The 54,238-nt window shown below is 45.3% G+C and carries 45 protein-coding genes (1 of these 45 cut by a window edge); 17 read left to right on the forward strand and 28 right to left on the reverse strand.

From position 1 onward, the window contains the following. The 6 genes from EHT87_RS22180 to EHT87_RS22205 form a co-directional block, all read right to left on the reverse strand. Positions 1-143, reverse strand: partial view of an acyl-CoA thioesterase gene (locus EHT87_RS22180; protein WP_124908831.1) — the start only. It extends 385 nt beyond the left edge of the window; the window shows 143 of its 528 coding nt (coding positions 1-143); it begins with the start codon at positions 141-143; its stop codon lies beyond the left edge, outside the window. A gap of 63 nt (positions 144-206) precedes the next feature. Further along, entirely contained in the window at positions 207-1,406 is a 1,200-nt protein-coding gene (locus EHT87_RS22185; protein ID WP_124908832.1) for a DUF748 domain-containing protein, read from the reverse strand. 83 nt (positions 1,407-1,489) lie between these two features. Then, a complete protein-coding gene (locus tag EHT87_RS22190; RefSeq protein WP_124908833.1) occupies positions 1,490-2,263 on the reverse strand; it encodes a pentapeptide repeat-containing protein in 774 nt (257 codons plus the stop codon). 131 nt (positions 2,264-2,394) lie between these two features. After that, positions 2,395-2,754, reverse strand: a complete 360-nt coding sequence (locus EHT87_RS22195; protein WP_124908834.1) for a hypothetical protein — start codon at positions 2,752-2,754, stop codon at positions 2,395-2,397. A gap of 45 nt (positions 2,755-2,799) precedes the next feature. After that, a complete protein-coding gene (locus tag EHT87_RS22200) occupies positions 2,800-3,510 on the reverse strand; it encodes a PD-(D/E)XK nuclease-like domain-containing protein (protein WP_124908835.1) in 711 nt (236 codons plus the stop codon). A gap of 81 nt (positions 3,511-3,591) precedes the next feature. Further along, positions 3,592-4,272 carry a hypothetical protein gene (locus EHT87_RS22205; protein WP_124908836.1) on the reverse strand — a complete coding sequence of 227 codons (681 nt, stop codon included), beginning with the start codon at positions 4,270-4,272 and terminating at the stop codon, positions 3,592-3,594. A 317-nt stretch (positions 4,273-4,589) separates the two neighbouring features. On the opposite strand from EHT87_RS22205, the gene EHT87_RS22210 reads away from it, so the two are divergent. The 7 genes from EHT87_RS22210 (at position 4,590) to EHT87_RS22240 (ending at position 12,043) form a co-directional block, all read left to right on the forward strand. Then, positions 4,590-5,015, forward strand: a complete 426-nt coding sequence (locus EHT87_RS22210) for a helix-turn-helix transcriptional regulator (RefSeq protein ID WP_124908837.1) — start codon at positions 4,590-4,592, stop codon at positions 5,013-5,015. 32 nt (positions 5,016-5,047) lie between these two features. Then, complete coding sequence (locus tag EHT87_RS22215; protein ID WP_221622052.1) at positions 5,048-5,788, forward strand: tyrosine-protein phosphatase; 741 nt, start codon at positions 5,048-5,050, stop codon at positions 5,786-5,788. Positions 5,789-6,235: 447 nt separating this feature from the next. Then, complete coding sequence (locus EHT87_RS22220; RefSeq protein ID WP_124908838.1) at positions 6,236-7,567, forward strand: UDP-glucose dehydrogenase family protein; 1,332 nt, start codon at positions 6,236-6,238, stop codon at positions 7,565-7,567. A gap of 52 nt (positions 7,568-7,619) precedes the next feature. Next, positions 7,620-8,558, forward strand: a complete 939-nt coding sequence (gene fcl / locus EHT87_RS22225) for a GDP-L-fucose synthase (protein ID WP_124908839.1) — start codon at positions 7,620-7,622, stop codon at positions 8,556-8,558. 40 nt (positions 8,559-8,598) lie between these two features. Continuing rightward, complete coding sequence (gene gmd / locus EHT87_RS22230; protein ID WP_124908840.1) at positions 8,599-9,711, forward strand: GDP-mannose 4,6-dehydratase; 1,113 nt, start codon at positions 8,599-8,601, stop codon at positions 9,709-9,711. Between the two features lie 31 nt (positions 9,712-9,742). Beyond that, positions 9,743-10,534, forward strand: a complete 792-nt coding sequence (locus EHT87_RS22235) for a WecB/TagA/CpsF family glycosyltransferase (protein ID WP_124908841.1) — start codon at positions 9,743-9,745, stop codon at positions 10,532-10,534. A 39-nt stretch (positions 10,535-10,573) separates the two neighbouring features. After that, positions 10,574-12,043 (forward strand): capsule assembly Wzi family protein, encoded by a 1,470-nt coding sequence (locus EHT87_RS22240; RefSeq protein ID WP_124908842.1) that lies wholly within the window; start codon positions 10,574-10,576, stop codon positions 12,041-12,043. Between the two features lie 4 nt (positions 12,044-12,047). Here the strand turns inward: EHT87_RS22240 and EHT87_RS22245 are convergent, their stop codons facing one another. From EHT87_RS22245 to EHT87_RS22300, 12 genes are all read right to left on the reverse strand, one after another. Beyond that, entirely contained in the window at positions 12,048-13,931 is a 1,884-nt protein-coding gene (locus EHT87_RS22245; protein WP_124908843.1) for a right-handed parallel beta-helix repeat-containing protein, read from the reverse strand. After that, entirely contained in the window at positions 13,870-14,955 is a 1,086-nt protein-coding gene (locus EHT87_RS22250; protein WP_124908844.1) for a glycosyltransferase family 4 protein, read from the reverse strand. The genes EHT87_RS22245 and EHT87_RS22250 overlap by 62 nt, the downstream gene beginning before the upstream one ends. Positions 14,956-14,966: 11 nt before the next feature. Beyond that, the gene (locus EHT87_RS22255; RefSeq protein ID WP_124908845.1) at positions 14,967-15,461 is read right to left on the reverse strand and encodes a serine O-acetyltransferase; all 495 of its coding nucleotides are present in this window, start codon (positions 15,459-15,461) and stop codon (positions 14,967-14,969) included. A 5-nt stretch (positions 15,462-15,466) separates the two neighbouring features. Then, complete coding sequence (locus EHT87_RS22260) at positions 15,467-16,627, reverse strand: glycosyltransferase (protein WP_124908846.1); 1,161 nt, start codon at positions 16,625-16,627, stop codon at positions 15,467-15,469. Positions 16,628-16,671: 44 nt separating this feature from the next. Then, positions 16,672-17,307, reverse strand: a complete 636-nt coding sequence (locus tag EHT87_RS31815) for an acyltransferase (RefSeq protein ID WP_124908847.1) — start codon at positions 17,305-17,307, stop codon at positions 16,672-16,674. After that, on the reverse strand, positions 17,285-18,547 hold the full coding sequence (locus EHT87_RS22270; protein ID WP_124908848.1) for a glycosyltransferase: 1,263 nt from the start codon (positions 18,545-18,547) through the stop codon (positions 17,285-17,287). The genes EHT87_RS31815 and EHT87_RS22270 overlap by 23 nt, the downstream gene beginning before the upstream one ends. After that, positions 18,525-20,009, reverse strand: coding sequence for an O-antigen ligase family protein (locus tag EHT87_RS22275; RefSeq protein ID WP_124908849.1), 1,485 nt, complete (start codon positions 20,007-20,009; stop codon positions 18,525-18,527). The genes EHT87_RS22270 and EHT87_RS22275 overlap by 23 nt, the downstream gene beginning before the upstream one ends. Positions 20,010-20,013: 4 nt before the next feature. Further along, positions 20,014-21,360 (reverse strand): lipopolysaccharide biosynthesis protein, encoded by a 1,347-nt coding sequence (locus EHT87_RS22280; RefSeq protein WP_124908850.1) that lies wholly within the window; start codon positions 21,358-21,360, stop codon positions 20,014-20,016. A gap of 20 nt (positions 21,361-21,380) precedes the next feature. Continuing rightward, on the reverse strand, positions 21,381-22,454 hold the full coding sequence (locus EHT87_RS22285) for an NAD-dependent epimerase (RefSeq protein ID WP_124908851.1): 1,074 nt from the start codon (positions 22,452-22,454) through the stop codon (positions 21,381-21,383). Between the two features lie 39 nt (positions 22,455-22,493). Then, on the reverse strand, positions 22,494-23,150 hold the full coding sequence (locus EHT87_RS22290; RefSeq protein WP_124908852.1) for a sugar transferase: 657 nt from the start codon (positions 23,148-23,150) through the stop codon (positions 22,494-22,496). A 108-nt stretch (positions 23,151-23,258) separates the two neighbouring features. Then, the gene (locus EHT87_RS22295) at positions 23,259-25,616 is read right to left on the reverse strand and encodes a GumC family protein (RefSeq protein ID WP_124908853.1); all 2,358 of its coding nucleotides are present in this window, start codon (positions 25,614-25,616) and stop codon (positions 23,259-23,261) included. A gap of 76 nt (positions 25,617-25,692) precedes the next feature. Beyond that, on the reverse strand, positions 25,693-26,478 hold the full coding sequence (locus EHT87_RS22300; protein ID WP_124908854.1) for a polysaccharide biosynthesis/export family protein: 786 nt from the start codon (positions 26,476-26,478) through the stop codon (positions 25,693-25,695). A 399-nt stretch (positions 26,479-26,877) separates the two neighbouring features. Between EHT87_RS22300 and EHT87_RS22305 the strand changes: the two genes are divergently transcribed. Beyond that, positions 26,878-27,195 carry a transposase gene (locus tag EHT87_RS22305; RefSeq protein ID WP_124908855.1) on the forward strand — a complete coding sequence of 106 codons (318 nt, stop codon included), beginning with the start codon at positions 26,878-26,880 and terminating at the stop codon, positions 27,193-27,195. Between the two features lie 585 nt (positions 27,196-27,780). Here EHT87_RS22305 and EHT87_RS22310 read toward each other — a convergent pair. Both EHT87_RS22310 and EHT87_RS22315 read right to left on the reverse strand, forming a co-directional pair. Beyond that, a complete protein-coding gene (locus EHT87_RS22310; protein WP_229321251.1) occupies positions 27,781-28,881 on the reverse strand; it encodes a lysophospholipid acyltransferase family protein in 1,101 nt (366 codons plus the stop codon). A 45-nt stretch (positions 28,882-28,926) separates the two neighbouring features. Continuing rightward, positions 28,927-29,169 carry a hypothetical protein gene (locus EHT87_RS22315; protein WP_221622053.1) on the reverse strand — a complete coding sequence of 81 codons (243 nt, stop codon included), beginning with the start codon at positions 29,167-29,169 and terminating at the stop codon, positions 28,927-28,929. A 164-nt stretch (positions 29,170-29,333) separates the two neighbouring features. Between EHT87_RS22315 and EHT87_RS22320 the strand changes: the two genes are divergently transcribed. Continuing rightward, positions 29,334-30,326: a LytTR family DNA-binding domain-containing protein gene (locus tag EHT87_RS22320; RefSeq protein WP_124908858.1), complete on the forward strand. Its 993-nt coding sequence runs from the start codon at positions 29,334-29,336 to the stop codon at positions 30,324-30,326. A 56-nt stretch (positions 30,327-30,382) separates the two neighbouring features. Here EHT87_RS22320 and EHT87_RS22325 read toward each other — a convergent pair whose 3' ends face one another. After that, positions 30,383-31,081: a response regulator transcription factor gene (locus EHT87_RS22325; protein WP_124908859.1), complete on the reverse strand. Its 699-nt coding sequence runs from the start codon at positions 31,079-31,081 to the stop codon at positions 30,383-30,385. 354 nt (positions 31,082-31,435) lie between these two features. Between EHT87_RS22325 and EHT87_RS22330 the strand changes: the two genes are divergently transcribed. Further along, on the forward strand, positions 31,436-31,828 hold the full coding sequence (locus EHT87_RS22330) for a helix-turn-helix domain-containing protein (protein ID WP_221622054.1): 393 nt from the start codon (positions 31,436-31,438) through the stop codon (positions 31,826-31,828). A gap of 73 nt (positions 31,829-31,901) precedes the next feature. Here EHT87_RS22330 and dnaG read toward each other — a convergent pair whose 3' ends face one another. Continuing rightward, positions 31,902-33,875 (reverse strand): DNA primase, encoded by a 1,974-nt coding sequence (gene dnaG, locus EHT87_RS22335; protein WP_124908861.1) that lies wholly within the window; start codon positions 33,873-33,875, stop codon positions 31,902-31,904. Positions 33,876-34,169: 294 nt separating this feature from the next. On the opposite strand from dnaG, the gene EHT87_RS22340 reads away from it, so the two are divergent. Then, the gene (locus tag EHT87_RS22340; RefSeq protein ID WP_310587568.1) at positions 34,170-35,384 is read left to right on the forward strand and encodes a vanadium-dependent haloperoxidase; all 1,215 of its coding nucleotides are present in this window, start codon (positions 34,170-34,172) and stop codon (positions 35,382-35,384) included. A gap of 61 nt (positions 35,385-35,445) precedes the next feature. Here EHT87_RS22340 and EHT87_RS22345 read toward each other — a convergent pair whose 3' ends face one another. Then, the gene (locus EHT87_RS22345) at positions 35,446-37,338 is read right to left on the reverse strand and encodes an amidophosphoribosyltransferase (RefSeq protein ID WP_124908863.1); all 1,893 of its coding nucleotides are present in this window, start codon (positions 37,336-37,338) and stop codon (positions 35,446-35,448) included. 604 nt (positions 37,339-37,942) lie between these two features. Here EHT87_RS22345 and EHT87_RS22350 point away from each other — a divergent pair. Next, complete coding sequence (locus EHT87_RS22350; RefSeq protein ID WP_124908864.1) at positions 37,943-40,441, forward strand: T9SS type A sorting domain-containing protein; 2,499 nt, start codon at positions 37,943-37,945, stop codon at positions 40,439-40,441. A 70-nt stretch (positions 40,442-40,511) separates the two neighbouring features. Here the strand turns inward: EHT87_RS22350 and EHT87_RS22355 are convergent, their stop codons facing one another. Beyond that, on the reverse strand, positions 40,512-41,624 hold the full coding sequence (locus EHT87_RS22355) for a family 20 glycosylhydrolase (RefSeq protein ID WP_124908865.1): 1,113 nt from the start codon (positions 41,622-41,624) through the stop codon (positions 40,512-40,514). Positions 41,625-41,752: 128 nt separating this feature from the next. Then, positions 41,753-43,279 (reverse strand): NADH-quinone oxidoreductase subunit N, encoded by a 1,527-nt coding sequence (locus tag EHT87_RS22360; RefSeq protein WP_185716319.1) that lies wholly within the window; start codon positions 43,277-43,279, stop codon positions 41,753-41,755. Between the two features lie 134 nt (positions 43,280-43,413). Between EHT87_RS22360 and EHT87_RS22365 the strand changes: the two genes are divergently transcribed. Next, positions 43,414-44,070, forward strand: a complete 657-nt coding sequence (locus EHT87_RS22365; RefSeq protein WP_124908867.1) for a hypothetical protein — start codon at positions 43,414-43,416, stop codon at positions 44,068-44,070. Positions 44,071-44,107: 37 nt separating this feature from the next. Here EHT87_RS22365 and EHT87_RS22370 read toward each other — a convergent pair whose 3' ends face one another. Then, entirely contained in the window at positions 44,108-44,923 is an 816-nt protein-coding gene (locus EHT87_RS22370) for a TerC family protein (RefSeq protein ID WP_124908868.1), read from the reverse strand. Positions 44,924-45,822: 899 nt separating this feature from the next. On the opposite strand from EHT87_RS22370, the gene EHT87_RS22375 reads away from it, so the two are divergent. From EHT87_RS22375 to EHT87_RS22385, 3 genes are all read left to right on the forward strand, one after another. Next, the gene (locus EHT87_RS22375; protein WP_124908869.1) at positions 45,823-48,153 is read left to right on the forward strand and encodes a GumC family protein; all 2,331 of its coding nucleotides are present in this window, start codon (positions 45,823-45,825) and stop codon (positions 48,151-48,153) included. Positions 48,154-48,305: 152 nt separating this feature from the next. Further along, positions 48,306-49,457 (forward strand): DegT/DnrJ/EryC1/StrS family aminotransferase, encoded by a 1,152-nt coding sequence (locus EHT87_RS22380; protein WP_229321253.1) that lies wholly within the window; start codon positions 48,306-48,308, stop codon positions 49,455-49,457. 39 nt (positions 49,458-49,496) lie between these two features. After that, on the forward strand, positions 49,497-50,768 hold the full coding sequence (locus tag EHT87_RS22385) for an N-acetyl sugar amidotransferase (RefSeq protein WP_124908870.1): 1,272 nt from the start codon (positions 49,497-49,499) through the stop codon (positions 50,766-50,768). Positions 50,769-50,797: 29 nt separating this feature from the next. On the opposite strand, the gene EHT87_RS22390 is transcribed toward EHT87_RS22385, so the two are convergent. Together EHT87_RS22390 and EHT87_RS22395 are read right to left on the reverse strand one after the other, a co-directional pair. Beyond that, positions 50,798-51,094 carry a LytTR family DNA-binding domain-containing protein gene (locus EHT87_RS22390; RefSeq protein WP_185716321.1) on the reverse strand — a complete coding sequence of 99 codons (297 nt, stop codon included), beginning with the start codon at positions 51,092-51,094 and terminating at the stop codon, positions 50,798-50,800. 38 nt (positions 51,095-51,132) lie between these two features. Then, positions 51,133-51,666 carry a hypothetical protein gene (locus EHT87_RS22395; protein WP_148096039.1) on the reverse strand — a complete coding sequence of 178 codons (534 nt, stop codon included), beginning with the start codon at positions 51,664-51,666 and terminating at the stop codon, positions 51,133-51,135. A gap of 852 nt (positions 51,667-52,518) precedes the next feature. Here EHT87_RS22395 and EHT87_RS22400 point away from each other — a divergent pair. Then, positions 52,519-54,238: glycosyl hydrolase family 28-related protein (locus EHT87_RS22400; RefSeq protein ID WP_221622055.1), on the forward strand; the 1,720-nt coding region annotated here is incomplete at its 3' end.

Genomic DNA, 54,238 nt, shown 5'->3' on the forward strand with positions numbered 1-54,238 from the left:
TTCTGGGCCGAAATGGCCGCACAGATGTCCATCCAGTGCAGCAGCCGGCCCCCCATCAGGTTGTTGAGCGTATTAGTATCGTTGGGCAATACCATTTCGGTCATGGTGACGAGTGACTCGCGGGCGTATTTAGGTTGGGGCATATCGAAATTTCCGGCGACAGAAAGCTTCCCGGCGGTGCTAAACTACGGCTTTTGTCGGCTTCCTCAACTATCCTTTTCTTTTTTTCGGGCCTCTTTCCGCTGCTCGCGCTTCTGTTTTCGTTCGGCTTTTCGCTCTTTCCGCCGTTCCTTCCGTTCCGCTTTCTTCTCTTCGCGTTTTTCCTTGTAATCTTCTTTCAGATTCAGAACGGCATCCTTGAAGGTAACGGTGTTGTCGAATTCCTTGGTGAATGCTTCAACGTATGCATTCCGCAGAACGCCAATGATGATTGGCCAGATCTCCGTTTTGGTATCCTCAACGGTTCCCCGCAGCGGTATTCGGGTGGCAACCTGATCTTTTTTATGGTTTTTGAGAATTTCGGTACCACCCTGAGCCAGCAGTTCAGTAAAAAAACGGCCAACGCTTCGATTTTCGCCCGGTTCTTTGAGCTTGAAAATCTTCATGTCCTTCGTCAGCGGTTTGAAATACCCCACCAGCCGCCCGTCGTACATCGCCATTTCACTGACGACGCTGACGGTGCCACGTTCAAAATCGACGTTGCCGTATCTTCGCGCCAGATCGTTGAGCTTGACCAGTTGCAAGTCACTGAAACTGAGGTTGTAATTGAAATCCGGTAGCGGTTTTAGCAGATACATGCCTGCCGCAAATTTCATGGTGCCGCCCCAGCCGGGTACGTCGCCCGTGGCAGTAACGGGCGACGGCAATCGGGTTTGTTTCTCTTCAACGTTGCGGATGTTGAGAATTTCGGCCGTAAATTTTTCCAGTGAGAAATCCGTACTGGTGGCTTCAAATACGTTTACCAGATCAATTTTGCCGTTGTAAGCCGCAAATCGGTTGATTTGGATGGGCAATAGATCTTTCACCAGTTTGGTCCAGTCGAGTTCTTTACCGGTCTGGCTGGCTTGTTCATTGTTGCTGAAAGCGAAATTCAGTTCGGGCTGATAGCACTCAACTTCCCCAACCAAAGCGCCTTTAAACAGCGAGCGCCATTCGACCGAAAGATCGGTTTTGGGAATGTACAGAAAAGGCTCTTTGATCTTGCCATTGATTTTCCGGATTCTCAGGTCTTTGATTTGATAAGCACCCCGAATCAGGGCAATATCGACGTCCTCGACGTGTCCGGTATACGAACCCATGTCGGCCATCAGTTTATTGACGTAGCGCAGTACAAAATACGGCAACAGCAAGCGGGCGACGATCAGCAGAACGATAACCGCCAGAATAATCTTTGTGGAACGTTTCAAAGCAACAAGCGTTGATGTTGCCTATAAAACTCAAAAACCGCCGAAGAGTTATAACGTACCCACGGCCGTTCGACGTAGGTACGTTAACGCCGATTGGGCGAAAACTTCCGGCCATCCAGGGTCGCGTACTTAAAATCGGTGGGGCCGTCGAATACGGTATTTTCGAAGCTGGAGTTGCGGGGCAAATGAGTGTATTTGAAATCGGCCGTTCCGTCGAAGCGGGTGCTGTTAAAATTTGCACCCTCGTCAAATTTGGTGTATTTAAAATCGGCGTACTGGTTGAAGCGGGCCTGCCGGAAGGCAATTTCTTCTTTGAAACTGGTGTATTTAAAATTGCCCAGCTCACCAAACCGGGCGTCGCTGAAGTCGGCCACAGCCCGGAACTTCGCGTATTTGAAATTGGCCTCTTCCCGAAAACTGGTGCCGATGAACAAAGCCCGTTGCTTAAATTCAGAATATTTGAATTCCGACCCTTTTTCAAAGGTACAGCGCTCAAACGTTACGGCTTCGGTGAAATGAGCCGCATACGTAACGCCGTTTCCGCCCCAGCGCCGGCCTTCCTTGTCGATATTTTTGTAGGCAATAAAGTTGCCTTTGAACGTACAATTCCGAAAAGTAACCGGTATTTCAACCGTGCTTTCGTAGGCTTCGTTTTCGACCCAGCGGCTGTCTGTTACGCGTTTTTTATTGGCCAGCTCCGTCAGGTCGAGGTCGCCGGAAATGGTGGCGTTTTCGTAGGAAATAACTTCTTTACGGTTGATTTTAGCCAGAATTTCTTTGGCATCGATGGTGCGTTGGGCCCGGGTGGTTGATGAGAGGGCTAAAAGCAGGAGGAGGGAAGCCAGTAACGTTTTCATACGGGAAAGATCTGATTTTCCCTAAGGATGAAAAGAAACCGGAGAAGGTTGCACGTACCCCCGGACTTTAGTCCGTGTTTTTCGTTTGTAATTCTACAGTGAAAAAACACGGACTTTATTCCGGGGGTACGTTAGGGAATCCAGAGGGCTTTGTCGTAGGCCGTATCATAATCGAATTCTTCCAGCGGCACAAAGTCGGCAAATTTGCCCGCTTCATTCATCCGGATGGCATACCACAAACCCGTAGCATCGCGCAGCAGTATCCGATAGCCATAGAGCGGGTGGTAGGTATCGCTGTCGGTGCGGTGATCCCAGCCGGTTTGAAGTTCGATGGCAAACGCAATCTGCGCCAAAGCTTCATCGATGTAGGCCATCAGGCTACCGAAACCGTCTAGTTCTTCCAGCCAGATCACCAGCCCGTCGGTTCCCCAATCGAACAGGGGGGGCGACGTCCGGCCGGCCGGTTCTGTTATCACAAGGTCATTGGTCATACTGATAAAGGCTAAATTTGGACTGTAAAGGAGTTGCCGGCCCGCTCAGGACGCCTGCCGCAGCCAGTGTCCGGCATCTTCCTGTTGTTGCTCTTTCCATTTGCGGAGCCAGAAGCGGTATTTTTTTCGTCCGTAGTCCACAAAATCCGGGATCGACGTAGCATCGACGGCAAAAAGCCGGTGCGGTTTCTGCTTCTGAACGCCAATCAGGACAAACCGAAACTGGCGGGTCTGGGCCCATTCCTGGCTGTCGGAGTTGCGCAGGCTGTCGATGTAAAAAGCCACCTGCCGGTCATAGTCGTAATCGTAGCAGCTTTGAAGAAACTGACTCTGGGTGCGCGCCGAGGTGGTTTTAAAATCCAGAATCAGAACGTTCCGTTTTTTGGGACTGGTATACACCATGTCCAAACGGGCTTTGCAACCCAGTTCCGAAGCAGGGTCGGTAAACAGAACGACCCGTTCTTTCTCCGATTTCCGCAGATACCGGTTGCAGAACGAATCGCGCCGAACCTGTTCCGTGAGTTGTTCCAGACGCCCCGATTCGACGGGTTTCATATCCGGCAGCAGCTGTTCGATAATTCCACCGACGCTCTCCGGCTCCAGCAGATGCGAGTGAAAAGCCCGCCCGAACTGCATCGCCCGCTGCGGAACAAACCGGGCCGACGGCGGATAGCCGAGGCATTCTTCCTTCAATCGAGTCAGATCGGAATTCGAAACCCGCGGAATGGAACGGTAATCAATCAATTCGGTAATCATAACTGGATTGATTTTGATGAAGTGAATAAAGTGTATGAAACCCCTGAACTCCCAGAAAAGAAGTTCAGGGGTCCTCGAAAATTAATTCAGCAGATGAATCCCATTTTCGGGCAACGCTTCTTCGGTGGGGTTAAGAAACGGGTTGTAATAGTTATAAGCCGTTTTGATGTTGGCGATGTCGGTCAGCGTTTCCTGACGGAAAATCTTGGTCGACTGGCCAAAGGCTTTCAGCGCTTTAGTTTCCTCCGGATCGGCCAGTTTGTAGCTGAACGTGGCAATGTAATACACCCCTTTCGGCTGAATTTTGGTATTTTCCTTTTTCTCGGCCACGGCGGTAATCACCACATCGGCCAGGGTCAGGTCATCATAGAACAGGGGTTCGATCAGCCGGAAGATGTTATCCACCGAATAACCGTGGAACAAGATGGCCGACACGCAGTTCTTTTCGTCGATGAAAAAGATTTCGGCCCAGTTCTTGGTTCCCATGTTCAAAATATTATCCGTAAAGATGCGCCAGGCAATGGGCTGGAAGGTCAGCGTCCGGCCGTTGGTGGGGCCTCCCAGTTTTTCGGTACCATTGATGTTAAAGATGCCCTCCTTGGCGTCGAAACGGTATTGGCGGGGGTGACCTTCCAGGTATTTATAGCGCCCGGTCGTGGAAGCATTCATGACTTCGCCCGTCGTTTCGTTCACGTTCTGATAAAGTTTCACTTCCAAACCATTTTGATTTGTTGCGCCGGTGTTGTTTTTTTGTGTGTTCATTAGTATTTGTTGTTTACTGTTCGGACAGGGGGACCGCTATGCGATCCCTTTTGCCTTTTTAGGAGGTTTATATTTGAGTTTAAATATACACACTAATATGTATAATACAAAATGCTACATAAAAAGATTTCCGGAAAATTATTTTTAGAAAAGCAGACGAACAAAAACCGTGTTTTATACGGCTTCAGGCCTTTTTAACGCGCTTGGGAGCTACTGAGGAAGAATGGAGACTCCGTGATTAAATAACACCGTCTAGGTGACAAAAAATCCAGAGAGATGCTTATTATTACATGGTTTTGTGTAAATCCTGGTTTTATATGCCCATTGGAGTCCGTCTACAACAGCTAATCGATGCCCTGAACGTCAGTGTCCTGGAGTTTGCCCGACAATTGGGTGAGAAACGGGGTGAGAAAGTCTACCACATTTTACACGGCCGTCTGAAGCCGCGGTATGAAACGTTACAGAAAATTTTGCTCGCCTATCCGACTGTCAATGCCGACTGGTTGCTGCGGGGAGAAGGACTGATGTTCCGGACGTTACCCCAAACTCCACTGGCAGCCATTACGTTAGACGACCGGCTGCGAAATATGGAGTTTCTTTTGTTTCAGTTAAACGAACGTGTAGCTTTGTTACAACAAACGAACGACTTGCTGCGGCAGGAACTTGAAGAAGTCGTTGGTCAAAAAAAAGTCATCAGTCTATCACGCGTTAGTCGTCGGTCAGATAGATCCACGGAAGCCTGATCACTGCCGGGCTTGCGACTTCATTGTAAACTATGTTCTCATTTTTTAAGCGACGCCAGGAACAACCTTCTTTTTCGGATTTCGGATTTCTGGGCGTAGATATTCATTCTCACCTGATTCCGGGCATTGACGATGGGGTGCCCGACCTGGAAACGGCTTTGACGTGCCTGCGGGCCTTTGAAGAACTGGGGTATAAGAAAGTAATCACGACGCCCCACGTGCTGCGCGATTATTACCCCAACAGCAGCGATGCCATCCGGCGCGGGCTTGACGAACTCCGCGAAGCCATCGCCCAAACCGACCTGACGATTCAGGTGGATGCGGCTGCCGAATACCTCATCGACGATCATTTTGTGAGCTTGCTGCAAGCCAACGATCTGTTGACGTTCGGACCGAATTACGTGCTGGTGGAATTGTCGTTTGCCAATCCGCCCCTCAACCTGGACGAAATCATTTTCCAGATTCAAACGAGAGGTTACCAGCCCATTCTGGCTCACCCCGAGCGGTATTCGTATATGAAGGATCAGTCGGAACGCTTCCATAAATTGAGGGTGCAGGGGTGTCTGTTTCAGCTTAATCTGCTTTCACTGATCGGGCAATATGGTGGTCGCGTACAACAGCAGGCCAAACAACTGCTCGACGACGCGATGGTCGACTTTGTCGGCTCGGATCTGCACCGGCCCCGGGATGCAGAAAAATTAGGTCAATTGCTTCAATCCAAAGAACTGGCCCTGCTCGGTTCCCATACGTTTCTGAATTCTTCCCTGCTCTAACCGGCCTTTTTTTTGCTGCCTATACCGCAGAAAATCGGGGGGCATTGAACCCCTCCGGTTTTCTGCGCCTTTCTTTGTTCTTCCTGGCCGAGACTACGGCATAGTTTTTGATTATTGTCTGATAAATGGGAAAAAGATTTTGCGAAATTTTTTCCGCTATGATGAAATAGTATTTCTTAAGAAATTATTAATTGACTTATTTAAAGAATTTATGCCTTTTAATAAATAATAAATTGGAGATTGCATGGATATTTCAATTCCGTTTATCTATATTTAAAGCATAATACTTACAAAAAGTTACTAAGTGCTTGTCTGGTTTTTACGATGGGTTAGTTAGAAAAAGCCGATTGCTGTAATCCCAAACGGGCTGGCTTTAGCGCCTGATCGTTCATCCTTTCTGTCAGAAACCAAACTTTTTTAGCGTATTATTTCTATTTACTCAACGTTATGAAAATTGCTGTTGTAGGAACCGGTTACGTCGGACTCGTAACCGGAACCTGTTTTGCCGAAACCGGCAACCAGGTGACGTGTGTCGACATCGATGAGCGGAAAGTTCAAAAGCTCATCAACGGCATCATTCCCATCTACGAACCGGGTCTGGATGTGTTGTTTAACCGCAATACCGCCGAAGGCCGGCTGAAATTCACCACCAGTCTGGCCGAAGGCATCGAAGGAGCCGAAGTGATCTTTCTGGCCCTGCCCACTCCGCCGGGCGAAGACGGCTCCGCCGATCTCAAGTACATCCTCAAAGTCGCCGGTGATCTGGGACAACTCCTCAAGGACTATGCCGTTATCGTCGACAAAAGCACCGTGCCCGTCGGGACCGCGGAGAAGGTGCACGACTACATTTCGCTGGGCGCGCAGGTGGAATTCGACGTCGTATCGAACCCCGAATTTCTCCGGGAAGGTGTCGCCATCGACGACTTCATGAAACCCGACCGGGTGGTAATTGGCACCAAATCCGAGCGCGCCAAAGCCGTCATGAACAAGCTCTATGCTCCGCTGGTACGGCAGGGTAACCCCGTGATCTTCATGGACGAACGCTCGGCCGAGATGACCAAATATGCCGCCAATGCGTTCCTGGCCGTTAAGATCTCCTTCATGAACGAAATTGCCAATCTCTGCGAAAAAGCCGGCGCCAACGTCGATGATATTCGCCGGGGCATTGGTACCGACAGCCGGATCGGCAAGCGGTTTTTGTTCGCCGGTATTGGCTACGGCGGTAGCTGTTTTCCGAAAGACGTGCAGGCGCTGGCCAAAACCGCTCAGGAATACGCGTACGATTTCCAGATTTTGAAATCGGTTATGGACGTCAACGCGAAGCAGAAAACCAAACTGTTACCGGTTATTAACCAGCACTTTAACGGCGACCTGAAAGGAAAGACCATCGCGGTTTGGGGGCTGGCCTTCAAACCGTATACCGATGACATCCGGGAAGCACCGGCCCTGGAAAACATTGAGGCTCTGCTGGCGGCTGGTGCGAAAGTGACGGCCTACGATCCGGAAGCGATGGATAATGTGAAAAACGTGCTGGGCAACCGGATCACCTACGCTCACACCTCGTATGCGGCTCTGGACGATGCCGATGCGCTGGTGATCATGACCGAGTGGCCGATGTTCCGGACGCCCGAATTCAGCAAGATGAATCTGTTGCTCAAAAACAAAGTCATCTTCGACGGCCGGAATCTGTACGAACTGGAGCAGATGAAAGAAATGGGCTATACGTACTACAGCGTGGGTCGGGAGACTGTCACCCAGGCGGTGGAACAACCGGCCTGATAATTAGTAGGCTTTGGAAACGGTTTGAAAAACGAAATAAACATTCTTAGGTGTGAATAGAAATTCAAAGATATACGTCGCCGGTCACCGCGGAATGGTCGGGTCGGCCCTCATTCGCAATTTGCAAAGTAAAGGATACCAAAATATTATTACGCGTACCTCGTCGGAACTGGATCTTCGTAATCAGACTGCCGTCGCTGATTTTTTTGCCGACGAAAAACCGGACTACGTCTTTTTAGCGGCTGCTAAAGTTGGCGGTATCTGGGCAAACAATATTTATCGGGCTGACTTTCTATACGATAATCTACTGATCGAGGCCAATATTATCCATAGTGCCTACCAAAATAGCGTCGAAAAACTCCTGTTTTTGGGTTCATCCTGCATCTATCCCAAGCTGGCTCCGCAGCCGTTGAAAGAAGAATCTCTTTTGAGCGGTTATCTGGAAGCGACCAATGAGCCCTATGCCATTGCTAAAATTGCCGGTATCAAGCTTTGCGAAGCCTATCGAAGTCAGTACGGCTGTAATTTTATTTCGGCGATGCCGACGAATCTTTACGGTCCCAACGACAACTATGATCTTCAGGGGTCGCACGTATTGCCGGCCTTGATCCGCAAATTTCACGAAGCCAAAATCAGCAACCATCCCTTCGTCGAGATTTGGGGGACAGGCTCCCCCCGACGGGAGTTTCTTCACGCCGATGATCTGGCTGATGCCTGCGTGTTTCTGATGGAAACCTACAACGACGAATCGTTTGTCAACATCGGTACGGGTGAGGACGTGACCATTCGGGAGCTGGCCGAGCTGGTGAAAGAAACCGTTGGCTTTGAAGGCGAACTCCGCTGGAATACCGATAAACCCGATGGCACCCCGCGCAAACTTATGGATGTTTCGCGACTGCACAGTCTGGGCTGGCAACACCGAACCGATCTGCAAACCGGCGTATCCGCAACCTATCAGGATTTCCTGCGAAACCAGGAAGTCTACGTTTAACCACTATAAAACATCTTTAAACTACAGTTAAACATTTTTTATGAAAAAAGCACTTATTACCGGTATTACGGGGCAGGATGGCGCTTACCTGGCCGAATTATTATTAGAAAAAGGGTATGAAGTACACGGTATCAAACGCCGGAGTTCCTTGTTCAATACGCAGCGAATCGATAATTTATACGAGGATCCGCACGAAAAAAATGTGCGGTTTAAGCTCCACTTTGGCGACCTGTCCGATTCAACTAATATCATCCGAATTATTCAGGAAGTACAACCCGATGAGATTTATAACCTTGGAGCGATGTCGCACGTGCGCGTCAGCTTTGACGAACCGGAATATACCGCCCAGGTCGACGGCATCGGTACATTACGTATACTGGAAGCCGTCCGGCTGTTGGGTCTGACCGAAAAAACCCGCATCTACCAGGCTTCTACTTCCGAACTCTATGGCGGGGTTCAGGGCCATGCCCAGTCGGAATTGACGCCATTCTATCCGCGTTCACCGTATGCCGTGGCCAAATTGTATGGCTACTGGATTACGGTCAACTACCGCGAAGCCTACGGTATGTATGCGTGCAACGGTATTCTTTTCAACCATGAGTCTCCGCTGCGGGGCGAAACGTTCGTGACGCGCAAAATTACCCGCGCCGTAGCCCGTATCGGGTTGGGTTTGCAGGACAAGGTTTTCCTGGGCAATATCGATTCGCTGCGCGACTGGGGCCATGCCAAAGATTATGTAGAAGCCATGTGGCTGATTCTGCAACAGGAAAAACCGGAGGATTTTGTGATTGCCACCGGCGTTACGACCAGCATCCGTGATTTTGTGCGGATGGCGTTTGCTGAAATTGGCGTCGAACTCGAATTCCGGGGCGAGGGCGTTGCCGAACGGGCGTTTGTGGTCAGTGCGTCGAATCCGGATTACCCGGTTGAAGTCGGCAAAGAAGTGCTCAGCATCGATGAGCGGTATTTCCGTCCGACGGAAGTGGATCTGCTGTTGGGCGATCCGACGAAGGCCATGACCAAACTGAACTGGCAGCCTAAATACGATCTGGCCGCTTTGGTAAAAGACATGATGACAGCTGACATCGACTTGTTCCGTCGTGACCAGTTGCTGGCAGAAGGCGGGCATTTGGTGATGAATTATTTCGAGTAAATACACATCGGTTCGAAAACCGGTAAATTTTATGTCAGTGACCTCGAAGCAACGCGCAACGGTTATTAGCCTCAACCTCTCACTGGGTAACTACCAGCAATTTCGGGAGGAAATTATAATGGCGGCAAAAGCGAAACAGGCGGGTTCCGTCTGTTTCGCGAACGTCCATATGACGATTGAGTCAAAGTTTAACTCAAACATTGCCCAAGCGGTCAACGGTGCCGATTGGGTCCTGTGTGACGGTGTGCCTCTTTTGTGGAGTATGCGCTGGCTGTACGGGATCAAGCAGGATCGGGCTACGGGCTTGGACATGTTGCCCGATTTGTTGCAGCAGGCCGAAGAAACCGGGGTATCGGTATTTTTTTACGGATCTACGCCTGAAATTCTACAACGGACAGTTGAGGTATGCCAACAGAAGTACACAAAACTAACCGTTGCCGGTACATTATCTCCTCCTTTCAGACCCTTGACGCCCGAAGAAGATCAGGCGGTAATTGAAGAAATCACCCGGTCGGGTGCCGGCCTGGTTTTCGTATCGCTCGGTTGCCCCAAGCAGGAAGTCTGGATGGGAAAAATGCGCGGACGCATACCCGCCGTATTGCTGGGGATTGGCGGAGCGTTGCCGGTTTTGGCTGGTGATGTGAAGCGGTCACCAGACTGGATGCAACGGGCGGGCTTGGAGTGGTTGTTCCGGTTTGCTCAGGAACCTAAACGGCTCTTCAAAAGGTATGCCATTACAAATAGTTTGTATGTCTGGTATTTATTAAGGCAGTTTATTAGTCATACTGCTTATAAAAAGAACAATACTGCTGTTCAAGCGTAAAGGAGGCCTGTTCTGATTAGTTTCTGACCGTGATCAGCTATGCGAGCATTACCATGTTTTTTATTTTTTTTGTCAGTCAGCTATAGTTTGATTGCTCAACAATCAGGCACATCATCAGTGCAGTTTTCAACGGAAGTGGGGGGGATGGCTTCAACAGCCCGTCGAACTCCCTTTTGGTTCCGAGCCAATCAATTTGGTACTATTCCATCCGTCTCTCCTACCGGAACAATCCGGATAGGTAGCTCCGGATTGTTCCGGGCTGATACCACAAAGCGGATTTGGTTTTTTGGTTATGGAGCAGAAGTTGTCGGTAATGCTGGGCCTCGTGGTCAGCTACTGGTATCAGAAGGTTATGTTAAAGTTGGACATGGTTCTGTTGAATTGGTTTTAGGCCGCCGTAAGGAAGTATTGGGTTTAGTTGATAGTACTCTCTCGTCGGGTTCTTATTCATGGTCGGGCAATGCACTTCCAATCCCTAAGATTCAGATTGGCACCAGTGGATTTGCGCCCTTGCATTTTACAAACGATTTATTGGCTATCAATGCGTTTATTGCTCATGGTTGGTTTGCCAATACCGATTCAATACAAGGTTCTTTTTTGCACCAAAAAGCGATTTATGGAAGAATAGGAAAACCGCACTGGAAAATAAAAGTTTTCGGTGGAATTATTCACAGTGTTCAGTGGGGCGGGAAGTCCAATTATCTGGATACCAATCACTCTTCGAATGGAGAGTTGCCATCTTCTTTCAATGATTTGCTTCATATTATTGTTGCAAAACAACCAGCCAGAGCCGGAAATTTATCAAATCATGATCAGGTCAATCAGTTTGGAAATCACGTTGGATCTATAGATGTAGGCGCTGAAGTGACTTTCATCCGTTGGAATGCTTTGCTGTATTACCAGCATCCATTTGAAGATAAATCCGGGATAGCAATGGTTAATTTCCCTGACGGTTTATATGGTATACAATTGAAAAGGAGGGCAAATAACGTTGAACAATTTTTCAGGATACAACAAATTTTGGCAGAGTATCTATCAACGATGAACCAGAGTGGTAGTACACTTAACATTGGTAGAAGGCTATACGAAGGAATCGATGATTATTTTAATAATTTTCAATACTTAAATGGATGGGTTTATAAAAACCAAATTTTGGGTACCCCCTTTATAAGTCGGAAGCAGGATGTAAAATCGGATTGGCAAAATAGACCAGGTACTCACAAATTATCAATCATCAATAACCGGGTTCAGGTATTACACCTTGGAATTCTTGGGAGTTTTTCTTCTGGTATCCAATTACAGACTCGACTGTCTTTTAGCCAGAATTATGGAACATTCCGGCAACCATTTGGGCAAAAGGTGAATCAGTTTTCAGGAATCATAAGCCTGGCTTTGCCAATTAAGTGGCTGGGTGGGAGTCAGTTACGCACAGCCGTTGCCCTTGATCAAGGGCAATTATATAATAATACTTTAGGAGGCTGGATAAGTATCAGAAAAATATGGAAATAATAATTTATTTGCTACGCAGTATAGCTTTGTAAAATGAATTTATATACTTCTTCTTATCGTTTTCTTCAAGAAAAAGTGTCTCGTTAGAAACATTGTAGTTCTTTTGTAACGGGAGTGACCTAAGAAAGGTATCGAATTTTATAGATTTAAATGTAGAGATTAAGCGGTTTCGATAAAAAGAAGACAGTCCTTCTCCGCCTATCGATTGGCCGTGCCCGTTAAAGACAATAGAATCTCCAAATAACGTGTTTTTGTCAAATTTAATATTTTTCGATCGTTGGCAGCTTATTATTTGTACGCTATTATTTATAAGGACATTAGTTGAGAAGCGTACATTGCTAGCAATATGGCAATGAATTGGGATATGGATATTTTGAAGAAGATTTGAATCTGCTGTACAATTTGAAGATAATTCATCAAAGTAGATTCCAATTTCGTTTGGATTATTAGTACCTATTAAAATGTTCTTCACTATTTTTATGTTTTGATTCCTTCCACTATAAATTGCTGCACCATCTTGCATAAATAGCATTGTGCTTTGCAAATTACATTTAAAAATAAAGCTAGAATCACCGATACCACAAATACCGGAATAAGGTACATTACTTATTTTTATTGCACTAAATAAATTATTTTTCCCAGATCCAAAGATTCCAACGGCGCCTTTGAAAAGTAAACCGACATTACGTATTTCTGTGTTCATGATTCCATTACTACTACCCGTTAAATAAATACCGCCACCGTTAATATTCTGTATTAAAGTATTATCGACAATAATGTTATTTCCAGATAATTTAATTCCTGAGCCTGAACTTTTTTCGATAGTCAGTTTAGCAAGTTTAATATTTTTTACTTTTTGGCCATAAATTGCGGCATCAATATCTTGAGCAGCAAATCCTTCATTCTGTAAAGAGTTTGCCGCACAAGTTAAGATAATACCTTGAATAGTGATATTAGATGATCCTTCACTAAACTGAAAGATATTCGAATACTTTGGAGCTATGATGGTTAAATTATTAATATTTTCTCCCTCAAACGGTAAATAATAAATCTTTTCGGAAGATCGGTCAAGAAACCATTGGCCAGGTTTTTTTAAACCCGCTCTAGTGTTCCAAACTACATACTTGTTAGCGTTCTTATTACTGGCAGCGAACGATCCAAGTGGTTTAGTAGCAGGCGATGATAGAGTAATAACGTGTCTTGTGGTATCAATGGACTTGACACCTGAATATGATTCGCTCCACTGATGGTATAGCGAGATTTCAGCATTTTCAACATCAAGAGAAGTAATATCTGAAGGATCATAATGCAGCAATTGAAGTTCATCTCGGGTAGGCTGTCGTTCCCAAGAACCTTCACTAGCAGGCAACAATTTAACATTCCACTTATTAAAATACGAAAAAGAGCCAATGTCAGGTAAACGGGAACGTGGCCGAATGGAGCCATTGACTACAAGCAATCGGAAATCCCATGAATAATTCTTTGCACCAGGAATTGGGGCAGTAATGAAAGAATCCTGTTTGGTAAGGCTCTTGAGGAGGACCCCTCCATAAAAAATAGGCACTTCCGATTTATAATTTTTAATTACTAAGCCGGAGTCAGCAGGGGTAAACTTTACATTAACCCCATAGTATTTACCCCCACGGACTAAAATAGTTTTGATGGCAGTTTTTCTACAGACCTCTACCGCTTTTTCGATTGTGCCAATAGGATCAGTAAAAGACCCAGTACTCTCAGCTTTTCCAGTTGAAGCAACATAAATGACATTTTGAGCCTGAGAGACAAAAGGATAACTAGTTAGCAGCAAGAAGTAAAGGTGCCACTTTTTAATAACCCGAATGTGCCTTAGCCAGCGTAAGTTGGGCAGTTGATTCAGTAAAGAAATCATTAACAACTTTATGACAGTTATTGGAATAATGTTTCCATTCATGATTTTCCCATATAGAAAGAATTTTTGAAGCATATTGGGATGCCTCAAAATCAGGCACTACTAAATTCGGCTGTTTAACTACAGAGGCATTAAAGCCCATATTACTCACAAGTGGTACTACGCCTTGGCTCATAGCCTCGGTTAAAGCATTTGAATGACCTTCGCGTTTTTCTTTAGATGGAAATATAAAGAAGTGTTTATGTCTGATACGATTAAAAAGCTCTTCTGATTTTAAGGGAGGTGTTATTGTAATCGATCCTTGAATATCTTTAAGCTCAATAAGTGAATTTATAGAGGCTAAATATTCAGGGGTTCCTCCCCCAATTATTTCAAGAAAGAATTTATCTTTTGGAAGAAAGGAACAGATATCTAAAATAAATTCAATATTTTTAGATGGAGCAATCCTACCAAAATACAGAAGCTCAATTCGATTCGAGTTCCTAGAATTTAAATAAGGATTTGGAATCAGCAAATCTTCTGTAATGTAGTTTGGATAATAATGAGCTTTCTTACCAGTTATAGAATAAATAAACGGTACATATTCTTCACCTTGGCAAATTACAGAAGAAGCATTTAGTAATGTTTGCTTAAAGAAGTAACGATAAATGAAAGAACGACTATGATAGCCTTCAATCGCTCCACCGGCACGCAATTCATATACGGATGAACGACCAATTATCCGAGCTGTTCTAATAAGAAGCCACTCTACATAAATGAGGTGAAGGTAAAAGCCAGATAAATGCAATGATGTATTTTTACTTATATAAAGTTTAAATAAAACTTTTATATAGGCAACGAATAATTGAATAGGATAATAGAAGGCTCTGATAATCGGAACTCCAATTGGGTATGGCTTTTCAATAACTTCAACAGAAAATCCTAATTTGTTTAACAATTTTATTGTTTTCCGATTGCCAGATTCACCTCCACCTATAATTTTCCCTTTCTTTCCGCCGATGGGACCATAAAAGATAATCTTCATAGTTATTTTAATTAAAGAATGGTTTTAATAATCCTGGCAGGGTTGCCAGCAACGATGCAATTAGGAGGGACACTCTTTACAACGATGCTCCCTGCACCTACTACAGAATTTTCTCCAATTATAATGTCGCCAATAATAACTGAATTAGCTCCTATATTTACATTGTCTTTTATTATTGGACTTTTACCTCCTGATTTCGAATTCCCAATGGTTGTACTATGACGTAAAACAACGTTCTGCCCTATTATTGAATTGCTGTTGACGACAAGACCTTGCCCATGTAATACCTTTAATCCATTACTAATTGAAGTATTATACGGTATTTCAATACCTAATGTCCACTCAACAAAAAGCTTATAAAATAATAAATATGGTGTAAGAAGTATTCTCGTATATTTATTAACCCTTGCATAATTAGCAATACGGAAAAGAAAACAAATAAGCTTTCCTTTTGTGTTACCTTTATTATTAGTAAAATCTTGGGTTATAAAAACGAAGAAATTCATATTCTTTAGTTTAAAAAATCGAAACTTTTAAAATAGGCATTTAATATATCAGAATATGATTTGTAACTAAAATACTTATGTGCAGTCACAATCGAATTTTTACATATGTTTTTATAAAGTATATCGTTGTCAAATAATAAAATAATTTGTTTGGATAAGTCATTTACATCTCCAGGTAAAAAGAAAAGGCTATTGTGTTTGTGAGTTAGTATATTACCTATCTCTCCTATTTTACTAGTAATAATAGGGTTTCCACAAAACATAAAAGAAGCTATTTTCGTAGGAAATCTATGAGATGATCTAATATCATCCCACATTGGTACGATATAAAAAAAAGCATTATAACAAAACTTAGAAAGTGCGTCATCATCAATATATCCTAAAAGTTTAATATTTTCTTTTGGAAAATTTGCTTGTTCAGCAGTTAACATAATTCGCCTATAGGAAGCATCGTTATATGGGCCTGATATAATTATATCGTAGTCACATTTTTTTGAATAAGCTATACCAGAAGCTTCAATTATTAACAAAATATCTTCTATATAACCATCTACCAGACCCATCCAAAAACAATAGTCTCTGCCTTTTAGTCTGGTTAGTGAATTGTACTTATCAGGATCTTCTAGTACAGGAATAATAATAGAATTGATGGAGGGTTTTATATCTAGTACTTTATCATTAATGTTACTTGATATTGTTATTGCTCCATCTGCCATTTTTATCATTGGTCCCTCAACGATAAATTTTCTTAAATTATTTCCAGGTTCATTATGATACCATTCATTAATTTCTTCTATAATAGTTAGTCCGTAATATTTACATAAAAAAGTTGTAATCACATTGAATAAATTTCCTTGGGCATATATATATACGATCCCCTTAAGAGACCTTAATAATAAAACCAGATTAATAATGCCTTTAATGAATAAAAATGTTTTTCTTATTGCTCTTCCTTCCAAGTTAACACTGCCGTGTAAATAACGGAAATTGATACCATTATATATTCCTAAGGGCTCATTATTATACTTATTATGAGTAAGACAGTTTGTGTAAACAGAAAAAGTATTATTTGAATCTATCAACGCTTTACCTATCATATTAATCCTCTTAGCAGTAGCAGTGCCATGAGGGAAACCTGTTACGTTAGTTATCAAATTTATATTCATAATAAGTAAACGCCGTTAAATCATAAGTTAATGTTAATTAAAGACTAATTTGGGGTATTTAAATATTTGACAACTTTGCAAGGATTTCCAGCAGCTATGCAGTTAGAGGGTATACTAGATACAACAACACTATTTGCACCTATGACAGAGTTCTGCCCTATAGTCACTCCTTTTAAAATTATAGATCCATATCCGATAAACACATTATCTTCAATTAATACAGGTTTACTGCTGTAGACAGGTAAGCTCCTATGATCTGGATGAATATTATGCCAATCAAAATCAGTTATTAAGGTATTTGCACCGCAAAGTACTTTATTACCAATTTTTATTGAAGATAAAGCCCCAATCGTAGTTCCACTAAATCCGCAATTGTTACCTATAATTATTGTAGCGTTTGCTGAATTTGTTGATAAAATACATTTCTTCATTACGCCAATTAAGTTAGAATAAGGGTCGCTTCTAAAACGGCAATAATCACCTATCTGAATTTTGGACATCGGATATCTTACGACAATTGGTGAACCCCAAAATTTACAATCTTTGCCTAATGATACTTTTTTAATAGAAAATAAGAGTCTAAAGTATGGGGCCGATATTATTTGCCATAGATTTAATTTATAGAAATAAAGCCTATAGAGAAGGTATCCAAGAGGGTCATTTTTTCGATCGAGACTCATATATATTAAGAAGGTTTTCCAAAATCAATGTTGGGTCATGTCTTTTCAATGCTGTTATTTTTGCATTTTTTGCTATATTTCCTACAGATTGATAATTTAAAATTAAATGATTAATTAATCCTGGCAAATCATATTCATCATATGGATTAAATAAAAATCCGTTCTCACCGTGAGTAATTAAACTTTTTACACCTCCTACAGAAGAAGATATTACAGGCATTCCTAGCAGCATCGCTTCACAAACACTATTCGGGCTATTATCTATGTACGAAGGGTGGACAAAAAAATGGCATTGTTTCAATTGAGAGACAAGGATATCTTCAGCTAACTGGCCAAAAAAAGTAATTTCATACTTATAAGACGTTTTAGGCAGGCTCTTTTTGATAATAGTATTCAAAGGATCATTTTCGTTTATACCGAATATCTTCCAATGAATTTTAAAACTCTTTAATTTAGCTATAGTTTTATACACAAGGTCAAGTCCTTTATATAAATTAGGGTTAATAGTAGTTCCGATATAAATCTCCTTATCTAAATTAATATTTGGAAATAACCAACTATTTTTCGGTTCGTAGAAGAAAGGTCTCAGTACTTCTTCACATTGATGATAGGTACTCTTAGGGTTTATTAAATTGACAAAGTTTCTGTCCCATTCGGTTCTTCCAATAAAATGTTTCCATTCTCTTACAATTTCTAATTCTCTCGTCGCTCTCTTTTTAAACAGGAGATATTTATGAATATAAGTGTTTCCTTTCAGTATAGAGCTTAAATTATCATTAAGCAGTACCTTACGCTTTGTCAAAATACTTGGAAAATAAACCTTTGAGTAAGGCTCCACCAAGCCCTGTAAGTGAAAAACTACTTTGTCTGGATCAAATTTTCCTTTTAATAAAGAACCATACCCTGCTTCAGTTCCAAAAACTTGAATTATATCAGGCTTGAACGATTCTAATATTGCATCGATATATAAAGAACGATTATCATCAAGTTTTATAAAATATTTATAAAAGGCCTTCTTATATTTTGTGTTTGAGTTCAATGGTAGCCCATAATATATTACACCATTTTTTTCAATTTTTTTAAAATTATTCCCGTTGTAAAAAAAGCAAATAGCCAGTGAATGATTTGTATTTTTTACAAAAAGTGATTCTAAAGAAGAAATCCAACCACCACCATGCCTTTTATTATTAAATTCTTCAGATGCGTTAGATGGCGTATTAGTAAACCAAAGAATCTTCATTTTTTATTATTTTTTTACTAAAATTTAAAATTGACTCACTTAAACTTATGTAAATTACTAACAAAATCATTATCAAAAATAGATAGTTACTGTCTCTAATGAACTGAATCTTAAGCTGGTTAATCATTAGGAAAATAAACATCAAATTAAATCCATAAAGTAAATCAGAATATATCGAATTTGTGTTTTTTATTTTTTTATAGGCCTTAATTCCAGAATTAATACTAAGTATAAATATTGAAATAAAAGCCCATGCTCCTCCAATACCCCATATTACAATTAAACTCATGTAGAGGTTATGGTAGTCTGGAAACTCAATACCGGATTTGTCAAAATGAATGTCTCTATATTCGTCTCTGAATGTATAGTAGCCTTCACCAATCAAAAGAGTACCGTCTTTCAACTTGTTTTGTATCTTTTCTAGGCCATATGAAAATGTTGCCGCTCTATTAATAGCTTCACCAGTCATTACTTTATCCAAAGTAGTATTTTCTAATGAGTCATTCCTTAAAATAAAACTATCTAAGTTTAAAATTTTAGTGATATCTGGTGTAAGATACCCTACAACTGCAGCTACAAAGATGGCAATAAATGTAGTTTTATTTATCTTGTTCCTATACCTATACAGTACAATGAGCGTACAGATGGGGAATAGAAATAAAGATGATCGCGTTCCAGATAGAATAATTGAATATAGACTCAACGCAACTGTTATAATCGCTATATAGTGAAGCCTTGTATTGTATTTTTTTATTGATCCACTCACTATTCCTGGTAAAAGAATTGTAATAATGGATAAAGAGTATTCTGCATATATCTCGTAGTTTAAAAATGTTCCAGAATTGCGGAATATTTCTTTTTCAAATATTGCATTTTCGTCATACGTTGGCCATAGAGAGTTTGTTGGTAAGAAGCTTGAAAATTGGTTTATTGATACGATTACCGAATAAAGACACGTTAAAAACAAGCAGTATACAAACCTTTTTATATCAATTTCACTAATTGAAATGCCAGAAAAATAGATTACGAATTGGGTGATAAGAATGATATACAATATAGATATTATTTTTTTATCAAATTCGAAATCTCTATAAAATAAAATACTCAATACTTGAATGAATAGTATGACACATAATAAAAATATATATTTTTTTCCTGTTGAAGTGAGCTGATTTTTGAATTTTCTTTTATTAAAAAGTATTGTCCATAAAATTAAAGCTATGCCGGCTGCGATTAAGAATACGCTTCCAATTTGTTTTCCGTAAGTAAAATGGGCTCCTGTAAATAGTTGGATTACAAAAGAGAAAGGATCTCCTTTCATTAATGTATTTAATAATAGTATTGCTATTGGTAATATGCTTAGAGCGCCTATCACATTCATATTTGGAAATGATAAGCTACCGAGTATTACTATTAGTATACTTTTTAGAAATACAATGTATGAATTTTCTCGTTTTTGCATCGATCTAGTGTTCTATTAAAGATATAGCATTTATATCTTTAGAATTCAAATATTTAATTGCTTGAATAGGAGCGATAATTATGCCATAAAAGTTGCTAGCAATTAGCGCAATTGATATGCTAATTATCCCGTATGTTTGCGCAAGCTGATCAAATAAAATCACAAATATTGCTACAGATGCTATTGAAGAAATGGTTTGTATTTTCAGTAATGAGATAGAATTGTTAAATATGACGTAAACCGCCCCATTTATAAAGGTTATATAATACAACATAATGAATAGTGATGTATTATAATTATATGTTACATTTCTTCCTAACCAAATATTGAATACAAAAGGACCTACTAAGTATTCTAAAACTAATATAGCTGAAATACCAAAAACTAATTTTCTGAATTTTACTAATTCTTTTTCTAATCCTAGGTAGTCATTAACTGCATTTAGTTTTGCAAAGTTTATCCAATATGGTGTACTGATAATGGTTAATAATATCTGAGAAACACTAAAATACTTGCTGTATGTGTTGTATTCGGTTACGAATTCTGGCTTAAAATACAACGAAACCATAAAATTCCCCAATTGAAATTGAGTGACTGATGCGATTTGAATAATAAAGAACTTGCTAGATTTTCTTAATGTATTTAATATTAGATTTTTATTGTATGCTTTGACTTTAAATTTTATCTTATTTTTTTTACTAAACTGAAGGGCTAGTACGCTTACAAAGTTTAATATTGCAGGGAAACCATATATTAATAATATTGTTAGTAAGATTTTGTCATCAACTTTATTGTTTACCATAATAAACAATACTAATCCTAAGAACTGACCTATGAAATTGACGAAATAGGCTAAATACGTTTTTCCTAAACTGTAGTATAGGTTTATACCAGGTTGTGCCAAATAATTTACTAGTGCAATCGTAGCTATTATATAAAAATAATTAGTCCACTTACTTTGGTTCGGACCTAGATTAAATATTTTATTTATTATCTCACTATCCCAGATTCTAATATAACTTATTATTAACAATAAAATAACAAATAGTATGGCTATTGCAATTACTGAATTTGTATACAATGAGCTCGCTTTAGCTATCTTATTATTCACTATGTAGCCTGATAATTCATTCTTTAGGATATTATTAAGCCCAAAATCAAATACTTGCAGTATAAAGAAAAATGAAACAATAGATAGATATAGCCCAAATTCTTCTTTGCCTATCGCTTGTATTACAAAGGGTATGATGATGAAACCTGTTGCTGCACCTCCGGCTCTGGATACAAATGATAAGGCTATATTTAATGAATTTGAATTAAATCTCTTTTTCGTAACTGCTAATAAGTTCATCAGTGATGTATACTATTTAGTTATACCAATGCATCAATAGGTACATAATTTTTATAATTTATGTACCAAGTAATGAATTTCTCTACTCCCTGCTCTATGGTTGTGCTGGGTTCGTAACCACACAAATCATGTAGGCTATCAATATCTGCCCAAGTTTCTGGGACATCTCCATCCTGGATGTCAAAGTACTGCTTAATAGCTTCCCGATTTAAATTTCTTTCAATAGCTTCGATAAATCTATTTAGGCTTACGGATTGGTTATTGCCAATATTGTATATTTTATAAGGAGCTGATGATGACGATGGGTTTGGCTTTTTACCATCCCACTCTAAATCTGTACTTGCTGGCCTATCTAATACACTGATTACTCCACTAATTATATCATCTACGTATGTAAAGTCTCGTTTCATCTTTCCATGATTGAAAACTTTAATTGGCTTTCCATTTATTATAGAGTCTGCAAATAGGAAATAGGCCATGTCCGGCCGGCCCCATGGACCGTAAACTGTGAAGAATCGTAGTCCAGTTGTCGGAATATTGTATAAATGGCTATATGTATGAGCCATTAATTCATTCGACTTTTTGGTTGCTGCATATAAAGAGACAGGATGACTTACGTTATGCTCCACCGAAAATGGCATCGTCTCATTTAACCCATACACGCTTGATGAGCTGGCGTATACCAAATGTTTTACTTTAAAATATCTGGAGACTTCTAGAATATTTAAGAACCCAACCACATTGGATTGCACATAAACATCAGGATTTTCTACTGAATACCGCACACCAGCTTGTGCCGCCAGATTCACAATGATGTCAAATTGTTCGCGTGCACATAGAGCCATTAACTGTGCTTTGTCTTCTAAGTTTTGTCTTACAAAGCGGTAGTTTGGATATTTTCGGCTTCGTACTTCTTTATACCACTCTATGTCACTTCTATTAATTCCGCTTTCTTCCAATCGAGCGTATTTTAGATTTGAATCGTAGTATTTATTTATGTTATCGATTCCTACTATCTCATCACCACGTTTTAATAATTTTTCCACTAAGTGGAACCCTACAAAGCCGGCAGTTCCTGTAATTAATATTTTCATTGTTATAATATTTTTATTGAACATGTATTAAGTCTTAAATCAAAAAGCTTTTTCGTCGCCCTTTATCATTTTCTCAACCGTCCACCAGCAAATCTTTACATCCAGGGAAAGAGACGTATACTTGGTATACCAGATGTCGTAGCGAACCCGGTGCCGCATCTGGTTTAATTCAGACGTTTCGCCCCGGAGCCCTTTTGACTGAGCTAGTCCCGTTATCCCCGGTTTTACAACAAACCGGTGCTTATATTCCGGTATCAAGGGCATATACTGAACATCCAAAGGAATCGGGTGCGGTCTGGGACCAACGATGCTCATGTGACCGGCAATGACATTCAGAACCTGCGGTAATTCATCGAGATTGGTTTTCCGAAGGATGCGGCCGACTTTGGTGATTCGCATGTCATTGTGAGTGGCCTGTTTGAACGAAGCATTTTTCTGGTACTTCATCGTCCGGAATTTCAAACAGGGAAATGGGCGGCCATTTCTCCCGGAACGCAGTTGAACGAATAAAATCGGCCCCCGCGATTCCAGTCTGATCAAAAGCCCGATCAACGGGATAAACCAGGATAGGATAAATACGGCAACCAGAAGGGAGACGGTGATGTCGAAGGCCCGCTTTGCTACCGGCTGTGGCTTTCCCGCAGCCGTCTCACTGACGACGTAATACGAGGAGTCGGGTTGTAACAGGTTAATCATAACGTTCCAGGTTGAGTAAATACGTTAGAGACAAGGGTCCTACTATCCGGGATTTTAAGCCCGGTTAGTAAGCGCCGTCAAATACTGTTTTTGGAATAAGTAGCCGAATTAGCTGCCCGGTAATAAGCGTTTTAGGAACGATTTCTTGGCAATGGTATCCTGCTCGTAGTAACCGCCTGATCCATATCCGTAGCCATACCCGTATCCGTAGCCATAGCCATATCCGTAGCCATTGCCTTCGTTTATAGAGTTCAGAATCAGGCTCAATTTCCGGAAGCGCTGTTCTTTGTACATGACGTCCACCATTTTCAGGTGCTGTTTGGGGGTTACGTCATGACGCACAACGTACATGGTGGCATCCGTTTTGTCGGCCAGAATCTGGGCATCAGTTACCAGACCGACGGGGGGCGAATCGACAATGATGTATTGGAAACGCTCGCGCAACTGGTGGAAGAGGTCATCTACTTTGTCACTGACGAGAAGTTCCGCCGGGTTGGGCGGGATGGGGCCGCTCGTCAGAATAAAGTAGTTTTCCATGCCCGGCACGGGTTGCAGAATATCATCCAGGGTAACCTGGCCCACCAGAAAGTTACTGATTCCGACGGTGTTCGGCATATCCAGCATCGAATGCAGCTTTGGCCGGCGCAAGTCCATCTCCAGAATGACGGTGGGACGGTCGATCAGCGCCAGACTGGCACCCAGATTGAGCGAAATAAACGATTTGCCTTCCCCACTGATGCTGGACGTAAACAGAATGGCCAGACTCTCGTTGTTCGACCGCAGAAATTGTAGATTGGTTCGTAAGGCCCGGACTTGCTCGGCCACAATCGACCGGCTATTGGACGTAACCACCAGTGGGAATTTATGCTTGGCATACGCAATTTCGCCGACAATCGGAGCACTCGTCAGTTCTTCGATGTCCGAACGCTTCCCAATGCGGTTGTTCAGCATGTCGCGGGTGGCAAAAGCACCAATTGGGATCAGTATGCCTATAGCGCCGAACAGTAAAAAGATGAGGCTCTTTTTAGGTTTGATGGGCTTGCTGCCGCTGCGGGCCATATCGATGGTCCGGCTGTCGGCAATGGCCGAAGCGTAGGAAAGGGCGGTTTCTTCGCGTTTTGCCAACAGATAAGTATACAGGTTGTTTTTGATCGCCTGTTGACGGGTGATGTCCAGCAAGGCTCTTTCCTTGCGCGGTACTGAGCGAATCATCGATTCGAACTTGCGATTATGGGCCATCAACTTCTGACGGGTGCCCGTCATGATGTTTTTCATGGTCTGAATATTGTCGCTGATGTTCGCTTTGGTGGTCCGGATCTGCTCGTCTACCGAACGCAGAATGGGGTTATTTTCCGAAGTAGTTTTCGCCAGCGTTTCGCGTTGAAGTTCCAGTTCCGACACTTTCGTAATGAGTCCCAGAAGGGTGGGGTCGGTTAAACCTAAGGTAGAGGGAGCAGAGCCCATTTCACCGGCTTTGCTGCGCACATACCGTTCCACATCTTCCAGAGCACCCAGTTGGATGTTGACCTGACTTAATTGGGCGTCGTTTTGCTGAACGTTTTGCAGGAATATCTGCGATTCGGTGCTGATATCGGTAATTCCTTCGGCTGATTTATAACTCTCCACATCTTTCTCGACCGTTGCCAGTTCGCCGGAGATGAGTTTAAGCCGTTCTTCGATAAAATCCAGGGTATTGGCTGCCACCAGGTTTTTATCTTTCAAAGCCGCATCGTTGTATTCTTCAACAACCTTGTCGAGGATATTGCGCCCTTTCTCCGGTACGGCCGTTTCCAGGCTGAGGATCAAAACCGTTGATTGCTTGCTGGTCGCTTCCACTTTCAGATCTTCCACAAACTTTTGGATCATCTCCTGTTTGGGAGCCACATGCACAATGACGGGTTCTTTATCAAGCTTGACACCGGCCTTCGGAAAAATCCGGATGCGTCCAAACTCCGTGTTTAGGCTTTGGTTGACCGCATAAGTCTTTTCGCCAATCTTAACGGTTTTCGGATTTATAAATTCGACTTTGATACCTTCTTCGTACAAAAGAGGTTTGGGCTGTTCGACAACCAGGCGAAACGGCGATGCTTTGTAGATCTCCCGCTCGCCAACCGGCGTATCGTGGAAATAGCTGACATCCAATGCCAGGGCATCGTTCACTTTTTCCATGATCGTGTAGGACTTCAGAATCTCGATCTCGTTTTCGACCACTTTCGAATCCGTGAAGAGATCCATCTCCTTCATGATGTTGTCGGCCGAAATTCCTTTCTTCTCGTCCTTGATCAGGATGCTGCTCTGGACTTTGTAGATGGGAACCTGGTATTGGAGATAGGCGTACCCAATGGCCAGTGCCACGACGAGCGAGAGCAGAAACCATTTCCAGTTTTTCAGATACCGGAACAGGATCAGCCGGAGGTCAGGTTCCTTTTCCTCCTGCTGGTGATAAACGTACGGAGTTGTGATCATAACGTTGTTGAGTAAATAGGTATTATGGGTTGGTCGTTTCCTCCTGATCGGATTGGGCGACCACTGATAAGCTTTCTTACCGGCGAATAATAACCGCTATCAGGGATAGCGCACCGATGATCGATGGCAAAATGGTGTAGAAGCGATCGGCGTAGGCCAGACGGGCTTTTCCCGGTTCTACATAAATGACATCGTTTGGATGCAAATAATAAAAGGGAGACTTGAACAGATCACGCTGGTTCATATTGACCCGGCCAAATTCCCGTTTTCCGTTGGTTTCCCGAATAATCATCACATTATCCCGGCGACCGTAGATCGTAATATCACCGGCGAGACTCAGCGCTTCCGTTATGGTCATTTGCTCGTTTGGAATACTGAACATCGACGGTCGGGCTACTTCCCCCAGTACGGACACTTTGAAATTCAAAAATCGTACCGCTACGGTGGGTTCTTTCAAATAATTTTTCAGTTTTTCCTGAATCAGATCCCGGGCGGCTGCCGAGGTTAATCCTACCACTTTTATTTTGCCAACCAGGGGTAGCTGAACATTCCCTTCCGTGTCAACCAGATAACCGACCACGGCCGTCACCGGAACCTGCCCGTTCACCGTTTGAAACGTAGCCACCCGTTCTGCCCCGGCATAGGGATTAAAAAAACTACTGGCTTCCGGATTCAGGCTATTGACATTGATGCCTAGTAAATCATTGGTTTGAATGGTTGGTATATACCGGTTTGTAATGACCTCGGCGAGGGCCGTACTGTCGGTTGCCGGACTTTGAAAGTAAGTGATTTGTTTTTGAGAGATGCAGGACGAGAAACCAATGACCAGTAAACCGAATACTACCCAATTCCAATTCTTCATGTGCTGTGATTTTCGATCAATAAATTAAGTACTTTCCGTATTTTTCGATTTGTCCGACAGAAAAGGCTCCGAATCAATTCTCAATTGCCCTAAAAAAAGCCATTTCAAGCCAGTTTAAACTATTTATCCACAGAAACGGCAGAAATAATTTCGCATATTTTTTAGCGGGTTATTGTTGAAAATGCTACCGTATCCTAAATTAATGCCCTATGGATTTAGGAAATGCAAAAATATTTTCTCATTTTTCGACATCGAATTAGTTATCAGACTTTTTAATGATTATTCACTATTTATTAAGTCGGACGATTACTCTCGGTTGTTTACGTATTTATGAATTTATTTTTGCAATTACTTAGTTAAATCAACCTGTTTTAATCTCTATCTCTTGTTCCTATTGCCATGCGTAAGTATGAATTGACCGACTCACAGTGGGAGAAATTAAAGGACATGATGCCTTCCAACAACCGGCCTGGCCGTCCGTGGCGTTCCCATCGTCAATCCATTAATGGTATTCTCTGGATTTTGAATTCCGGTGCTCCCTGGCGTGATCTGCCCGAGCGGTACGGTTCCTGGAAAACCATCTATGATCGCTTTCGTCGCTGGCAGCGGGACGGAACTCTTGCAAAGATTCTGACGCTTTTGCAATTGAACTTTCCAGCCGCTGCCGAGAATTACACGCCGATTACCTCGGAGAAAGACCTGTCAGCTGTCAGTTAGTCACGCATTCACTGCACGTCTGATTGACACCGATTGGACTTCCGTGCTTTTCTTAAGACGGAAACAAATAGTGATTTTTTGATAGTTTCAACGCAAGTTGAAACGCGGTATGATAGACAGAGAGAGTAGTAACTTCAGCGTATGAAGTTGGCACTGTTTACTAGGTAATCGGGAGGTAAAACAAAACCTCACTTATGCAATTTTACGGTGGTACTTCGTAAGTAATTGAGAATTATCAGTCACGGTTTTAAGCCATTCTCAATACTTGTCTTTTGCAAACATTTATTCAAATATAGTGAAAATTGTTATAAAGCAAGAGTTCGGTACGTAAAATAAATGTTAAATAGGATTTTTATCATTTAACCACTGTATAGTTAAAAAAATGGTTTGAAGAAATCACGACAATTAACAGACAAACAATTGTGTGATTTGACAGTTGAATTGTTGCAAAAGTTGTGCCACCATCTTTTTAATCTAGTGAATTATTAGGATTGTGCAAAAAAAAAGTCGGATCTGAACAAAGGTTCACAGATCCGACTTTTAAGATTGAAAACAAGAAAAAACTAAACTAAGAAGAGCGGCTACTTAGGCAATAATCTGCTTAGAAAGTAAATCAAGGTACATTTCGGTGCCCAGCACTTCTTCGGGAGCCTCGATTGTTCCTACCTGAAGCAGAAAGTCGCGTAAGTCAGTTGAAATTTCGTAGGTGACGTACAATCGGCGGTCAAACAGGATGGGTGCATCTTCTAAATCGCAGATAGAATACCGTTCCTGATTGAATGCAACCCTTTTTCGGGGATGCTGCCGTTGGGATTTGTTAGAGTCGGCTTGTTGTTCTAATTCATGTTGGTCGAGGAATTTATGAATGTAATTCCATCCTTCCCACTGATCCGGGTATCTGGTCAGATACTCCCAGAACGTATCGTAAAGGTGTTGAAGACTGAGTCGACAATACGTTTCACGGTCACAATCGGCCTCCGGGACAATCGGATCGAGAAAGGACAATACATTGTTTAGATTCCTTTCCCGATAGCCTATGACCGGAACAATGGGTGTTTTCGTTAAATAAGACAGGAAACCGACTCCTTTGCGGGCCCACACCTGCTGGGCTCCAAAGCGCACCTGGATTTCTTTATCTTCCTGACGGTTCACGCCCGTTGTGCTGGTGACACCGTCGAGAAAGATAACCAGGGAAGTTCCAGCTCGTAGTTCACGGATGACCTGAAGAGTCGATGAGGTCTGTTCAGCATCCAGAATCTGGAACGAATTGGTTAAGTTGTGCTTTTTTTGAAGACCCTTGATGGTGGCCCAGATGTCTTTGCCCTGTTCCTGATATGTGCCCCTGCTGACCAGTAGGGCCACATCAATGCCGTTTCGATATAAATAAGTGGTCAGCAGGCGGTAAGAACCTAGATGGAACGTGCAGTAGATATTGGGTTGCCGGCTGTTAACCAGTTTCCGAATAGGTCCTTTCGTTTGAATCAGGTCGTTTGCTGTCAAAAATTGCTGATCGAAGGAAGTATAGACCTGTTGAAGTAGCAATTTCTGGAAAAGGTCCTCGTGCTTCTCTATCGGAATCTCAGGCAGAATGTTCTGGACACTGGCCGAGAACGTAGTAAATTTGAAGAGGTACCCTTTTTCTTTCCGAAGATCCAGAGATTCGAATTGTTGACGACAACGATCCAATTCTCTCTGATATTGATGCACGAAGTTGCTCATAGAAAAATAAGATTAAGAAAGTGCCAGTTGATCAGGACCATTTGGTTGCAGTCCGTGGAAGGAAGGCCACCAGTCGCAGCAAGGGATTTGGTCTTTGTCGGCCTTACCCGCCAGACGAGCGTAGTCACTGGTTTCATTTTTGGCTATTACGTTCAGATTGGTAGTAGCAGAATTCAATAATTGTTTTGCTGAGTTGATAACAAAGTTCTTTTTCATGGCGATAGATGCTGTTAGAGTGATTAAATTGTCAGTCATCAATCGATCAGTTTTGCCCGGGATTATTCTGCCGATTGACTGATACAAAAGTACCGTCTCGGCATAGGCAAAAGAATGGGAACTTTTGTCTAAAATATTATGCAGCTTTAGTAACTAATTACTATATTTTGTTAGTAATTTAGCACAGTTGAAGGAGTGGCAACATGATTGGAGTAGCAATGACCGAAGTACCGCTAAATCTGAAATACGTAAGAAGGCCCTTTAAGAGCCTCAGTATTCTGTTGTTGGCGGTATTCACCTTTGAAGCGTTCAACTGGCTTTTTGCATTTGAAAAGAAATTAGCTAAAGTTGAGGAATACGGCGGTGTATTTGGTTACCTGTGGATCCTGTTTCGTGGCGGTATTCTGCCGGAAATTTCTACACTGGTCATCCTCCTGGTGCTTCTGAATATTTACCATGAAGCTTGCCGGCTAAAACAACTGACACTTACTCCCAAAAGCATCCTGAACTACGAGGTAAAAATATTACCCGTAATGCTGCTTGCTTTTTTCCTGTTCAACCCGGTGACGCAAACCGTGCGTTACCTGTTGGTTAACTTTCCAAATTATGACCTTGAGCTCTACCTGGGCAATTACATCCAGGGGACTTACAGTATTCGCTATTACTTCTCGTATTTGATACCGGTTTTGATCATGGGCTACAGCGCCATCAACGGGTCGTTGCTAATTGATATTCTTGAACAACGCCGGCAACGAAAACGCAGCAGCGAAGCGCCCGATCCCTTTCAACCCTTGGCTCCGCAACCCGGTGCTTTCCTAACGCATCTGAAAGTCAAAAATAATTACGGCGAAACCATCCTTGCTGTTCAGGATTGTTTCTGGTTTGAAACCGAAGACCGGTATTATTACGCTGTTCATCCCACCGGCCGATTCGCGATTACCAAAACAATGAATGAGTTGGAAACGGAATTGAATCCGGAGCTGTTTTTCAGAACCAAACGAAATTGCATTATCAATCTTAGTTTCGTAGCCAGTTACGCCTATTGGGAAAACGGTAAATACAGCATACGGATGCAAACGCCCAATAACGACGAAACGGATATGCCCCGTGCCCGCCTGCAGGACTTCAAAAACCGGTTGGTACGCTTCTCGGTTCAGGAAGTGGAATACCTTCCTCCAAAAAGCGAAATTATATAGTCTTTACTTATAAACGGCAAGCGTAGGATTTATTTTCTTCACAGCCTGCGCGCAGCTCAAAGGTACTCCTTCACAGAAATCCCGTACCGGGCCAGGTTCCGACAACTTCCTAATTCCAGTTTTTGCGCAATATTGGTTTTATGATTCGCCAGGGTTCGGTAGCTAATGTGTAATTGGTCCGCAATATCATACCCGGTTGTGCCCTGAGCTACCAATCGAAGTATTTCAAGTTCTCTTCCCGTCAAACGACCCAATTGCTGCTTCGTCTCATCGGTCATCACGTTCATCCCATAATTTTTCAGCAACAGTAAAAAACCGGGGCTGTAGTAATAGCCGCCGTTACTGATGGTCTGAAAACACTTGTACAATTCGTCTAACCCATCGTTCGCATACAAAAAACCGTAGAATCCCTGCTGCATGGCGTTGGCCACCAGTTTCAGATCGGGCTTGCTCGTATACAGAATGAATTTGGTTCGCTGGTTATCCGTACGGGCCTGCTGAACGATCTCAACACTACGCCGACCGGAGATTTCGGATTCCAGAATAACGCACTGCGGTTGCTTGACCCGAATTTGCTGGAGCGTATCTTCCATTTCGATGGCTTTCCCAACCACATTGTATCCCTGCTGTTTGAGCAACTGGCAAAGGACCTCACAGGTAAATAATTCAGCCTGAGCTACTAAGATAGAAAAGTCTTTTCGTCGGATGGAGAACGAGGAGGGAGACGATTCCGGTTTTGAATTTGTGTTGTTCATGGTAAACGATTAGTAACCCTGCATTCGAAGCTACAATTTAATTGTCCTAATTGATTCGATAGGTTAATTGAAATCAATACTTTTTTGTGTGAAATAACCAAAATAGGAAATTAGCCAGTTCACTCCTTCGTAGCGGTTGATGATGTTATCTAATGCGTGGAAATCGACAGAGAGAATCAAATGCTATATACGGCAAATTTGGTTATTTCACGCGAAAAAGTAGTTATTCCGTACGAAATGACTTTTTTGATACGAAATGATGACGTAGTTTTCACTTGTAATTCACACGAAAACAAGGACTGAACTACTAATTCAACTACAATGCGGAACGTTAAGAATTTAACTGGACAACAAGTGGAGCAACTCCGTCAAACGATTCGTGAGAGCCAAAACAACGTTTTAAAGAAACGTTGCCAATGTGTGCTCTACAGCTATTACGGTTTAACCGTTAGCGAATTGATGGATATGTTCGCAGTAGATCGTCGCAGTATCTATAACTGGATGAATCGCTGGCAGGAAGACGGTGTTCAGGGGTTAATGGATAAACCAGGTCGTGGTTTAAAACCAAAACTGAACCCAGACGATCAGCAGCATGTTGAAAAAGTTATTCAGGCCATGATGTCGTTCCCGAAAGAACCCCGTCAAGTACTGCAACAAATTAACCATCAGCTGCCGAAGCCTGTTAGTCAGGACACTCTGCGTCGCTTTGTAAAGAAAATATCGAGGATAGACAGCATGGCTGCCTGAGTATCACCATATACTGTGAATAAATATGAATGAGCCGCCAAGTCGGGTTTCATTTGTATTTATTCACATCCTGTTACGATATTACAGTACCTAATAATCGGCCGATTTCGATGTCTACTTTTTTGTAGTGCATGTACTCTACCATGAGTCGGTCGCTTTCTGCCGGGTCGGTCGCCTGGCCGATCAGTTGCTTTATATCCCGCATCCGTTGCTCGGCAACGAGTTTCTTCAACCGTAAAATATTGGTAAAAGCCGCATCGGCCAGCTTATCAACTTCCGTTGGTACGTAAATTTCGTGTTTCAGCCAGTTTTCACTGAGTTGATGCCGAACCGTAACCAGGCCAATGGTTTGATGCTGGTATTCCTGATTCTGGTGTTGTAAGAAATAATCGGCCGTTCGAATTTCATTCGCCAGAAACCCGTCCCGAATTTCCTTCAGCATTTCGTTGAAAACCGGCGTCACAAATTCCATGGCCCCCAGTTCACTGAGCATGTAATGGCAAACCGAAATATCGGGTTCCAGTTCATGGGCTCCGTAGTTGACCAGCAACCGGACGCATTCTTCCTCCTGGTAGGAGAGGGGAGATCGGGTTTGTCGATTCTGTGGGTCAGAAGTCCGGCGCTCCGTTGCCGGGCCCTCAACCGAAAAATCGTTCAGAATCTCGGTCAACTCTTCAGGCATCGAAGCCGGCCTTTGATTGGTGGCTTTGTCCTGTTGCTGTTTGAGCTGTTGCTTTTGTTGAGTCAGCACCATCCGGTTGCTCTCCGAGATCAGTGTCTGCTCGTCGACCTGTAATTGCCGGGCGGTTTTCTGAAAAAAGACCTGCCGCTTGATTGGGTCGGGTATTTTTGAAATGCTCTGAATAACTTCCGAAATTATCTCGGCCCGTTTGAAGGGATTATCGCCTGCATCTTTTAGCAGGATGTCGGTCTTGAAGGTAATAAAGTCGTTGGAATGCTGACTCAGGTATTTTTTGAAAGTTTCAGCCCCCACTTTGCGAACGTAACTGTCGGGATCGTCGCCATCAGGAAATGTTGCAACGCTGACATTCAAACCTTCTTCCAGCACCATGTCCAAGCCGCGTAAGGCGGCTTTGATACCCGCAGCATCGCCATCGTAGAGAATGGTTACATTCTGAGTAAAGCGGCTGATCAGGCGGATTTGCTCGATCGTAAGCGAAGTACCTGACGAAGCCACTACATTCTTAATTCCGGCCTGATGCAACGACAAAACATCCGTATAGCCTTCGGTCAGGTAACAAATGTCTTCCTGCCTGATTGCGTTCTTGGCCTGAAAAATACCGTATAAAACCTGGCTTTTGTGGTAGACCTCCGTTTCGGGAGAATTAATGTATTTGGGCTGGTTTTTATCCGTTTTCAGAATCCGCGCCCCAAAGGCAATGACCCGACCGGATACGTTATGAATCGGAAAAATAACGCGCCCCCGAAAACGGTCATAGGTCTTGCCGCCCTCTTTCGATAAAATCAAACCGGCTTTTTCGAGTAATTCCGGGCGATAGCCCCGGCGAATGGCTTCCTGCAATAACGCGTCCCACTGATCGGAACTATAACCCAATTCAAATGACTCGACCGTATTATCCAGAAAACCGCGCTCCCGAAAATAGCTCAGACCAATGCTCTTGCCTTCGTCAGAAGTCAATAAATGGGAATGGTAAAACTCCTTGGCAAAATTGAGAACAATAAACAGGCTCTCCCGCTCATTCTGTTTAATCAGTTCATCGGGCGTCAGTTGTTCCTCGGCGACTTCAATACCGTATTTTTTAGCTAAATGCCGAAGCGCTTCGGGATAACCGATGTTTTCGATGTCCATCACAAACCGCACCGGGTCGCCCGCTTTGCCACAGCCAAAGCACTTGTAGATCTGACGGGCTGGCGAAACATTGAACGATGGCGTCTTTTCGTTATGAAACGGACAACAGGCAATCCAGTTCTGACCCCGCTTTTTGAGCGAGACATAATCGCTGACAACGTCGATAATATCCGCCGATTGACGGATGCGGTCGATGGTTTCCTCCGGAATACGCATAACTCAAAGGTACATAACTCAGCCCGGTTTTGGCAACGTTTTTGCTAATATGAGTTACAAGGGAACCGCCATACTTCTATAAATTTTACTTTTGATAGGATGAATCCTAAACCAACTAATTCGACCAATCTAACGCTGTTAAATTTGATTCGACAAGCAATTATTATTTCTGTCATTGTTTGCTTAGGGATCGGGTTGAACAGCTGTCATAAAAATTCGGAAGATGAAAACGTCGTACCTCAGTCGAAAACCGCTGACCAATACAGCGCAGATGTGGCACTTCGGTGGTCGGGTATGCAGTTATTTCTACTTCGAAATTCTCCGGGATTTACACCGCCGGTAGCCTCCCGTGCCCTGGGATACGGTGGATTGGCGCTCTATGAAGCTATTGTTCCGGGTTTGCCCGCGAACCGGTCGTTAGCGGGGCAATTAAACGGCCTGGCCGACTTGCCAAAAGCAGATACCCGAGTTGAATACCACTGGGCTGCTTCGGCAAACGCGGCTTCGGCCCAAATCCTGCGGAACCTGTATGCGAACACCAGTGCTGCCAATAAAGCCCTGATCGATTCGCTGGAAAGGTTCACGCTGGCTGAATTGAAAAGCGGAAATGTAGCTAATGACGTACTGGAGCGTTCGGCGGTTTTTGGAAAACAGATTGCCGATGCCGTTTTCGAATGGTCGAAAACCGATGGAGGCCACGAAGGATACAATCGTAATTTTCCGGCCGATTTCCAGGTGCCGGTTTTCAACGGTTCCTGGCAAACTACGGAAAACGGCCGGAAAATTCCTATGCAACCCTACTGGGGCAAAAACCGGACGTTTGTGGCAGCCAACGCAGCCGTGTCCATCCCGAAACCGCTCCCGGTTTCGGCCGACGTTAAATCGCAGTATTTTGCGCAGTATCTTGAAGTATATACGAAAAACAAGTCACTGACGCAGACCGAAAAAGAGATTTCGATCTGGTGGGCCGACGATCCGAGCGAAACGTTTACACCCCCCGGCCACTCCTACAATCTGGCACGGATTGCCATTCAAACCGCCAAAGCTGATCTGGGAAAAGCCGCTGAAACGCTCGCCCGAACCGGTATTGCCGTCGCCGACGCGTTTACGGTTTGCTGGAAGTGGAAGTATACCTTTAACAATGAACGGCCCTACACGTTCGTGCGCCGAACGATCGACCCCGCCTGGATTCCGTTCTGGCCTGCTCCGCCGTTTCCGGGGTACACGTCGGGTCATGCCACGCAATCGGCGGCTACGGCCCTGGTGCTCAGCGAAATTTACGGTGAAACGTTTTCGTTTACGGACGACTCTCACGTTAGTCGCCTTCGGGATTTGAAACGCAATACGGATTTTAAAGCCCGAAGTTTTACCTCATTTTGGCAGGCTGCGGAAGAGTCGGCCTATTCCCGTTACTTAGGCGGTATTCATACCCGGCAGGATAATGAAACGGGCCTGACTACGGGCAAGGAAATCGGGAAGAATGTAAATAAACTACACTGGAAAAAGTAAAGAGTTAGCTGATGCGTACCTGAATGCGCCAGCTAACTCTTCATTCTCAACTCTTCACTTTTTAATAGGCTCTGACGCCTTTGCCTTCCATGTAATTGACGAAGGCTTTGTTGACGACTTTGTTGCCACCCGGTGTGGGGTAGTTTCCGGTAAAATACCAGTCACCAGAGTGATTGGCGCAGGCTTTACGCAGATTGTCAACGGTTTGGAAGATAACGGCCACATCGGCTTTCAGATCTTTCGGCGTCACGATTTCAGCGACTTTGTCCGAAATCTGATCGTGCGTAAACGGATCGTACAGCGCCTTGACGTAATTCGTGGCTGACGCATTTCCCGATTCAATGGCCGCCACACATTGGGCGTAGACTTCGTCGACCCGGTTTTCCAAACCGCTTTCGTTGAGCAGTTGGAGCGTAGCCCGGAAGGCGACAAATTCCTTCATTTTTGACATATCGATACCGTAACAGTCGGGGAAACGAATCTGGGGCGCCGATGAGACGATAATGATTTTTTTCGGACCAAGCCGGTCGAGCATCTTCAGAATACTCTTTTCAAGCGTGGTGCCGCGGACAATGGAATCATCGATAACAACCACATTATCAATGCCTTTTCGAATAACTTCAAAGGTGGTATCGTAAACGTGTGAAACCATCTCATCCCGCTGGGAATCATCGGTGATGAACGTCCGGAGTTTGACGTCTTTCGAGACCAGCTTTTCAATTCTGGGTCGGAACGACAGAAGCCGGTCGAGATCCTGTTCAAACAGAATACCGTCCATGATGGCTTTCTTGCGCTGCTTGGCCAGGTATTCCTCCAACCCTTCGACCATTCCGAAGAACGAAGTTTCGGCGGTATTGGGAATATAGGAGAAAACCGTATTCTCCAGGTCGTAATCGATTTCTTTTAGTATTTGCGGGATGAGCAGTTTACCGAGCATTTTTCGCTCGTTGTAAATATCCGGATCGGATGCCCGCGAGAAATAGATCCGCTCGAAACTGCACGACCGTTTTTCGATCGGTTTGATGAATTCATACTCGTCGTATTCACCATATTTATCGATGATGAGCGCGTGGCCCGGCTTTACTTCATGAATCTGATTATACTCGACATTGAAGGCTGTTTTGATCGCCGGTTTTTCGGAAGCCACCACCACCACTTCATCATCGGCATAATAATAAGCCGGCCGGATACCCGCCGGATCGCGGGCGACAAATGCCGCTCCAAAACCCGTCATGCCAACCATCGAATACCCACCGTCAAAATCCCGGCAGGAACGGTGCAGAACCCGTTGCAGGTCCATGTTGTCTTCGATAATGTCCGAAAGATCGGGATTCTCGTAAATGCCTTTGAAGCGGTCGAACACACGCTGGTTTTCCTCATCCAGAAAGTGCCCGATTTTCTCCATAACTGTTACCGTATCAACCTCATCTTTAGGGTGTTGACCTAAAGAAACCAGTTTATTGAACAGCTCTTCAACGTTGGTCATGTTGAAATTGCCGGCCATCACCAGATTGCGGCTACGCCAGTTGTTCTGACGAAGCATCGGATGACAGTTTTCGATTTCGTTGGCTCCGTGTGTTCCATAGCGCAGGTGACCCATCCAGACTTCACCCGTAAACGCAAGGTTTTCCTGTAGCCAGCGGGCATCGCGGGCTTTTTCCTTGTTGTTCTTGAGGGCTTTTCGGAATTTCTTATTGATCTTCTGGAAGATGTCGGCGACCGGCTGGCTGGCTACCGAGCGGTAGCGGCTGATGTAGCGGTGGCCCGGAGGCACGTCAATTTTGATGTTGGCAACCCCGGCACCATCCTGGCCCCGGTTTACCTGTTTTTCCATCAGCAAATACAATTTATTGATGCCGTATAAATGAGTGCCATACTTATCGATATAATATTGATATGGCTTGCGGAGCCTTATCAGGGCAATTCCGCACTCGTGCTTTATGGCGTCGCTCATGCCAGATGTTTTAGGTGTTATGAAGGTAACTTCCGAAGCTGGATTTTCGTTCAGATGAAGTTAAGGCAAAGTTACGAAAAGGACAAAGCGGATTCCCTACCAGGGCTGAGACTTTTTTATTTTGAGACGGCTGGATGGGTAAAAATTTACGAAATTAAAAAAGTTGCACGGTTACGAGTTTTACTAAATTATGGTTAGTGCTTGTTAATCAATACGATGTACAACCATTAACAGACTAATATAACAAGTAAGGTAAATTATTTAATATATATTGTTTTGATTGTGCAAATTACAGATGTAATATTGATCGAAAATAGTAACATATTGATTGTTACTGTACTTTATTCCTTTAACTCTGTCCATCATGAAACATTTGTACATCTTCCCTGTAAGTTCTCCATCTTCTGCCTGGTACAAACTGTTCAGTAGTTAGGCCTTCTTTTCCGTTCAGGAATACCGATAGCCCAGTCAATTACAGCGCTAAGGTTACTTTCGCGACTCCTGTTTTGGAGTATGGCCGGGTATACCCTTGCCGATTTGTTTCCGCGGTGCCTGCATTACTACTCCTTTAGCATCCTATTTCTAACCTCTATCCATTTTAGCTATGCAAAAAAGTACATTTTACAGTTCAATAGCGTGTGCAAGCAAGTTTTGCGGCCGCCTGAAAACCGGTCTGGTAGCGCTGCTCCTGCTGATGGCAATAACGCCCGGTCTGTTTGCCCAAATCACCGTCGATGCCGCTGGTGGCGGTGATTACACCACTATTCAGGCAGCTGTAGACGCAGCTACGGCAGGCCAGACAATTACTGTTGCTGCAGGAATATATCCTGAAAATCTGCTCATTACCAAAGGATTGACCATTACCGGAGCCGGCCGGACGAGTACAACCATCGTCGGGCAAACCGGTGCTGAATCTACGGTTAGTGTCAGTGGGCCGATTACGGGGCTGACCCTGCAGGGCTTTACCATTATAGGCTTTGACAATGGCAATCCGGCGGTCGAAAACGGCGCGCTATTTTTAAGGGGGCCTTTAGCTTCGGTTACCATTGCTAATAATGAAATCGTTGCCAATGGTGATCTGGGTTTTGCCACTATTTATAACAACGCTATTGACGGTATTACCGTAAGCGGGAATATTTTTTCAGGGAAAACGTTTACCGGTGACAACCCCAATACAGGAAACCAGTTTTCAGTCTCTAACGTAGCCCGGTCTCCGGTATTTTTCAACGGTGGTAATGCTGGAAGCAGAGTGACGAATCTGACCTTTACGAATAACCAGATCACCGCTATTGCCGGAACGTCGCAAGGTGGCAACCTGCTCGTCAATGTCGAGGCTGACAATGCAACCATAAAAGGGAATACGTTTTCCGGAACGACCGGAGGTTCCATTCCAAGAGCCGCTTTGCGTTTGCGGGGAACAGGCTTGAGCGTTACCTGCAACACGTTTTCGGCCGTGGCTTGTTCAAACTGTCTTTACATTGAGCAGGATAGAGAATCGGAGACACCGTTTGCCACCGGCACACCGAATACCAATGCCGGTGTTGCTTCTCAAAATACGTTTCCGGCCGGTGCGGCTTATCTGAGTCCCGGTTCCAGTCCCAAGCCAACGTACGTTTTCACGTCAACTACCCAGGCGCAGGCTTATGCCTCCGCATTTAACGTGGGGCAAACGGTAATCGCTGCGGCTTTTGCGGTAACGCCGTCAAGCCAGACCATCAATTCCGGAATGACCGCTTCGTTGACTGCCGTCGGCTGTGATGGCGGTTCGGTATCCTGGAACCCGGGTGGAGCATCCGGCACTTCGTTTACGACTCCGATGCTGACAGGCACCACAACCTATACGGCAACCTGTACGCCAGCGGGTGGAGGCTGCTCATTTATGGCAACGGCAACCGTCGTCGTACCGGTTGTAACGGGCAACTTTGAAGGATTTATGCAAACCGTCAATTGCAACAACTTAACGGGCTGGGTTTGGGATCGCACTAAACCCAATACGCCTTTGCAGGTTGGTTTGTATGAAGGAAATAATCTGATAACGATTGTAGACGCCAGTAACTTTCGTCAGGATTTGCTGGCTGCCAATAAGGGCAACGGGTTTCACGCTTACACTATCCCAACGCCTGAAATGCTGAAAGATGGAGCAACGCACGTCATCAAAGCCGTTGTGCTCAATAGCAGTTATCAACTAAAAGATTCGCCCAAGTCTCTGTTCTGCGGAGTGGTAAACCCGGCGCCGGTAGCACCTGCGGTGGCTCCGCTGTCGGCGACTGTCAATCAGGCTTATTCATCGAGCGCATTGCCCGCTTTCACTGATTCGGAACCGTTGACGTATGGCTTGACCGGTTTGCCGGCTAACCTGAATTTCGACGGTAATTCGCGGATTGTTAGTGGAACGCCTGCCATCGCCGGAACTTTCCTGTTAAACTACACGGCCAGCGACGGAACCACCACAAGTTCAACGAGTGTAACGCTGGTGGTGGCCGGGCCGCCTTCTTCAACCACCGTTGTGGGTAATTTTGAAGGATTCCTGCAAACGGTCAGTTGCGACATCATTACGGGTTGGGTTTACAACAAAAACGAGCCCAATGCACCCATAACGGTAGAGCTTTTTGAAGGCACCAACAGTGTCGGGGTTGTTGAGGCCAGTAACTTCCGTCAGGATTTAAAAACCGCCGGAAAAGGAAACGGCTATCACGCCTTCAGTATTCCAACACCGGCTGGTTTAAAAACCAATACGACACGCGTGATCGGCGGCCGGGTATTGAATTCCAGCTACCAGCTGAAAGATTCACCGAAGTCGTTAAAATGCCCGGCACCCTCCGGACGCGTGTCGGCCCCATCGGCCGAAAATCGCCTGAGTGTAACGGTATTGGGCAATCCGATTGCGGATCAGGTGAATGTCGAAATCCGGGGAGCAGAAAATCAGACGCTGCATCTGCAAATCAACGATGCTCAAGGTCGTTTGGTAACGGAACGCGCGGTTCAATCTGTTGGAGCCGTTGAACGCCAGACACTTCGGGTTGGCAGCCAGCCAACGGGCATGCTATTCCTGCGGGTAAGCATACCGGGTCAGGTTCGCACACTCAAACTGCTGAAGCCTTAATTCCCAGGGCGTAATTCCGATTCAATAAAAAGCCCCGCTGACAATTCAGCGGGGCTTTTTATTGAATGACTTAATTGGAAACCGTCTTTCCAATTTCTGCATACAACGCCCGGAAGCAGTTTGACGCTGTATTTTCGGAGTCGTCCGCCTTTTTCCGGCCGTAATATTCATCCAGAAAAGACCCGGCATCCGACCAAACGGTTTGGATCATTCCGTGAAACCGGTCTTTCATGGCTTTGGTTGCCGTTGCCCGGTATTTGACCATATCCTGTAGCTGCAAAACCGCATTCTTCGGCATTCGCCAGGGGCAGGTCATTACCCGGAGTCCTTTCATGGCAAAATAAACCGGCGTCTGATCCGGCCGTTCGTAGTGCCAGTCGCAGATCATCACATCTTTGGGAATCAGATCTACGGCGCGGTGTGTCGTGTTCATGCTGGCTTCCCACATGCCTAAACCGGTGGTTTTTCCGTCCAGCAGCCGATCCCCCCAAATCCACAATGTCCGGCCGTTCTGCGCCAGGTGATCCCGGATTGTTTTTACTTCCCCGGCAAATAATTCGGCTTTATCGCGCCCCGAACAGCGCGGGCATTTGTCGTCTCCGATGTAAAATACCTCATCCATGCCGGCATGAAATGCATCGGCTTCAAAAACATCACAAATCTCATCAACCAGTTCAAAAACCACTTTGTGAACGTCCGGATGCAGCGGGCAGTAGCTTTTGCAATATAAACCGTCGGCATTGGGCCACTGGTACTTTTCCGGCATTTTGACGTGGGGCGTTTCGTCAAACTGGGGATAAACACGCAGCAGGTTGGTGATCTTACTGGCCCATGACTGATGGCCAAGCAGATTGATTTGCGGAATAAGCCGGATATGGTTTTTCTGGCAGGCATTGACCATTCGCTTCACTTCCCGTCTCGACAAGGCAATACTGTCGCGCAATTCGGGATGACTTTTGAATTCATAATTAAAATCGACTCGCAGAATCAAGGTGTTGACCTGCCGGGGAGCAAGTTCCTTTTCAATAAACTGCACGAACTCATCCACGCGATCGGGTTTTGGTGAACCAATGCAGAAGCCGCGAACGGGCAGCAGGCTATCGGCCGCTATCTGGGCGTTTGACCACTGGTATGAAAGCAGAAAACCGATCACCAGCCAAAACGTCAGGAAAGAATGTTTCATACAAAAGGAGCAAAATCAAAGCGGCTTTAATGCCGTCGACCATCCAAACAAAAATACGAAAATGCGTCTATTTCAAAAGTGGACCTTCCGGGCGCTCCTCATCGACTAATGACTTTGGATGCGCTGATTTACAAACCTTCTATCCACCGCAACAGCCAGCTGGGTTTGAAGAACAACACCAGAACGGGAACCGTGAGTAGCGTAGCCAGAATAAGTTGGGGACGGCTAATGGCAGTGTCTGATAAATCGGGGGCCGGAGCTGGGCGAAAGTAGAGTAAAAAAGGAATGCGCAGGTAGTAGAAAAGCGAAATAACGGCATTCAGCAGACCGATGCCGAACAGGGCCGGTAGCCACGGATTCCCGCTGGACTGGTAGGCTTCCAGCAGGGCCGAAAAAGCCAGAAGCTTGGCGGTAAAGCCGACGGTCGGCGGCAAACCCGTCAGGGCAATCATAACCGCCGTGAGGGCCGCACTCAGAAGAGGTTGGCTACTGCCTAACCCGCCGAAATTCTGAATAGTTAAGCTGCCAGCCCGTTGCTGGGCAAGGAGGTCGACGAGCAGGAAGGCGGCCATGTTGATGAACACATACGTGGCAACGTAAAAAGTGGCGGCTTCAAAACCGGTTTTGTTGAATGCCACGACGCCCACCAGTAAAAAACCGGCATGCGCAATGGACGAATACGCCAGCATCCGTTTGGCGTCGGTTTGCCAGAGAGCCGAGAGGTTGCCAAGGGTAATACTGGCGAGGGCAACAACGGCCAGAGGTGTCTGGAAACTGGCCGGAAAAGCCGTCAACATGCGCATCAATACCAGCAAGGCAGCGGCTTTGGGGCCAACGGAAAAGAAGGCAACAACGGGTGTTGGAGCCGCTTCATAAGCATCGGGTGTCCAGACGTGGAAAGGTACCAGCGACAGTTTGAACAAAATACCCGCCAGGGTCAGAAAACCAGCGACATAAACCACAAATGAATCGTTCTGTGCCAGTTGTTCTGCGAAATCAGACAGGGCCAGGGTTCCGGTCAGGCCATAGAGCAACGACATTCCATACAGCATGATGGCCGAACTGACGGCCCCGAAAAGCAAGTATTTCAGTCCGCCTTCCGACGCTTTGCGGTCGGTGGAAAGGGCTGTCAGCAGATACGAGCTGATGGACACCAGTTCAATGCTCAGGTAGATGGTCAACAGATTGACCGACATCGTCATGAGATACAGCCCGAGCACCAGGGCTAGTAGAATGGGAAGCCAGTCGAGGGGCCAAGCGGCCCTGGGCCGGGCAATCGTCCAGGCGTGAAGAATCGCGAAAAAAGCCGCCAGTGTCACCACCAGTTTATAAAAAACCGCCTGGTTATCCAGCAAAAGGGCCGCGTTGAAAAGGAAACCCTGGTTGTTCGTCCCTTGTCCGATCACCAGCGCACCGGCCACGACAACCGCCGTCAGCGAAAGTCCGTACAGAATGGAACGGTTTTTAGAATAAGCCAGCTGATCGGCAGGCTTGGGGCCGAGTTCTGCGGAAGAACCGGCTTTGGGAGTTTTTAGGCGGGATATCAGCACCAAATCGGCCAGTACGATCAGGGCAATTGCAAGGGCCAGCGCCAGCTCCGGCCAGAAACCGGACAAGCTCCGTATACTATCATTCAGTTGATCAATGAGTTGCAAAGCGCAGACAAATAGGCAGATTTTGATGGCGGTAAAGGTACAAAAAAAGCGTACTGGTTTTGGGGTTGGTTCGTTATCTTGTGTACGGAATCTCATTCCGGATGTTGATCAACTGTTTAAATGTAGCTGTTCCCATGAAAACCATGCTGATTGCGGGCCTGATTGTCTTCGGCCTAATCTGGAAAGCCAGTGCGCAGGGCGTTTTTCTGACCGACGTCAATGGTCAGGTGCTCAGAACCAATAAATATGTCGACGTGCAGGGATCACCGTATCTGAACGAAGCCTGGAAAGAAGGAACTGTAACGGCCGCTACGAATAAGGTATATCCAAATCTGAAAGTGCGTTATGATGTCTACGCGGGTGAACTGGAATACCTGCAGAGCAACCAGACCTACCGGTTGAACCCGGCAGCGGTGAAAGAATTCAAAGTTACTGATAACGATGTACTGGTGTTCCGGAACGGTTTTGCTGCGGTTAACAACAATACGCCTACCACGTTTTATCAGGTGCTGGTGGATGGGCCGACGAAATTACTGAAGCAGTTCAAAGTAAATATCATCGAAAATAAACCGTTCAATTCGGCCACGACGACCAAGGAGTTTCAGAAGCAGGAACTGTATTTCATTGCCAAACCGGATGGGACGGTGCAGCGGATTCAGAAAAACAAAAAATCGGTGCTTGCCGCGTTAACGGATCAAAAAGACCGCGCCGAAAAACTCATCAAAGACCAGGACTTGAATCTGAACGACGAAAGTAATCTGATCGCGCTGCTGGAAAGTTACAACAAGTGAAAAGAGACCACGATGATCTCTTTTCACCTACCGAATTTTATTTAATCACACCTTCGCGCCTGGCCTGCTCTTCGTACCCGTGCAACTGAACCGGCTGTTGTTTTTTGCGCAGACGCATATTGAGAAATTCCACCAGCAGGGAGAACGCAATTGCGAAATAGAGATATCCCTTCGGAACGGAACCAACTTCGTTATTAAAGAGAACGATTTCGGCTAAATGCGCTCCTTCGGCAATCAGCATGAAACCGATCATGATCAGGAAAGCCAGCCCCAGCATTTGAATACTAGGGTGTTCGTTGACAAATTTGCCGACGGGTCCGGCAAAAAACATCATGATCAATACCGATAAGACAACCGCAACGATCATAACGGCGATGTTCTGCGTCAGTCCAACGGCCGTCAGGATGGAATCGATCGAGAAAACGATGTTGATAATGGCGATTTGAGCGACTACTCCGGAAATGGTCGCTTTTCCTTTGGCCGATGTTCCTTCTTCTTCGTGCGAATTGCCCTCCAGTTTATGGTGGATTTCCGATGTTGCTTTATACAGCAAAAACAGACCGCCTATGATCAAAATAACACTTTGGCCGGTAAAGGCAGCGTTTAGCCAGCTGCTTTCATAATGCATAAACGGTTTGCTGAGTGAAATCAGGATCGAAATGCCAAACAGCAGAACCACCCGAAAAATCATGGCCAGTAACAGGCCCAGATTACGGGCTTTGGGTTGGTCGGCCCGGGGAAGCTTGTTGGCCGCAATTGAAATAAAAATGATGTTATCGATACCCAGAACAATTTCCAAAAATGTCAGTGTCAATAGGCTGACGATGTTTTCGGCGGAGAATAATTGATCCATTCGTAATCAGTTAGGTCGTTGGAGAACTGGGCCTAAATTACCCGCTTTACGGCAGTTCGGCAACAATTTTATCAAAATGAACTGCCGAAAGGGCAAAGTTTGTCATTCAGTGATGATAACACCTACCGATGTTTGCGAACGAACTGGTATTTGGAATGCGTGATTATGCTTATCACTTTTTTGGTTAAAAATAGTTTGGGAGGGTTTTAAGACTCTTAATTGCCAGACATTGATACGAAAAAATCGGGGCAAAAATCCGTTTGGTATACCGCATCTAAATAGCCTGTTACCTTCGGTAAAATAGAGCTTTAATCAACTGTTTATCTGTTAGTTGAGCTTTTATTGTTTTTTCTATTTTTTAAAATATAATAAAATACAGCAAGTAGGGTTACAAGACACGTAAACTTGACATGGTTATACATGCAAATACAAATGGTAAATTATTTCTGCAACCATATAATAAATTTACAGATTACTATTTGTTTGATAGAAACTGATTAACGTAGATTTGTTGGGAGTAAATTAGCATTTTTAGTGACTATACAGAATTATTTCCTTTACTTTTCAGTGTGAAATCGGCTTTTTCAGGGTGAATTATACCAAACAGACGAACATTGATTAGTGGACTAATGTTAAGGTTGAAAATAGTAGTAAATACTTAGGTACTGGTTTTTAAACATCAATTATCTTTGAGAGTTGAAATTGTAAAAAAAGGAGAGTCGCGTTTTTTCTAGCTATTTAAGAAAAATACAGCCATTCTAAAGTTTCAAAGACTTCTTCAGCAGAAATAGGGTGATAGAGAGTCCATAAAGTTCTATACTACCTTAGTAGAAGATGCGTTATTAACCGCCTTGGTGGGTGGATGTACGAATTTTAAAAGTTTTTTAAGCCGAGTGTTCATGAAGTCAGCCAATATGTACAACTATCCTATGTATCCCCAGGGCGAGATGAGCTCTTCGGATGGAAAGGGAACATTGAAGGACTACCTGAAACACTGGAAATGGATTTTAATCTCGCTGATCGCGATGCTTGTGGCGGGTTTTGTTTACATCTGGTTTACCGAACCCATCTACCGTATTCAGGCAAGTTTGCTCGTAAAAGAAGGAAAGGATAACGTTGCAGACGAAGGACTTTTAAAACAACTCCACATTTACAGTCCCAATAAAGTGGTAGAAAACGAAATCGAAATCCTGAAGTCGAATTCGTTGATGAAAAAAGTAGTGGACTCGCTCGGTTTGAATGTTCGCTTTTTTCGCAGTACCCCTTTTGGAAAACGGGAAATTTATGAAGAGGCTCCCATTCGGCTCGTACTGAGCGATCCGACACCTAATTTATACCGGGCAGATCTGGAGATAAGCATCATTAGTCCTACCACGGTCCGATTGAACGATTGGGTCTATCCGGCCAACCAGGTTATCAATACGCCTTTCGGTCGCCTGAAGATCTTTATTAAACAGCCGGTTGTGTACTCCAATGAGCCCATCCTGGTGCAGGTAATGACTGACCCGCAGGCAATCCGGTATTATTTGAGCAAGCTCACGGTTGAACCCAGCAGCAGCACATCCTCGGTTTTGGTGCTAACGATCGAGGACGCCGTTCCGGCCAAAGGTGAGGCTATTCTCAATCAAATGATTGTCAATTACAATTCAGCCGCAACGGTCGATAAAAACCGGGTGGTTGCCAGCACATTGAGCTTTATTCAGGCCCGCCTGAAGCTCGTTTCCGGTGAACTGGCCGCTCTGGAGAAGTCAATAGAAAACTACAAGTCGGTAAATCGGATTACCGGTATGGGCTCCAGTGCGCAGGCCTTATTGAGCAATTTACAAAGCAATGACGCCCAGCTCAATCAGGTTGCCATCCAGCTCAGTTCGCTGGGAGATGTGGAAAAGTACATTCGCAGCAAGAAAGACAACCGGGCCGCATTGCCGGCAACGCTGAAATTCAACGATCCAACCTTGACGTCTCTGCTGGGCAAACTTACGGATCTGGAAGTGCAGCGGAATTTGCTGGCTCGTAATTCGTCCGAATCGAGTCCCCTGCTGCGGTCACTCGACGATCAGATTGCCACCACACGGGCCAGTCTCGCTGAAACGATTGCAACGCTGCGCAGTATTTTGATCAACACACGCAGTCAGTTGCTGGCCACCAACAAGCGGTACGAATCCCGGGTTCGTGTCATACCGGGCAAGGAGCGGATGCTGATGAACATTACCCGGCAGCAGGCCATCAAAAATAATCTTTATAACTACCTGTTGCAGAAGCAGGAAGAGACGGCACTTTCCTTTGCTTCCATTGCATCGACCAGCCAGGTTATCGATGCCGCCAGCGGAAGCCCGGAACCGGTGAAGCCGATTAAAGCGCTGATTCTGGTTTTGTTCGGAGCGGTTGGGCTGTTGATTCCGATTGCAGTAATCAGGATAAAAAACTTTTTCAATGAACGGGTATCCGGGCGGTCCGAAATCAATCAGGCAACCGAAGCACCGGTTATTGGCGAAATCGCTTACGTCAGGCATGAATTTCCGGTTATCGTGAATGGAAGAAAACGCTCGGTGGCTGCCGAACAAATCCGGGCGCTGCGAACGAACCTGCAATTTCTGCGCGAGAAACCCAGTGACAGCCAGGTGTTGTTGTTTACGTCCAGCATCAGCGGAGAAGGCAAATCGTTTCTATCGCTCAATGTGGCCGTAAGTATGGCGCTGGTAGGCCGACCCACGCTGATTATGGACATGGATTTGCGTCGGCCTAAACTGCATAAAGCCCTGAATATGCTCAATTTCAGGGGCAGTAGCAGCTACCTGACGGGCGAGGCAACCCTGGATGAAATTTTGCAACAGGTGCCGGGTTTCGATAACCTGTTTATTATTTCCTGCGGACCCATTCCGCTCAATCCGTCGGAATTGCTAAGTGGCCCGCGCCTGGGAGAGTTGATCCAGGAACTTCGCACCCGGTTTGACAACATTGTTATCGATTCGCCACCGATTGGTTTGGTAACCGATGCTCAATTGATCGGCCCATTTGCCGACGCCACCTTGTATTCGGTACGGCACAATATTACCAACCGGAGTTATCTTAAACTGGTGGATTTGCTGTATCAGGAGAAGCGGTTTCCTAAACTGAATATCATTTTGAACTCGGTAAAAAATAAATACTCGTACGATTACCGGTATTACTATTACCGAAAGTCAGGCAATGACAAGCCTAACCTGTTACGGAAATATTTGCTTCATTAAGACCACCGTCGTAGCGAGCCGATCCAGGGTTCGCTACCAATACATTTCAGAAGGTCGTTCCGGATTGCAACCAATCAGAACGACGGTTTCTGCACCAGGGAAGCCGTTTTCGCTGGAGTTTGGGTAAACACTCGACTATTGATTTTATTAAAATGACAACCGTGGAACCCATCGAGATGGTCGATTTGAAAAATCAATATCTGCGCCTGAAAACCGATATTGACGAAGCCATTCAGCATTGTCTGGAAAGTGCCGATTTTATCAATGGCCATTCCGTGCGGGAATTTCAGCGGGATCTGGCGGCTTTTCTGTGGGCCAACCGGGTGATTACCTGCGCCAGCGGAACCGACGCCCTGCAGATTGCGCTGATGGGGCTGGGCCTGAAACCGGGTGACGACGTAATTGTTCCGGCGTTTACGGATGTGGCTGCGGTTGAGGCAATTGCTTTATTGGGATTGACACCGGTATGGGCTGATGTTGATCCAAAAACGTTTACACTAACGGCTGAAAATGTCGAAAAAGCCCTGACTCCCCGTACGAAAGCCATCGTGCCGGTACACCTCTTCGGTCAGTGTGCGCCGATGGAACCCCTGCTCAGGCTGGCGTCGGCCCACAACCTGTTTGTGATCGAAGATGTAGCGCAGGCTTTGGGAAGTGAGTATGAATTTGCCGACGGGTCAGTAGAATCGGCCGGTACGCTGGGGAATGTCGGTTGCGTATCGTTTTCTCCATTTACCAATCTGGGCTGTTACGGCGACGGTGGCGCCCTGATTACCAACGACATTGAATTGGCCGACCGGTTTAAAGTGATTGCGAACCATGGCCAGCGAAAAAAATACATTCACGAAATGGTGGGCGTCAACTCGCGGCTCGATACGCTGCAAGCCGCTGTTCTGACGGTAAAGCTGAAACACCTGAGTGAATTTAACCGGCAGCGACAAATTGCCGCAGCCCGCTACGATTATCTACTGAAAGATGTTCCGGGAGTTTGGACACCGGTTTCGGCGGATTCGTCCTCGCATGTTTATCACCACTATACGCTGACGGTGCGGACCGGGATGCGAGATGCCCTGGGGGCTCACCTGCGTCTGCACGGTATTCCATCGATGGTATGTTATCCGGTTCCGATGCACCTTCAGCCAGCCTATTATGACGATCGTTTTCCCGCCGGTAGTTTCCCGGTGGCCGAGCGTCTGAGCCAGCAGGTGCTTTCGTTACCGATCCACACGGAAATGGACGCCCAGCAGCAGGATACCATTGTTTCGGTAATCGCCGATTTTATGACAACGAAAAAACACGTGTAGATGACTTCTTGAGTTCGTATCTAAAGACAACAACCGGGCATGACCACCGTACCGAAAGTTTTTTTTGCAAAATGGAAGAAGCGGGAGTTTGAAAAACGATCGGTGTTTGGACGCGCACAAAGAAAAGTCAAACACGCTTCCGGCAAAGAAGTCCGGACAGCGTATTTGAACGTTCCCAATAAGCCCGATTACCGGCGGTGTAGTCGCTGTGTCCTGGACACGACGGTGTCCGACATTTGGTTCGATGCTGCAGGGGTTTGCAAATATTGCCAGATTCACGACGAAATGGAGCGCCTTCATCCCCTCGAAAACATGGAGGAGGATTTGGGTCGAATTGTTGAGCGGATCAAAAAAGCCGGTCGAAACAACACCTACGATTGCATTGTGGGCGTTAGTGGCGGTCGCGACAGCATCTATACGCTCTACCTGGCCCGCAAGTTGGGTCTGCGGCCGCTGGCGGTGTATTTTGATAATGGCTGGAACACCGACGTGGCCGTTTCGAACATCCGGAAAGCTACGGATTTGCTGCGGGTGGATCTGCATACGGTCATGGCAGATCTGGACGAGTTCAAGGATTTGCAGCGGGCGTTCCTGAAAGCGTCGGTCCCCGATGCCGACATTCCGACCGTCTATGCCATCCATTCCGTATTGTATGAAATGGCTGCTAAAGAAGGCATTGGTTACATTCTGAATGGACATTCATTCCGAACCGAAGGCACATCACCCATCAGCTGGACCTACATGGACGGCCGGTATATTAAAGATGTTCACCGGAAGTTTGGGAGTGGCGTTGTCAGGAGTTTCAAGATTATGATGTTGCCGTATCTGCTTTATTACAGTTTCGTAAAGCGGATCAGGGAGGTGCGGCTGCTGGAATACATCGATTATAACAAGAAAAAAGTGGATGAGATTCTGGCGCGTGACCTGGGCTGGGCCTACTACGGCGGATACCACCATAAAAACCTGTATACGAAGTTCTTTCAGTCTTTTCTGCTGCCCAATAAATTTAACATCGATAAGCGAAAAACGGAATTGTCGGCCCTGGTTCGTTCCGGGCAGATGACGCGGGCAGAAGCCATCGCTGAACTGGAAGCGGGTTCTTACAAATACGATCGGTCGGTGGTTATATACGCCATTTCGAAGTTAGGCTGGACGCTGGAAGAATGGGAAACAGTTTACTTCCGTCCACCCCGGTCACACCGGGATTTTAAGACGTATCTACCGCTGATCCGGTTTTTGCGTCTGCCCATTTGGCTAGCCTGTAAACTCCGGATTTTGCCGTATATTCTGTATTTGAAGTATGCTAGTTGAGAAGGCACATGAAAGCGGTCAGACGGCACTTAATTATTGGTCGATTTGACGGCTTTAAACACTTCGGCAATGCGCCGGCGGGCCACTAGCAATACCGTGCCGTTGGTGAGTGTGATTTCAACCTGATAGGTTGAGATCCGGTGAAGTCTGGCAATGTGGTTGGGATTGACGAGTGCGCCCCGGCTGATGCGGATAAATTCAGGAAGCATTTTTTGCCACCGCACTAACGTTCTGGCCGTCATTAGATTCGGTGCATTGCTGCGGTGCAACAAACTGTAATTGCTATTGCCCTCCAGCCAAATGAGGTCGGAGAGTGATAAAGGCATTTTATATCCTCTGAGTTGCAGAGTGCCAGCTTGTTGCATTATGAAGTGGTCATCAATTGTTGGGTAACGTTTTGCAGAAATAAGCGAACACGACTCGCTTCCGTTGTCAGTTCGCAACGTTCTGTTTGTAAAAAACCATCCAGCATGGTTTTGTCAGTAGCCGTTGCGATTCGTTGGATGCGGCCACTCTGACGGGCCCATAAACTATATCCATATATGGCGTTGGGACATTCTGCTAATACCGCAAATCCGTAGGGAGTCGAATTACCAAACGGTTGATGCCACAGAACAAACCAGCGGGCTTTTGCCATGATCTGTACCAGTGATAACCGTTGCTGTTGCCAAACCTGGAAATGATTCAGAAGTTCTTCAAACGGAATGTCGATCACATCCGAATCGGGAGCAGGAACGACCTGATGCGTAGATTCGGTAATTTCAGTTTGAATGCGGTGGCGTTGAGTAAACCAGAAAGACATTTTCAGGCAGATGATAACCCACTTATAAAAAGCCACCTTGTGTGATCCCGAAAGATTAGCCAGATGAACAAAAAACTTGTGAGCGTATAAGTTCATTCAAGTTCGTCCAATTTCAATGCCATTTTGTGTGGTTTATAGTTCGATTCATAAAAATTTATTGAAAAGGTAAATTATTTGTACTCATGTCATCTGAATCGAATACCGTAAAATCACTCCCTCAGATTCCCTGCGGTTTAAGGGTATTTGGCACAGTAATTGTCAGGCGGCAACCCGATTAATGGTGGAGATTCCTGTAAATAGTGCAGGAATCTCTTTTACTTTTTAAACGAGCTATTTTAGACGCAGAAAAACGGAAAAACAGTGAGAAGTAGGTTTTTTGCATCGCTTGAGATACACGTTTCATCATTGAATAATGCAAGAATTCAGGAAAAAGATAAAAAACAGGGTTAGCTTTTGTCTTGCTGAAATACGATTACATTCTCTGGTAATGGGTTCGCAATTCGCATTTTTGCTGATGAGAGCGGGCCATCCCGTAGGCGTAGAGCCGATTTGAAGCGTTGACCAGGTACGCAGATTTTGTAAATAAAGCGATTATACATCCGCTCATTGCGTGTCTGATAAGTGCTATAAATTGTCTGTTAATTTTTATTTAAATCACAAAAAGTTCTCTGATCATGATTGTGAAACGGGACGTTATATAATTGCCAAATCCCTGGTACAGAAGTGGGTTAGGCGGCTTTTTATAGCTAGTTTTTTATCAAATTAGAAAGTACTTTTATAAGCTCATCGGGCGAATGAGCAGGCATAACCGATATGAAATTTTATTCAATGATCCACCGTCTACTTCTTCTGCTTTCTGTTTTGCTTAGCGGCTTTTGCCGGTTACAAACTCTATCTGCCCAGCCTTGTATTTTCAATTCCAGCCCCTCGGCGCAGCCCGGAGAGACGGTGAGTCTGCAAGGCCGCTTCGGCGCCACGGCCAAAGCCTATTTCCTCAAAGGCACCGCCACTACGCCCACGGCCCTGCCCATTCAGGTGCAGTCGGCCAATCATCTGATTGTGCAGATTCCCCCCCAAACGGGGCTGGACCTCTACCAGCTCTGGGTCGAGGAGCAGGGCCAGCGCAGCCCCAGTGTCTTCGTCAATCAGGCCCAGGGACATCACTTCGACTCGCCCGAGGGCAGCGTCGGCGGCTCATTGCGTATTTTTGGTCGTAATCTGCAGTTGCCCGGTGCCACCCCCCGGGTGCGGCTGATGGCCACCGGTTCCACGACCGTCCACGAAGCAGTGATCGATCAGGAGCAGAGCGACCCCTACCAACTCCGCATGAATTTGCCCACCACCTTGCAGCCGGGCCAGGTCTATAGCGTGCTGGTGAGCAACGGACTGGGCGGAACCGCCGGCGAAACCCGCATGGAATTACCGTTGACGGCGACGGTCTCGGGCACCGACTACTTCCAGTTGGGCGTAGGGTGGGCGGCCAAGCTGGACTTTTACCGCAATGTCTACAACGTCAAAACCGATCCGCGGCTGACACTCAAAGCCACCGGCGATGGGGTGGCCAACGACCAGCCCGCCCTCCAGCAGGCCATCGACCGGGCCACCGCCGATGGGGGCGGAATCGTCTACCTGCCCGCCGGTACCTATAAACTACTTAATTCATCGTTCGAATACCTTCGGATGCGCAACCGGGTGGTGGTTCAGGGAGCAGGCAAAGACCAGACCCTCATCAAGTTTGGCTATGAGCCCCAAACCTCGCACCTGGGCCTGGACTGGCCCGTGGGCACCCGGCAGGCGGGGCTGGCCGACCTCTCGCTGCTCAACATCGACGCCACCGCCAGCAGCCTGCTCAACAGCAGCCGGGGCCAGGGCACCGAAATCTTTCTGCAACGGGTGCGCTTCGATCTCAACCGGGGCGACTGGCTGTGGCTGGCCAACAGTGACAAGCTCGTCATTGCCAACACCGACTTGAGTCAGGGTGTGGATGCCCAATTTAATTATCACGGTCCTTTGCAGTTGAACGGTTGCAGTAACTTTGTGGTGCGCGACAACACCTTCACCTACGCCGTCGACGGGCTGAGCCTCAATGAAACCCACGAAGGCGTCTTTGAGCACAACCGGGTGCTGCGCGACGGCTCGGCACGCTACCCCACCACCACGGTGCACCACGTGCTGATCATGAACTTTGCCCGCAATGTGGCCGTGCTCAACAACGACTTCAAGGTCATCAACGGGCCGGCCCAGAACAGCAACGATGGCGAAACGATCATCAGTGAAGGGGGCGGTCCCGACCGCATCGATGAGGAGACGGGGACCGTCAGCGGGGCCACGGCTACCAGCCTGCAGGACCAGAGCAAGAACTGGAGTCGTTTCCGGCGCCAGCCGGTGGTGGCTCTGGTGAGCGGCAAGGGGATGGGGCAGTGGCGCCGGATCGTCAGCGGCAGCGGCACGACGCTGCAAGTGGACCGGCCCTGGGAGGTGCTTCCCGACGCGGGCAGTCACTATGCGATCTTCAACTGGAGTGCCTTCAACTGGGTGGTGCAGGGCAACCGGATGGAAGGCAACCGGCGGGGCATCACCTTCTACCACAGTGCGCTGACGCAGGTGGCGGTGGTCAACAACACGCTGCTCAACAGCGGCTCGATCGATCTGACGCCGGTCCAGCAGC

Source organism: Larkinella knui (genome assembly GCF_003858645.1).
Taxonomy (GTDB): domain Bacteria; phylum Bacteroidota; class Bacteroidia; order Cytophagales; family Spirosomataceae; genus Larkinella; species Larkinella knui.

Excerpts from the sequence above, each read along its gene's own strand:
- EHT87_RS22190 (WP_124908833.1), bottom strand. The coding sequence starts at position 2,263 with ATGAAAACGTTACTGGCTTCCCTCCTCCTGCTTTTAGCCCTCTCATCA.
- EHT87_RS22195 (WP_124908834.1), bottom strand. The coding sequence starts at position 2,754 with ATGACCAATGACCTTGTGATAACAGAACCGGCCGGCCGGACGTCGCCC.
- EHT87_RS22200 (WP_124908835.1), bottom strand. The coding sequence starts at position 3,510 with ATGATTACCGAATTGATTGATTACCGTTCCATTCCGCGGGTTTCGAAT.
- EHT87_RS22205 (WP_124908836.1), bottom strand. The coding sequence starts at position 4,272 with ATGAACACACAAAAAAACAACACCGGCGCAACAAATCAAAATGGTTTG.
- EHT87_RS22210 (WP_124908837.1), top strand. The coding sequence starts at position 4,590 with ATGCCCATTGGAGTCCGTCTACAACAGCTAATCGATGCCCTGAACGTC.
- EHT87_RS22215 (WP_221622052.1), top strand. The coding sequence starts at position 5,048 with ATGTTCTCATTTTTTAAGCGACGCCAGGAACAACCTTCTTTTTCGGAT.
- EHT87_RS22220 (WP_124908838.1), top strand. The coding sequence starts at position 6,236 with ATGAAAATTGCTGTTGTAGGAACCGGTTACGTCGGACTCGTAACCGGA.
- gmd (WP_124908840.1), top strand. The coding sequence starts at position 8,599 with ATGAAAAAAGCACTTATTACCGGTATTACGGGGCAGGATGGCGCTTAC.
- EHT87_RS22235 (WP_124908841.1), top strand. The coding sequence starts at position 9,743 with ATGTCAGTGACCTCGAAGCAACGCGCAACGGTTATTAGCCTCAACCTC.
- EHT87_RS22240 (WP_124908842.1), top strand. The coding sequence starts at position 10,574 with ATGCGAGCATTACCATGTTTTTTATTTTTTTTGTCAGTCAGCTATAGT.
- EHT87_RS22245 (WP_124908843.1), bottom strand. The coding sequence starts at position 13,931 with ATGATTTCTTTACTGAATCAACTGCCCAACTTACGCTGGCTAAGGCAC.
- EHT87_RS22250 (WP_124908844.1), bottom strand. The coding sequence starts at position 14,955 with ATGAAGATTATCTTTTATGGTCCCATCGGCGGAAAGAAAGGGAAAATT.
- EHT87_RS22255 (WP_124908845.1), bottom strand. The coding sequence starts at position 15,461 with ATGAATTTCTTCGTTTTTATAACCCAAGATTTTACTAATAATAAAGGT.
- EHT87_RS22260 (WP_124908846.1), bottom strand. The coding sequence starts at position 16,627 with ATGAATATAAATTTGATAACTAACGTAACAGGTTTCCCTCATGGCACT.
- EHT87_RS31815 (WP_124908847.1), bottom strand. The coding sequence starts at position 17,307 with ATGAGTCTCGATCGAAAAAATGACCCTCTTGGATACCTTCTCTATAGG.
- EHT87_RS22270 (WP_124908848.1), bottom strand. The coding sequence starts at position 18,547 with ATGAAGATTCTTTGGTTTACTAATACGCCATCTAACGCATCTGAAGAA.
- EHT87_RS22275 (WP_124908849.1), bottom strand. The coding sequence starts at position 20,009 with ATGCAAAAACGAGAAAATTCATACATTGTATTTCTAAAAAGTATACTA.
- EHT87_RS22280 (WP_124908850.1), bottom strand. The coding sequence starts at position 21,360 with ATGAACTTATTAGCAGTTACGAAAAAGAGATTTAATTCAAATTCATTA.
- EHT87_RS22285 (WP_124908851.1), bottom strand. The coding sequence starts at position 22,454 with ATGAAAATATTAATTACAGGAACTGCCGGCTTTGTAGGGTTCCACTTA.
- EHT87_RS22290 (WP_124908852.1), bottom strand. The coding sequence starts at position 23,150 with ATGATTAACCTGTTACAACCCGACTCCTCGTATTACGTCGTCAGTGAG.
- EHT87_RS22295 (WP_124908853.1), bottom strand. The coding sequence starts at position 25,616 with ATGATCACAACTCCGTACGTTTATCACCAGCAGGAGGAAAAGGAACCT.
- EHT87_RS22300 (WP_124908854.1), bottom strand. The coding sequence starts at position 26,478 with ATGAAGAATTGGAATTGGGTAGTATTCGGTTTACTGGTCATTGGTTTC.
- EHT87_RS22305 (WP_124908855.1), top strand. The coding sequence starts at position 26,878 with ATGCGTAAGTATGAATTGACCGACTCACAGTGGGAGAAATTAAAGGAC.
- EHT87_RS22315 (WP_221622053.1), bottom strand. The coding sequence starts at position 29,169 with ATGACTGACAATTTAATCACTCTAACAGCATCTATCGCCATGAAAAAG.
- EHT87_RS22320 (WP_124908858.1), top strand. The coding sequence starts at position 29,334 with ATGATTGGAGTAGCAATGACCGAAGTACCGCTAAATCTGAAATACGTA.
- EHT87_RS22325 (WP_124908859.1), bottom strand. The coding sequence starts at position 31,081 with ATGAACAACACAAATTCAAAACCGGAATCGTCTCCCTCCTCGTTCTCC.
- dnaG (WP_124908861.1), bottom strand. The coding sequence starts at position 33,875 with ATGCGTATTCCGGAGGAAACCATCGACCGCATCCGTCAATCGGCGGAT.
- EHT87_RS22340 (WP_310587568.1), top strand. The coding sequence starts at position 34,170 with ATGCAGTTATTTCTACTTCGAAATTCTCCGGGATTTACACCGCCGGTA.
- EHT87_RS22345 (WP_124908863.1), bottom strand. The coding sequence starts at position 37,338 with ATGAGCGACGCCATAAAGCACGAGTGCGGAATTGCCCTGATAAGGCTC.
- EHT87_RS22350 (WP_124908864.1), top strand. The coding sequence starts at position 37,943 with ATGCAAAAAAGTACATTTTACAGTTCAATAGCGTGTGCAAGCAAGTTT.
- EHT87_RS22355 (WP_124908865.1), bottom strand. The coding sequence starts at position 41,624 with ATGAAACATTCTTTCCTGACGTTTTGGCTGGTGATCGGTTTTCTGCTT.
- EHT87_RS22365 (WP_124908867.1), top strand. The coding sequence starts at position 43,414 with ATGAAAACCATGCTGATTGCGGGCCTGATTGTCTTCGGCCTAATCTGG.
- EHT87_RS22370 (WP_124908868.1), bottom strand. The coding sequence starts at position 44,923 with ATGGATCAATTATTCTCCGCCGAAAACATCGTCAGCCTATTGACACTG.
- EHT87_RS22375 (WP_124908869.1), top strand. The coding sequence starts at position 45,823 with ATGAAGTCAGCCAATATGTACAACTATCCTATGTATCCCCAGGGCGAG.
- EHT87_RS22380 (WP_229321253.1), top strand. The coding sequence starts at position 48,306 with ATGACAACCGTGGAACCCATCGAGATGGTCGATTTGAAAAATCAATAT.
- EHT87_RS22385 (WP_124908870.1), top strand. The coding sequence starts at position 49,497 with ATGACCACCGTACCGAAAGTTTTTTTTGCAAAATGGAAGAAGCGGGAG.
- EHT87_RS22390 (WP_185716321.1), bottom strand. The coding sequence starts at position 51,094 with ATGCCTTTATCACTCTCCGACCTCATTTGGCTGGAGGGCAATAGCAAT.
- EHT87_RS22395 (WP_148096039.1), bottom strand. The coding sequence starts at position 51,666 with ATGAACTTATACGCTCACAAGTTTTTTGTTCATCTGGCTAATCTTTCG.